The organism is Ochrobactrum sp. C6C9 (assembly GCF_022627935.1).
GTDB lineage: Bacteria > Pseudomonadota > Alphaproteobacteria > Rhizobiales > Rhizobiaceae > Brucella > Brucella teleogrylli.
Genome location: NZ_JABXGB010000030.1, coordinates 1 through 53090, shown reverse-complemented (window position 1 = coordinate 53090; position 53090 = coordinate 1). Strand labels below are relative to the sequence as shown.

The following is a 53090-nucleotide window of genomic DNA, read 5'->3' as shown; positions in this document are numbered from 1 at the left end:
AGGCCGCGCAGGCTGAAGATGTCGAGAATATTCTGGCTGGTCTCGGGATTGAGCCGCAGGACCGCAAGCGCGTCGTCGAAATCTGGAACAAGATTGACAATCTGGACGAAAGCGGGCGTGAAGCGGCGCTGCGTCTGGCCGCAGCCGGCGGTGATGAAGGCCGCCCCATCCCCCTGTCAGCCATCACAGGCGAGGGCGTTGATCGCTTGCTAAACCTGATCGAAACGCGGATAGCGGGCGTGCTTGGCACGGTGGATGTCGTTCTGTCGCCTTTCGAGTTGCACATATTGAACTGGATTTACCAGCACGGCAGTGATGTGCAGCGCGAAGATCTCGAAGACGGTTCGGTTCGGGTGCAGGCGCGTCTGACCGAAGTGGCGCGCAAGACGCTGGACGAAAAGCGCGGCATCAAGCCGGAGAAGCCGGAAAACGACTGGGATTAGCACTACAGTTGCAAATTCGTCAGGTCGTGGCGAAACGACTGATTTTCGAGCACCGGAGCGGAGCGTACTTTTGGGTACGTGAGCACCGGAGCACAGGAAATTGCTCGTTGCAGACCGACCTCACGAAGAATGCAACTATAGTGTTAGTCATGATTCCGTGAGGAACCGAGCACCACTTGCGGAACAGGGGCGCAACGCCCTATGTATGGAAGTCCGACGATTCAAATCCACTCAATACGCATCCAATATATGCAGAGGCCCATAATGAGAGATCCGATTGAAACCGTCATGAACCTCGTGCCGATGGTGGTCGAGCAGACCAACCGCGGCGAGCGGGCCTATGATATTTTCTCGCGCCTTCTGAAAGAACGCATCATCTTCGTCAACGGACCGGTTGAAGACGGCATGTCGATGCTGGTCTGCGCGCAGCTTCTCTTCCTCGAAGCCGAGAATCCGAAGAAAGAGATCAACATGTACATCAACTCGCCCGGTGGCGTGGTGACGTCCGGCATGGCGATCTATGACACGATGCAGTTCATCCGTCCGCCGGTATCCACGCTTTGCATGGGCCAGGCCGCGTCGATGGGTTCGCTGCTTCTGACGGCAGGCGCAACCGGCCAGCGTTATGCGCTGCCGAATGCCCGCATCATGGTCCACCAGCCTTCGGGCGGCTTCCAGGGACAGGCGTCCGACATCGAACGCCACGCGCAGGACATCATCAAGATGAAGCGCCGTCTCAATGAAGTCTATGTGAAGCACACGGGCCGCGACTACGAAACCATCGAACGCACTCTTGATCGCGATCATTTCATGACCGCTCAGGAAGCGCTCGAATTCGGTCTCATCGACAAGGTCGTGGAAGCCCGCGACGTGAGCGCCGACGAATCGAAGTTAGCCTGAATCTGGCTCCCTTCCAATTATTGGCCCCTTTTGCCACAAAAGGGGCTCAATTCTTGGACCAACGTGAAGGTTAACGCGCCGCGTTAAGCATCTGTTGGGCATCAAGGCGCTAAAGTTGGTCAGATCAGGCCGAATCTTTGCCGGGAACTTATTTTTTGTTTGTTCGACGGTTCAGGTTCTGCAAAAGTCACCAAATGACTCCTTCGGTCGGGGAGTCTACGGTGATTGGAATCCTAGAGACTACAGGGGCAGTGCGTATCAACTGTCAATGTGACCGGTAGAAGGTGAGTGTTTCCTTCCGTACTGGGTCCGAACCGGAAGAAACGATCGGAATGAACAGCCCAAGGTTCGTTTCGGTTTATTGAAAGGAAACTGCAATGAGCAAAGTCAGCAACAGCGGCGGCGATTCCAAGAATACGCTTTATTGCTCGTTCTGCGGCAAAAGCCAGCATGAAGTGCGCAAGCTGATTGCAGGCCCGACCGTTTTCATCTGCGACGAATGCGTCGAACTTTGCATGGATATCATCCGCGAGGAAAACAAATCCTCGATGGTGAAGTCCCGCGAGGGCGTGCCGACGCCGCAGGAAATCATGGCCGTTCTTGACGACTATGTCATCGGCCAGAAGGATGCCAAGCGCGTTCTGTCGGTCGCGGTGCACAATCACTACAAGCGTCTCGCACATCAGTCGAAGAGCAACGATATAGAACTGGCGAAGTCGAATATTCTTCTCGTCGGTCCGACCGGCTGCGGCAAGACCTATCTTGCCCAGACGCTCGCTCGCATCATCGACGTGCCATTCACCATGGCTGACGCGACGACGCTGACCGAAGCCGGTTATGTCGGTGAAGATGTTGAAAACATCATCCTGAAACTGCTTCAGGCTGCTGATTACAACGTCGAACGCGCACAGCGCGGCATCGTCTATATCGACGAAGTGGACAAGATCAGCCGCAAGTCCGACAACCCGTCCATCACGCGCGATGTATCGGGCGAGGGCGTGCAGCAGGCACTTCTGAAGATCATGGAAGGTACCGTTGCTTCGGTTCCTCCGCAGGGCGGTCGCAAGCATCCGCAGCAGGAATTCCTGCAGGTGGATACGACGAACATCCTGTTTATCTGCGGCGGTGCTTTTGCCGGTCTCGACAAGATCATCTCCGCTCGTGGCGAAAAGACGTCCATCGGCTTCGGGGCGACTGTCCGCTCGGTTGACGAGCGTCGTATCGGTGCGGTGTTCCGCGAACTGGAACCGGAGGATCTGCTGAAATTCGGTCTCATTCCGGAATTCGTCGGTCGTCTGCCGGTTATTGCAACGCTCGAGGACCTCGACGTCGATGCACTGGTCCAGATCCTGACTGAGCCAAAAAATGCGCTAGTGAAGCAGTATCAGCGCCTGTTCGATATGGAAAATGTCGAGCTGGTGTTCCATGACGACGCTCTACGCGCCATTGCCAACAAGGCAGTTGAACGCAAGACGGGTGCGCGCGGTCTGCGCTCGATCATGGAAAAGATCCTGCTCGACACGATGTTCGAACTGCCGACACTGGAAGGTGTTCGCGAAGTCGTGATCTCCGGTGATGTCGTGGATGGCAGCGCCCGTCCGCTCTACATCTATGCGGAGCGTCAGGACGAGAAGGGCAATGTTTCGGCCTAAGAGATAGATTTTCTCCTCAAAAGGCCGCGAAAGCGGCCTTTTTTGTTGCCAGTTTGGCAATTCGCTTTAGTGTTATGGGTTCGAAGCGCTTGTATCGGAGCATATCCAAAGCGGCATATTGTGCAAATTGCCCGGACGGCGCAGGATAGTTAACGATTCTATGAAAGCCGCCCGAAACTGGCTATTGAATTGCCGGGCTTGGCTCTCCAAGTATGAACCGAAGCACGCTGTGCGACCTGCCTCATGATGAAAGGGGGCGTCGGCGTGGCAGTCGGGTCGAAAGGCCTGAGAAAGGACTTGAATTATGACGGGTATTGAAGACAAGACCCTGATGGGTGGAGCAGAAGCGGGCGGTGCAGACGGGCTTTATGCCGTTCTTCCGTTGCGCGATATTGTGGTCTTCCCGCACATGATCGTTCCGCTTTTTGTCGGACGCGAAAAGTCTATTCGCGCTCTGGAAGAAGTGATGGGTGTCGACAAGCAGATATTGCTTGCGACCCAGAAAAATGCTGCCGACGACGATCCGGCGCCGGATGCAATTTATGAAATTGGCACCATTGCCAATGTGCTTCAGCTTTTGAAGCTGCCGGACGGCACTGTGAAGGTGCTGGTCGAAGGCACGGCGCGCGCCAAGATTTCCAAGTTTACGGATCGCGAAGACTATCACGAAGCTTACGCTGCGGCTCTGCCGGAGCCGGAGGAAGATGCCGTTGAAATCGAGGCGCTGGCCCGTTCGGTGGTTTCCGACTTCGAAAACTACGTCAAGCTGAACAAGAAGATTTCGCCGGAAGTGGTTGGCGCCGCCAGCCAGATCGACGACTATTCCAAGCTTGCCGATACGGTTGCTTCGCATCTCGCGATCAAGATACCTGAAAAGCAGGAAATGCTGTCCATTCTCTCGGTGCGTGAGCGTCTGGAGAAGGCTCTTGCCTTCATGGAAGCCGAAATCTCGGTTCTGCAGGTTGAGAAGCGCATCCGCTCGCGCGTCAAGCGCCAGATGGAGAAGACGCAGCGCGAATATTATCTCAACGAGCAGATGAAGGCGATCCAGAAGGAGCTTGGTGACGGCGAGGACGGTCGCGATGAAGCGGCTGAACTGGAAGAACGCATCAACAAGACCAAGCTTTCCAAGGAAGCGCGTGAAAAGGCTCAGGCTGAGCTGAAGAAGCTGCGCACCATGAGCCCGATGTCTGCGGAAGCGACGGTTGTGCGCAACTATCTTGACTGGCTGCTGTCCATTCCATGGGGCAAGAAGTCGAAGGTCAAGCAGGACCTGAACTTTGCGGAAGAAGTGCTCAACAATGATCACTTCGGTCTCGACAAGGTTAAGGAACGCATCGTCGAGTATCTGGCGGTGCAGGCTCGTTCGACCAAGATCAAGGGCCCGATCATTTGCCTCGTCGGACCTCCCGGCGTCGGCAAGACCTCGCTTGCGCGTTCGATCGCCAAGGCGACGGGCCGTGAATATGTCCGTATGTCGCTTGGCGGCGTGCGGGACGAAGCTGAAATCCGTGGTCACCGCCGCACCTATATCGGCTCGATGCCTGGCAAGGTCATCCAGTCGATGAAAAAGGCGAAGAAGTCCAACCCGCTCTTCCTGCTCGATGAAATCGACAAGATGGGCCAGGATTTCCGTGGTGATCCGTCGTCTGCAATGCTCGAGGTGCTGGACCCGGAACAGAACGCAACCTTCATGGACCATTACCTTGAGGTTGAGTATGACCTGTCCAACGTCATGTTCGTGACGACCGCCAATACGCTGAACATCCCCGGTCCGTTGCTGGATCGTATGGAGATCATCCGTATCGCCGGTTACACCGAGGATGAAAAGCTGGAAATCGCCAAGCGGCACCTGCTGCCCAAGGCCATCAAGGACCATGCTTTGCAGCCGAAGGAGTTCTCGCTCACGGACGATGCATTGCGCAATGTGATCCGTCTTTACACACGGGAAGCCGGTGTACGTAGCCTTGAGCGCGAGATGATGACACTCGCCCGTAAGGCCGTCACCGAAATCCTGAAGTCGAAGAAGAAGTCGGTGAAGATCACCGACAAGAACCTCTCCGACTATCTGGGTGTGGAGCGTTTCCGCTTCGGTCAGATCGACGGCGAAGATCAGGTCGGTGTCGTTACCGGCTTGGCCTGGACGGAAGTTGGCGGCGAGTTGCTGACCATCGAAGGCGTCATGATGCCCGGCAAGGGTCGCATGACCGTCACGGGTAACCTGCGTGACGTGATGAAGGAATCGATTTCCGCTGCTGCATCCTATGTCCGCAGCCGAGCAGTTGATTTCGGCATCGAGCCTCCATTGTTCGACAAGCGCGACATTCACGTCCACGTGCCGGAAGGTGCGACGCCGAAAGACGGTCCGTCCGCAGGTATCGCCATGGTCACGACCATCGTTTCCGTGCTGACCGGCATACCGGTTCGCAAGGACATCGCGATGACCGGCGAAGTGACGCTGCGCGGTCGGGTTCTGCCGATCGGTGGCCTGAAGGAAAAGCTCCTTGCGGCTCTGCGCGGCGGCATCAAGAAGGTTCTGATCCCGGAAGAAAACGCCAAGGATCTGGCGGATATTCCGGACAATGTGAAGAACAATCTTGAGATCGTTCCGGTGTCTCGCGTCGGTGAAGTTCTGAAGCACGCGCTCGTGCGTCAGCCCGAACCGATTGAGTGGACCGAGCCTGAAACACCTGCAAAGGTGCCTTCGGTTGACGATGAAGCAGGCGCCACAACAGCACATTGACAGTCGGTAAGACGACCAACAAACGAAATGCCGGGCCAAAAGCCCGGCATTTCTGTGTTTAACCCCAGAAAACCGGGCTTTTTTGCCATTGACAGGCTTGGTTTGGCGAGCGTTTCGAATAAACTCCGCCCAATCCGGTCACGTTATCCGTTCCGGTAGGTAAAGAAAGGAAATGCCAATGAACAAGAACGAATTGGTTGCCGCAGTCGCGGAAAAGGGCGGTTTGACGAAGGCTGATGCCGGTACGGCTGTTGACGCTGTGCTCGCTGCTGTCACCGGCGCACTGAAGGCTGGTGAAGAAGTCCGCCTGCCAGGCTTCGGCGTTTTCTCCGTTTCGCACCGTGCAGCTTCGACCGGCCGCAATCCGTCGACCGGCAAGGAAGTTGCTATTCCGGCTCGCAACGTGCCGAAGTTCTCGGCCGGCAAGGGCCTGAAGGATGCCGTCAACGGCTAATGCATGATCTCGGAAAGCCGACAGGCTTTTCGAAGCATTATGTGTGAAGGCAAGATTTCGGTCGCTGCGGTTTAAACGTGAGCGGCTGTCGAGAAGGCCCGGCTTGTCCGGGCTTTTTTCGTTTAGATACTACGCCGCCGCTGATTTTCCGCTCATCGCGAAAAAAGCCGGGCGCTAGACCCGGCTTTTGCATTTTCAACCGTCGAGCTGCGCTTACTCCGCAGCTTCCGAGTTTCGCTTAGGGCGTCGCTCCAGCAGTTCCTTGAGGAAATGGCCGGTATAGGAGCGCTTTTCCTTAACGATGTCTTCTGGACGGCCCACAGCAAGGATCTCACCGCCGCCATCACCACCTTCTGGACCGAGGTCGATCACCCAGTCGGCAGTCTTGATGACTTCGAGATTGTGCTCGATCACCACGACCGTATTGCCCTGTTCGACCAGTTCATGCAGCACTTCCAGCAGCTTTGCTACGTCGTGGAAATGCAGACCGGTGGTTGGCTCATCGAGAATATAAAGCGTGCGTCCGGTTGCGCGACGCGATAGTTCCTTGGCGAGTTTCACACGCTGCGCTTCACCGCCCGAGAGCGTTGTCGCCTGCTGCCCGACCTTGATATAGCCGAGGCCAACCTTGACCAGCGTTTCCAGCTTGTCGCGCACGGCAGGAACAGCGGAGAAGAACTCCGCGCCTTCCTCGACAGTCATATCCAGCACATCGGCGATGGACTTGCCCTTGAACAGCACTTCCAGCGTTTCGCGATTGTAACGCTTGCCGTGGCAGACGTCACAAGTCACGTACACATCCGGCAGGAAGTGCATCTCGATCTTAATGACACCGTCGCCCTGACAGGCCTCGCAGCGTCCGCCCTTCACGTTGAAGGAAAAACGACCCGGCTGATATCCGCGTGCCTTGGCTTCCGGCAACCCCGCGAACCAGTCGCGGATCGGCGTGAAGGCGCCGGTATAGGTCGCCGGGTTGGAACGCGGCGTGCGTCCAATCGGCGACTGGTCGATATCGATCACCTTGTCGAGGAACTCCAGCCCTTCGATACGGTCGTGCTCCGCCGGATGCTCGCGGGAACCCATGATGCGGCGTGAAGCGGCCTTGAACAGTGTTTCGATCAGGAAGGTGGACTTGCCGCCACCTGAAACGCCCGTTACAGCGGTGAAAGTACCGAGCGGAATATCTGCCGAGACATTTTTCAGATTGTTGCCGCGCGCACCGACGACGCGGATACGCTTGGTCTTGGAAATCTTGCGACGTTCCGCTGGAACAGCGACTTCCATAACGCCCGAGAGATATTTGCCGGTCAGCGAATTGGTATTGGACATGACGTCCTTCGGCGTGCCCTGTGCAATCACCTTGCCGCCATGGACGCCAGCCGCGGGACCAATATCGACCACATAATCGGCGGTCAGGATCGCATCTTCGTCATGCTCCACCACGATGACCGTATTGCCGAGATCGCGCAGATGACGAAGCGTGTCCAACAGGCGGGCATTGTCGCGCTGATGCAGGCCGATGGACGGCTCGTCCAGCACGTAGAGAACGCCAGTCAGGCCAGAGCCGATCTGGGAGGCGAGGCGAATACGCTGGCTTTCACCCCCGGAAAGCGTGCCGGAATTACGCGCCAGTGTCAGATAATCGAGGCCGACATCATTGAGGAATTGCAGGCGTTCACGGATTTCCTTGAGAATGCGCGCTGCAATTTCCCGCTGCTTTTCATTAAAGCTGCCATCGACGTCGCGGAACCAGGCATCTGCCTTGCGGATCGACATTTCGGTGATTTCGCCGATATGCTTCATGCCGATTTTCACGGCCAACGCTTCCGGCTTCAGGCGATAGCCATTGCAAGCCGGGCAGGGCGTCGAAGACATGAAGCGTTCGATCTCTTCACGCGACCAGGCAGAATCGGTTTCCTTCCACCGGCGCTCCAGATTCGGAATCACGCCTTCGAAGGGCTTTGTGGTCTGATAGGACCGCAGGCCGTCGTCATACTGGAAGGTGATTTCCTTGCCGCCCGTGCCATGAAGAATGGCGCGTTGCGCTTCCTTGGGCAGATCAGACCAACGGGTGCCGATCTTGAAGCCATAAGCCTTGCCCAGCGCTTCCAGCGTCTGATTGTAATAGGGTGACGATGACCGCGCCCAGGGCGCAATTGCACCATCTTTCAGCGCCGCGCTTTCATCGGGAACAATCAGGTTTGGATCGATAGCTTGCTGTGTGCCGAGACCGTCACAGGTCGGGCAGGCGCCAAAGGGATTGTTGAACGAGAACAGGCGCGGCTCGATTTCCGGGATCGTGAAACCGGAAACCGGACAGGCGAATTTTTCTGAGAACAGAATGCGCTCGTGGGTCTCGTTGGCCGACTTATTGGCTGCGCCGCCTTCCGCCGTTTCTTCGGGCGGAAGCGGCTTGTCGGCGAATTCAGCGACGGCCAGACCGTCGGCGAGCTTGAGGCAAGTTTCTAGACTGTCGGCAAGGCGCGAGGTGAGGTCAGGGCGCACGACGACGCGGTCTACCACCACATCAATATCGTGCTTGTATTTCTTATCGAGCGCCGGAACATCGGCAATCTCGTAGAAAGTGCCGTCCACCTTGACGCGCTGGAAGCCCTTCTTCTGCAGCTCTGCCAGTTCCTTCTTATATTCGCCCTTACGCCCGCGTACGATCGGCGCCAGAATGTAAAGACGCGTGCCTTCTTCCAGAGCGATCACACGATCAACCATCTGGCTGACGGTCTGGCTTTCAATGGGAAGGCCAGTTGCAGGCGAATAAGGCACGCCCACACGCGCGAAAAGAAGGCGCATATAGTCGTAGATTTCGGTGACAGTGCCGACCGTCGAGCGCGGATTACGGCTCGTCGTCTTCTGTTCGATGGAAATGGCGGGCGACAGACCATCGATCTGGTCCACATCCGGCTTCTGCATCATTTCCAGAAACTGGCGCGCATAAGCCGAGAGGCTTTCCACGTAACGACGCTGGCCTTCCGCATAAATCGTGTCGAAGGCAAGCGACGACTTGCCCGAGCCGGAAAGGCCTGTCATGACGATCAGCTTGTCGCGCGGCAAATCAAGATCGACATTTTTAAGATTGTGCTCGCGCGCGCCACGTATGGAAATGAATTTCTGATCGCTCATTCCGCGTCCTGCCTGCTTCGTGATGCCATGGATAGATTGGCCCCGGCGATGAACCGCCGCGCCAATCCCATAATATGGGGCGAAGCCCTCCAAAGAAGAAGGGGCTTGGTTATCCTAATTTGCGCTCTTGTAGCACCGGAACAAATGTCGAACAACCAAGCTTCTGACAGGCGATACGAAATGTGAACGCAAGAGCGTTGACTGTCACTCCTGACAGGAGCACACTTCTCTTACTCGCTGATGCGAAGAGGTATTGCGGAGGGATGACGCGATATCGGCAAGAGGTTCGCAGGAGGCGGGAAATCCGGTAGGGAGGTAAAGGAGCATGAGTCCACCTGACTACACTGCCTAGCTTTCACACAGATGAAAGCACAATCGATCTTTGTCGCGGATGCGTTCTTTCGCAAGGAACAATGCATCGTTGGTGAGAAGTTCGATTGCCGAAAATCTATATATGCGCGGAAAACGATTGGCCGCGTGCCTTCGAGTTCCGAAAGATTTTGTCGACGAATTAATGCCGACATATGAGCTTTGCTCAAACCCCAAGCCCCGCGCGCCAAAGAAACAGTGAGCGGCGGGGCTTTTCATTGTCTGACTGTGACGCGCTTTGTTGTATCTTCGGCTGTCGCTATGCGGCGGGTCAGGCATTCTCCTCGTTAGTCACTGGACCTCGTTAGAAATGAGGGATGTTTTGTCGATTTGATGCCACAAGCACTTGCATTTTGAACAAAACAAGAACATAAACTCTGTGGACATTGACCATTCCCCGCCCGGGAAATTGAGCGTCATGCGCGCCAGTCCTGTAAGGTGGGTAATTGAGTTTCAGGTGATGGCGCAATTCATGCGCCTGATCCTTCTTTAGGAAAGCGCTCTTGTGAGGATTTCAGATCCGGCGAGGCGCGCATGAGACCCGGAGTAGGTTTTCGATGGCTGGTAGCGTCAACAAGGTCACTCTGGTCGGCAATCTCGGTGCCGATCCGGAAATTCGTCGTCTGAATTCAGGCGATGTGGTTGCCAATCTGCGTATTGCGACCTCGGAAAGCTGGCGTGATCGCCAGTCCGGCGAGCGCAAGGACCGCACCGAATGGCATAGCGTTGTTATTTTCAACGAAAACCTTGCCAAGGTCGCAGAGCAATATCTGAAGAAGGGTGCCAAGGTTTATATCGAAGGCGCGCTCCAGACCCGCAAGTGGCAGGATCAGAACGGCAACGACCGTTATTCGACGGAAGTTGTGCTACAGAAGTTCCGTGGTGAGCTTCAGATGCTCGATAGCCGTGGTGAAGGCGGCGATCAGGGCCGTTCTTTTGATCGCGGCAGCGGTGGTGGACGTAACCAGATGTCGGATTATTCCGGCGGTGGTGGCGATTTCGGTTCGTCCGGACCGTCTTCTTCGGGTGGCGGCGGTGGCGGTGGGTTCTCCCGCGATCTCGACGACGAAATTCCATTTTGATGAATCTAACGGGCGCTTTAGGCGCCCGTTTCATTATGGTTAGACGGTTTGTTAAATCGGAACCTTATAAATTAATATTATCTAACTGAATAATAAAGAAATTTCCGAGCTTATCAGCTCAATATGTATCGATCGAAAACTCCATGCGATCCGCAGAAAACCGCGTCAGAGAATATTGAAGAGGCTGACCGTTCGTATCGACATTGATGGCGCGTGCCATCAGCACGATAGCACCGGGCGAGAGCTTCAGATGTTTCAGGTCATCTGAATCAGCGTGCTGGGCAGATATGGTTGTCGATTTGCGGAAATAATCCTCGATACCAGCTTTCCTGAGCGCCCAGGTAATAGACCCGTTTTCAGCATAGTCAGCAGCAAAATCGGGAAAGCGCGCCGCATCCACCCAATGCGTTGCGCGCGATACAGGGCGTCCATCGGCACTATGCGCCGTCTCAAGCCGCGTGACTTCGCTTCCGGCGGCGATGCCCAGGGCTTCGGCTATTTCGGCGGTCGCGACTTCGGTGCCGCTGCTGAGCAATATGCCTTTGACTTCGCTCGCCTGCGTGCCCAGTGACTGTGAAATGCGGGTGCGTGGCCCGATCTGGTAGGTCAAACGCTTTGCATTGGCGACGAATGTGCCGCGACCCTGTTCGGCACGAAGTACGCCTTCCTGCGTCAACGCGGCAATGGCGCTGCGCACCGTATGGCGGTTGACGCCGAAGCGATCCGCAAGCTCCATTTCGGCAGGCATGCGCGCGCCGGACTGAAGTTTCCCGGCCATGATGTCGCCGCGTATCTCATCGGCAATCTGCCGCCAGATCGCCACGCCGCTATTTCTTTCAATTCGTCTGGTCTTTGTCATCAACTGTCATCGTCCTGTCATTGGCAGGGAGTAATAATTTTGTTATTGTATGGTTGTCTAGATAAATAGACAAATATGCAAGGCAAGTCAACGGAATTGAACAGGGCGGAAAAGCTCATGCAAACGACAGAGCCCAAGGCAGGCAATGGCACTGCCGCCGGTGGGATGCACGCCTCGGCCAGCAACGACAAGTCCGGCAACAGCAAGGCGCTTGACGCGGTGCAGGCTGCACGACAGGCCAGCATGGCAACGCTTGCGCAGGCAAGCGGCGAAGAGCTGAAAGCTTTCTGGCAGAATTGGTCGGACAAGCCTGATTTCGAAATTCTCCGTGGTCCGGAAACAGGACTGGTAATGCTGCGCGGCCGTATCGGCGGCGGCGGTGCGCCTTTCAATGTCGGCGAGGCGACGGTGACGCGCGCGACTGTGCGTCTGACCGATGGTTCCGTCGGGCATTCCTATGCTCTCGGTCGCGATCAGGAAAAGGCACGACTGGCCGCTTTGTTTGATGCGCTCTGGACCGACGAAGCGCGCCGTGAAGCGGTGGAGCGTCAGGTCCTCGACGTCTTGCGCAACCGGCTGGAACAGGCCGACACAAAACTGCGCAGCGAAGCTGCTGCCACCAAAGTTGATTTCTTCACCATGGTTCGGGGAGACAATTGATGCTGCATTCTTCACCCCATTCGTCTCCGGCCTTCGAAGGTGGTTTGGCAAATCCGGTCACCGACGCCCAATCGGCATTTCATGCCGTCATGCATGCGATGGCCAATCCGGGCCGCGTCTACGCTCTGACCCGGGCTGCCACGCCGCCCCAGCCATTGACGCCGGAACTGGGCGTCATAGCCGCCACCTTGCTCGACCATGATGCCACCGTCTGGTGCGACCGCGCCATTGCAGCCGATGCAGACGCTACAGCCTGGCTGACATTTCAAACCGGCGCGCCGCAGGTTGAATCTTCCGCTTCTGCGCAATTCGCATTGGTTACCGATGCTTCGCTGTTGCCGCCCTTGGCTGAATTCTCGCAAGGGCAGCCGGAGTTTCCGGATCGTTCGACAACGGTGGTTCTTGCGGTCAAGTCGTTTGAGAGCGGGCAGGGCCTTGTTCTGAAGGGGCCGGGCATTAACGGTGAGCGGGAAATTCACATCGACGGTCTTCCGCAGGACTTCGTTTCGCAATGGCGAGACAACGGCGCACAATATCCGCTTGGCGTCGATTTGGTTCTGGTCTGCGATGGCGCGGTCATCGCATTTCCGCGCACCACGCGCATAATCAAACTGGAGGGCTGAACATGTATGTTGCCGTAAAGGGTGGCGAAACAGCCATTCGTAACGCCCACCGACTTCTCGATGATCGCCGCCGGGGTGATCGTGCTGTGCCCGCACTGCGTCTGGATCAGATTGTCGAGCAGCTTGCACTCGCCGTTGACCGTGTGATGGCGGAAGGTTCGCTCTATGATCGCGAGCTGGCCGCGCTTGCCGTGCGTCAGTCGCGTGGCGATCTGATCGAGGCCATTTTCCTCGTGCGTGCTTATCGCACCACATTGCCGCGCTTTGGGTATTCCCGCCCAATGGAAACCGGGCAGATGCTGATCGAGCGCCGCATTTCCGCGACCTATAAAGATCTTCCGGGCGGCCAGATGCTCGGCCCGACCTTCGACTACACCCACCGTCTTCTCGATCCGGATCTGGCGGGAGACGTTGCTGTGCCAGAGCCGGAAGCACGCGAAACCGAGAAGGAAGAGACGCCCCGCGTCACCGATATTCTCGGCGCGAACGGCATGATCGAGGACGATGGCTCCCTGCCGGAAGGTCATGAGCCCGGCGATCTGACACGCGAGCCATGGACATTCCCGATGGAACGCGATCTGCGCTTGCAGGCGCTGGCGCGCGGTGATGAAGGTTTTCTTCTCGCGCTCGGTTATTCGACCCAGCGCGGCTACGGCAACACCCACCCCTTCGTCGGCGAAATTCGCATCGGCGAAGTGGAGGTCGAGTTCGACGTGCCGGAGTTGGGCTTTGCCGTCTCGCTTGGCCGGGTGCAATTGACCGAGTGCCAAATGGTGAACCAGTTCAAGGGCTCCTCAAAGCAGCCGCCGCAATTCACGCGTGGCTATGGTCTGGTGTTCGGCCAGAGCGAACGCAAGGCCATGTCTATGTCGCTCTGCGACCGCGCCTTGCGGGTTCGTGAATTCGATACCGACGTGACCGCGCCCGCACAGGATGAGGAATTCGTCATTTCGCACTCCGACAATGTGCAGTCGACCGGCTTCGTCGAGCATCTGAAACTGCCGCATTACGTCGATTTCCAGGCTGAGCTCGAACTCATCCGCAGCATGCGTGCTGAATATGAGAAGACGCAAAATCAAGCAGAATCTCCAGTGAAGGAGGCCGCAGAATGAGCGATCTGGCCAATTACAATTTCGCCTATCTGGACGAGCAGACCAAGCGCATGATCCGCCGCGCCATATTGAAGGCCATAGCGGTGCCCGGCTATCAGGTACCTTTTGCGAGCCGCGAAATGCCGATGCCCTATGGCTGGGGCACGGGTGGCGTGCAGGTGACGGCTGCCATTCTTGGGCCGGACGATGTGCTGAAAGTTATCGATCAGGGTGCGGACGACACGACCAATGCCGTTTCGATCCGCGCGTTCTTCCAGAAGACCGCCAATGTGGCCGTGACCACCAGCACCGGCGAGGCGACGATCATCCAGACGCGCCACCGCATTCCGGAATATCCGCTGACCGAAGGGCAGGTGATCGTCTATCAGGTGCCGATCCCGGAACCGCTGCGCTTTCTGGAACCCCGCGAGACGGAAACGCGCAAGATGCATGCGCTCGCCGAATATGGCCTCATGCATGTGAAGCTCTACGAGGACATTGCGCGCCACGGCCAGATCGCCAAGACCTATGATTATCCCGTGATGATCGAAGGTCGCTACGTGATGGCACCATCGCCGACGCCGAAATTCGACAATCCGAAAATGCATATGTCGCCTGCCTTGCAGCTGTTCGGCGCGGGTCGCGAAAAGCGCATCTATGCAGTGCCGCCATACACGCAGGTCGTGAGCCTCGATTTCGAGGATCATCCGTTTGAAGTGCAGAAGTTCAAGGAACCTTGTGCGCTGTGCGGCGCAAGGGGCGTCTATCTGGACGAAGTTGTGCTCGATGATCGCGGCGGTTCAATGTTCGTTTGCTCGGATACCGATTATTGCGAAGACCGTCAGGCAAAGGGCCATTTTGGTCATCTGGCTGCCAATAAGGAGGCCGCAGAATGAACGACGAACCTCTGCTGAGAGTAAACAACCTGTCGAAGTTCTACGGCAGCCGCCGTGGCTGCGAGGATATCTCCTTCAATCTTTGGCCCGGCGAAGTTCTGGCCATCGTCGGGGAATCCGGCTCGGGCAAGACGACGCTGCTCAACAGCCTTGCAACCCGGCTGGAACCGACGTCTGGCACCGTTGAATATCGGATGCGCGATGGCGCATTCCGCGATCTCTACAAGATCGGCGAGGCCGAGCGCCGTTTTCTGATGCGCACTGACTGGGGTTTTGTGCATCAAAACCCGGCTGACGGACTGCGCATGACGGTTTCGGCTGGCGCCAATGTCGGCGAGCGCCTGATGGCGGTGGGTGAGCGCCATTATGGCAATATCCGCTCCACTGCGACTGAGTGGCTTGGCCGTGTGGAAATTGCTGCCGACCGTATCGATGATCAGCCGCGCGCTTTTTCCGGCGGTATGCGCCAGCGTTTGCAGATTGCCCGCAATCTCGTCACCGCGCCGCGACTGGTGTTCATGGACGAGCCAACCGGCGGTCTCGACGTTTCGGTGCAGGCGCGCCTGCTCGATCTGTTGCGCGGGCTCGTCAACGATCTGGGGCTTTCGGTCATCATCGTCACGCATGATCTCGCCGTAGCGCGGCTTCTGTCGCACCGGATCATGGTCATGAAAGACGGTCACATCGTCGAGCAAGGTTTGACGGATCGCGTGCTGGATGACCCGCAAGCGCCTTATACGCAGTTGCTCGTATCATCGATCTTACAGGTATAGATCAATTAAAACAGATATTTATCGCGTGTTTTTTCCAAACTGACGGAACTTCATGCGTGAGGTGAGAAATGTCTCTGTTGCAAACATCCGCTTCGCAATCCACGCCGCCCCTGGTGGTATCCGGCGTTACCAAGACCTTCACCATGCATTTGCAGGGCGGCGTTGAACTGCCGGTCGTGCAGGGCGTGAATTTTGAACTCAATGCCGGTGAATGCGCCGTGCTGGGCGGTCCATCGGGTGCCGGCAAAAGCTCGATCCTGAAGATGGTCTACGGCAATTATGCGGTGAATGGGGGCTCCATTCTGATCCGCCATGTGGATCGCGCTGTCGATCTGGCCACGGCTGATCCCCGCGAAGTGCTTGGCGTTCGCCGTGACACGATTGGCTACGTTAGTCAGTTTTTGCGCACGTTACCCCGAGTGGCGGCTATCGATGTCGTGGCCGAACCTTTGATCGCTCGTGGTGCCGACCACGACATGGCGCTGGACCGCGCGCGGGAATTGCTGGCCAAGCTCAACCTGCCGGAACGCCTCTGGGCGCTGCCGCCTGCAACCTTTTCCGGCGGCGAGCAGCAGCGCGTCAACATCGCTCGCGGTTTCATCACCGATCATCCGGTGTTGCTGCTGGACGAACCGACAGCTTCGCTTGATGCGAAGAACCGCGCGGTCGTGGTGGATCTGATCAAGACCAAAAAGGAAGAAGGCGTTGCGATGCTCGGCATTTTCCACGACGAGGATGTGCGTGAGGAAGTGGCCGACCGCATCATCGACGTGACCGCCTTTTCGCCGAGGGCGGCGGCATGACCAAGCTCTCGGTTGAACCTCTGGTTCACGAAACGGCAGATGTCACCGGCAGCAAGCTTGGCCGTTACACGGAAGTCGGCGCGCGCAGCCGTCTGTCGGAAACTGTGCTGGATGACTACTCCTATCTCGGCATCGATTGCGAAATCTGGTGCGCGGAGATCGGTAAATTCTCCAACATTGCAAGCCATGTGCGCATCAATGCCACCAATCATCCGACCTGGCGTCCAACTTTGCATCACTTCACCTATCGCGCTGGCGATTACTGGCCGGATGCGGAGAATGAAACCGAGTTTTTCGACTGGCGTCGCGGCAATGCGGTTAAGATCGGCCATGACACATGGCTCGGTCACGGATCGACCATCCTGCCGGGCGTCACCGTGGGCAATGGCGCAGTGATCGGTGCCGGTGCGGTCGTCAGCAAAGATGTTGCGCCTTACACGATTGTGGGCGGTGTCCCGGCGCGTCTCATACGCGAGCGCTTTGACGCCGCGACCGGCAATCGTCTCGACCGGCTGGGCTGGTGGGACTGGAGCCATGAACGCCTGCGCGATGCACTTGATGATTTCCGCGCGCTCGATATCGAAACTTTTCTCTCAAAATATGAAACTGCCGCCAATACCGAGGCGGTCATGAAAGAGCTTTCTCATGGCGAATGAAATCGTTCTCAAAAATGCGCGCATCGTGCTCGCCGACGAGGTCGTTTCCGGCTCCATCCTGATACGCGACGGCAAGATCGCCGCCATCGATCAGGGCAATGTAAATGGCGGCGAGGATATGGATGGTGATTACGTCATTCCCGGCCTGATTGAACTCCATACCGACCAGCTGGAATCGCATTATGCGCCGCGTCCCAAGGTGCGTTGGAACGTGGATGCCGCCGTTCAGGCCCACGACGCGCAGGTTGCCGCATCGGGCATCACCACTGTCTTCGATGCGATGCGGGTCGGTTCCGATTATGATCGCGACTTCGTCGGCAAGGATATGCGTCTGCTGGCCGATGCAATTGAAAGCGGCGTGCGCGAAAACCGTCTGCGCGCGGACCATTTCCTGCATCTGCGCTGCGAGGTTTCCGCAGCCGACTGCCTTGAAGGCTTTGCGCTTTTTGAAAACGATGATCGGGTGAGGCTGGCTTCGCTGATGGATCATGCGCCGGGGCAGCGTCAGTTCGCGGAGATCGAAACCTATCGCACCTATTACATGCGCAAGCTGAAACTCAACGACGAAGAGTTTCGTTTGCATTGCGAACAGCGCATGGCAGACTCCGACGCCTATTCGGCCAAGCATCGCCGGGCGATTGCCGATATGTCGGGCGCACGCGGTATTGTTTTGGCAAGCCATGACGACGCCACCAGCGCTCACGTGGGGGAATCGCTTGATCACGGCGTCCGTATTGCGGAGTTCCCGACCACACTGGAAGCGGCTTCTGCCTCCAAGGGCGCGGGCCTGTCGATCCTGATGGGCGCGCCGAATATCGTGCGTGGCGGCTCGCATTCGGGCAATATCGCCGCCCGCGATCTGGTGGATAATGGCAGTCTCGATATTCTGTCGTCGGACTATATTCCGTTCAGCCTCATCCAGTCGGCTTTCGGCCTTGCTTCCGGCGAGCGCCCGATTGGGCTTCCTGAAGCCATCCGCCTTGTCAGCAAGAACCCCGCCGATGCAATGCGCATGGATGATCGTGGCGAAATTGCTGTCGGCAAGCGCGCCGATCTGGTACGAGCACGCACCAGAAGTGCGATACCGGTGGTGCGCACCGTCTGGCGGGAAGGCGAGCGGGTGCTCTGATGCGTATGGAAAATATCCGGCCGAAAGGCTGTTTCGTTGCTGTCGTCGGCCCCAGCGGGGCCGGCAAGGACACGATCATGGATGGCGCGCGCATGGCCCTCGCAGGCGATGCGCGCTTTCATTTTGTACGCCGCATCGTCACGCGCCCGCAAATGCCGGGAACCGAAGACCACGACAGTCTGGATGAAGCGGCTTTTGCGAAAGCCGCGGGCGAGGGCGCCTTTGCGCTTCATTGGCGCGCCCATGGTTTGAACTACGGTCTTCCGAAGTCGCTTGATACGCTGATCGATGGCGGAACTGTGGTGATTGCCAATGTCTCGCGCCGCGTTCTGGACGACATGCGCAGGCTTTATCCGTCGCGTTCGGTGGTGGTCATTACGGCACGCGCGGAAATCCTCGCCGAGCGGCTGGCAAGCCGTGGCCGCGAAAGCAAAGACGAGATCGCCTTGCGGCTTTCGCGCGAAGTGAACTTCAATGACGGGGCTGGCGATGTTGTCATAATAGACAATTCCGGCGATGTTGGTGAATCCACAGAGGCATTTATTCGTCATCTGACAGAAATGTACGCTAAAACAAAGTCTTAACTAATAAACCTATAGTAGCGTTTAAATTTACACAAACGTCACGATGCTTTCATTGCAATGTCATGGAAGCAATTCAGAGTGAGCATGAATGGAGATGAATTCATGCTTCAACTGAAAAACGTAACGCGCCGCTATAATGACAAGGTGGCGGTTTCGGGGGTTGACCTCGAGATCGAGCCCGGCACGTTTGTGGGAATTATCGGACGTTCGGGCGCGGGTAAATCGACGCTGTTGCGTATGATCAACCGCCTCGTCGAACCGTCGGAAGGGACCATTCATTGGGAGGGGCGCGATGTTACCGGCCTGAAAGGCTCCGGGCTTCGCGACTGGCGCGCACAATGCGCGATGATTTTTCAGCATTTCAATCTGGTCGACCGTCTCGATGTTCTGACCAATGTGCTTATGGGGCGTCTTAATTATGTCTCGACGCCAAAGTCGCTTCTGCGCATCTGGAGCGATGAAGAACGCCTGATCGCATTGTCTGCCTTGCAGCAGTTCGATATCGCCCATCTGGCCGCGCACCGCGCCGATGAGCTTTCCGGCGGCCAGCAGCAGCGCGTGGCGATTGCGCGTGCACTCGTTCAGCAGCCGCGCATCATTCTTGCCGATGAACCGATTGCTTCGCTCGATCCGCGCAATACGCGCAGCGTCATGGATGCGTTGCGTCGTATCAATCGCGAATACGGCATCACCGTTCTCTGCAATCTGCATTCACTTGATATCGCGCGCAGCTATTGCGACCGCCTCGTCGGCATGTCCGCTGGCAAGGTCGTGTTCCGCGGCACGCCGTCGATGCTGACTGATATGGCATCGCGCGATCTTTACGGCATGGAAGCAGCCGACGTTGTCGATAGTGACGACACGGTTGACGCAATGCCTGTACCGGTTCCGCAGTCGGCTGAAGCCGCACTGCGCCAGATTTCCGCCTGAGCGAATAAAGCTGCGGAAAAAACTCGCTCCAAACTCAGGATTAACAGGAGAGACTTATGCTTAACCGTAGAACTTTTCTGGCGGCTGTTGCGCTCACCGCTACCATGACCTTCCATGCTCAGGCTGCTGACTGGAGCAAGGAATATCCGGAACTGGTTCTGGGCGTTATCCCGTCCGAAAACGCTTCGACCACCAGTGACCGTTATGCCGCTCTGACGGCCTATCTCGGCAAGGAACTCGGCACCAAGGTCACGCTGCGCGTTGCAAACGACTACGCCGCCGTTATCGAAGGCCAGCGCGCTGGCAATATCCAGATCGCTTTCTATGGCCCGGCTTCCTATGCACGCGCCGTCATGACCGGTGTTGAAACCACGCCGCTCGTCAACCAGCGTCACGACACCGGCGTCAACGGCTATTATTCGGTCGTTTATGTTCGCGCCAACAGCCCATACCAGAAAATGGACGACCTGAAGGGCAAGAGTATCGCGCTTGTCGATCCAAACTCCACCTCGGGCAACAATGCGCCGCGCTACTTCCTCAACCGCGAAGGCTATAGCGTCGATACCTTCTTCGGTAAGAACTTTTTTGCCGGCAGCCACGAAAACGCCGTTCTGGCTCTCGCTCAGGGCACCGCTGACGCTGCCGCCAATTCCTGGAATTCGGAAAACGACTCCAACCTGACCCGCATGATCAGCCGCGGCGTTCTCAAGGACGCAGACGGCAAGGCGCTGACGAAGGACGATTTCCGCATCATCTTCAAGTCGGACTTCCTGCCGGAAGGTCCGTTTGCCGTGCTCAGCACGTTGCCTGACCAGCTGAAGGCTGACATCAAGCAGGCTTTCCTCGACATGCCAAAGAAGGACAAGGCCGGTTTTGACGCTCTTTCCGATGGCAAGGACCAGGAATTCGTGGCGACCGAAACCAAGGATTATGAGCCGATCATCGAGATGCTGAAGTTCAACGACAAGGCACGCAAGTCCTGATCCGAAGAACAATCGAAATGCCCGAAGCCGCAAAAGCTTCGGGCATTTTTGTTAGGGAATCTCGCATGACGATATCCACTCTCGACGGCAGCGGCTCCAAGGGTCTGCTCGCCGAGTATCGCAGGGAAGTCGGGAAACGACGCCTTTATGGCATCGGTTTCCTCGTCGGCCTTGTTGTTATCGCCATAGCTGCCTCTGTTGTTGCCGACGTTCGGCCGGGCACACTGGTTGAAAATCTCTTTCGCTTTACAAGTTATCTCGGGCGCATTCTGCCAGACCTGACCATCGCCAATTTCTGGGGCGACATGGCCGCCTGGTACTGGAATATCGGTGGCTGGCTCAAGATGCTCTTCGAGACGTTGCTGATCGCCTATCTCGCCACGCTGATCGGGGCGGTTATCGCTTTTGCGGCTTCCTTCGCAGCGTCCTCCAATATGGCCCCGAACTCGACGGTGCGTTTCATCGTTCGTCGTGGACTAGAACTGCTGCGGACCGTGCCTGAAATCGTGTTCGCCTTGCTATTTGTTATCGCTTTCGGTCTGGGACCAATGGCCGGTGTGCTGGCTCTGATGCTTCACACGACCGGCGCGCTCGGCAAACTCTTTTCGGAAGTAGTCGAAAACATCGACATGCGGCCGGTGGAAGGTATCCGTGCTTCCGGCGGCTCCGGCCTTCAGGTCATCCGCTTTGCCGTACTGCCACAGGTCGCCGCCAATTTCGCCTCCTACGGGTTGCTGCGCTTTGAAATCAATGTGCGCGGCGCTTCCGTCATGGGCTTTGTCGGTGCAGGCGGTATCGGTCAGGAACTGCTCACTTCCATCCGGCAATTTTATTACAGCGATGTCAGCGCCATCCTGTTGCTGATTATCATCACGATAGTCGTGATCGATCTCATCACCCAGCGTGTGCGTCACGCGCTTCTGGGCCGCATCGGTTAAAGGGGAGCTTCTCATGACAGACATTGCGCAAAGCCTCTCCCGCGAAGCCCATGCCCACGAAAAGGAATTGCGCGCGGAATATGCGGAACTGTTCGGCAATGCGCGCACATGGCGCAATCTGACGATTGCAGGCGTGCTCATCATCGCCTCGTTGTGGTTTGCCTTCTACTGGCTGGATTTTTCGCTGCTGCGTATCCTGAACGGCTTCGGTCGTCTCGGCGATTTCGCCTTGATGATGCTGCCACCGGCATCCAATGGCCGTTTCAGCCTATATCTGTGGTCAATGCTGGAAACGCTGGCCATTGCCTATCTGGGCACGCTTTTGGCCGCCATACTGGCCTTTCCGTTCGGGTTTCTGGCGGCGAAGAACATCATCCCGAACATCTTCCTGCATTTCGGCATACGTCGCTTTCTCGATACCATCCGTGGCGTCGATACACTGATCTGGGCGCTGATCTGGGTGTCAGTGGTGGGGCTTGGACCTTTCGCCGGTATTCTGGCTATCGCCTGTTCCGACTTTGGCGCTTTCGGCAAGCTGTTTTCGGAAGCCATTGAAGGCGCGGACAAGAAGCCGGTTGAAGGCGTGCTGTCGTCGGGAGGCAACCGCCTGCACGGCTATCGCTTCGGCATACTGCCGCAGGTTCTGCCGCTGATCGGTAGTCAGGTTCTGTACTTCTTCGAGTCCAACACGCGCTCGGCAACGATCATCGGTATTGTCGGGGCAGGCGGCATCGGCGCGCATCTGGCCGAACAGATCAAGGTTTTGAACCTTCAGGACGTTTCGTTCCTGATCATCATGATCCTGATTGCTGTTGCGGTTATCGACTGGTTCTCGTCCAAGCTGCGTCATGCCATGATCGGCAAGAAGGCACAGAAATCGGTATAGAGCGGTTATTAGAAACCGCTCTATACATTCATTCATACGCATTATCTGACGCAAAACCGCTTCGCACTTTTGCTGGAAATGCTCTTAACCGGTTATGAGCGTCTTGATACCATCGGCGACGAACTGAACGGCGAGTGCCGCCAGAATGACACCCAGCAAGCGGGTGAGAATGGATCGACCGGTTTCGCCAAGGAACCGGTCGACGCGTTCTGCGAGCAGAAGCACGACATAGGTAATGAGCAGGCAAACGAAGATCACCCCCAGAAGGGCGATACGCGGCCCGAAGCCATGGAATGAGTTCGACGTCAGCACGATGGCCGAGATCGCGCCGGGACCGGCGATAAGCGGTATTGCGAGCGGGAAGGCGGCAATATTGCGGATATGATCCTTGGTGATCGCGACTTCGGCACTCTTTTCTTTGCGCTCGGTTCGCTTCTCGAAAATCATTTCAAACGCGATCCAGAACAGCAGCAGACCACCGGCGACGCGGAAAGCCCCGATGGAAATACCGAACATGCCGAGGATCTGCACGCCTGCCACGGCAAAGAGCGCCATGACGATGAATCCGATGATGGAAGCGCGAAGCGCGACCTGACCGCGATGGTGACGATCCATGCCCGGCGTCAACGCTAGAAACAGCGGCGCCAGGCCCGGTGGATCGATCGTGACAAGAAGGGTGACGAAGGCGCTGAATACGGTATCGTAGAACCCCATGCTACTGTCGCCCTCTCATTGGTCTGTCACGATTGAATTCTAGACGATCAAGCCGCATTGGTCGATGCAAAGTGCCGGATCGAGCAACAAGCTTGCGCCATGTTTATGTGAATATCTTATAAGTCATTGATTTACAAAAACGATTTAGCCGCCGGAAATGGTCTCGAAATTGGCGTTTTGCGCTACTTTCCTTTATAAAGAGACTTTATCGATTCTGTTGAGAAAGATATCTGAATAGTGTCAGATCAAACCCCTCCACCCGGTTCCGACGATATGAATGGCGGCCCGAGCGGTATTGAGCCGATTTCCATTATCGAGGAAATGCAGCGCTCATATCTCGACTACGCCATGAGCGTTATCGTGAGCCGTGCTCTGCCCGACGTGCGCGACGGCCTGAAGCCAGTGCATCGTCGTATCCTTCACGCCATGAACGAGATGAATCTCGCCTATAACCGCCCCTACCGTAAATCGGCGGGTGTGGTCGGTGAGGTCATGGGTAAGTATCACCCGCATGGCGATGCCTCGATCTACGATGCCCTCGTGCGTATGGCGCAGGATTTCTCCATGCGCGATCCGCTTGTCGACGGGCAGGGCAATTTCGGCTCCATCGACGGTGATCCCCCGGCGGCAATGCGTTATACCGAATGCCGTCTGGAAAAACTCACCGAAGCCCTTCTGTCGGACATCGACAAGGACACGGTCAATTTCCAGGACAATTACGACGGTCGCGAACGGGAACCGGTGGTTATGCCAGCGCGTTTCCCGAACCTGCTCGTCAATGGTTCGGGCGGTATTGCGGTCGGTATGGCGACCAATATTCCGCCGCACAACCTTGCCGAAGTCATCGATGGCTGCATCGCGTTGATTGAAAATCCAGCCATCCCGCTGGAAGAAATCATGGAGATCATTCCGGGTCCCGATTTCCCGACCGGAGGCATCATTCTTGGACGTGCGGGCATCAATTCCGCCTATACGACCGGGCGCGGTTCGGTGATCATGCGTGGACGCGCGGCAATCGAGCCAATGCGCGGCGACCGCGAAGCCATTATCATAACCGAGATTCCGTATCAGGTGAATAAGGCCTCGATGATCGAGAAAATGGCCGAACTGGTGCGCGACAAGCGCATCGAAGGCATTTCCGATCTGCGCGACGAATCCGACCGTGAAGGCTATCGCGTCGTGGTCGAATTGAAACGTGACGCCGTTGCCGATGTCGTGCTGAATCAGCTCTATCGCTACACGCCGCTGCAGACCTCGTTCGGCTGCAACATGGTGGCGCTGAATGGCGGCAAGCCGGAACAGCTGACGCTGCTCGACATGCTGCGCGCCTTCGTGGCCTTCCGCGAGGAAGTCGTCACCCGCCGCACCAAGTTCCTGCTGAACAAGGCGCGCGACCGTGCGCATGTGTTGGTGGGTCTGGCGATTGCGGTTGCCAATATCGATGAAGTGATCGCACTGATCCGTCGCGCGCCCGATCCAACGACCGCGCGTGAACAGTTGATGGAGCGCCGCTGGCCCGCCGCTGACGTTGCACCGTTAATCCGCCTGATCGACGATCCACGTCACCGCATCAATGAAGACAACACCTATAACCTCTCCGAAGAACAGGCCCGCGCCATTCTCGAATTGCGTCTGCAGCGCCTGACGGCGCTCGGACGTGACGAAGTGGCGGACGAACTGAACAAGATCGGCGAGGAAATCCGCGATTATCTGGATATCCTGTCGTCGCGTTTGCGCGTCATGACCATCGTCAAGGACGAGATGATTGCCGTTCGTGACGAGTTCGGCACGCCACGCCGCACCGAAATCGGTTTCGGCGGCGCGGAAATGGACGATGAAGACCTGATCGCTCGCGAAGACATGGTCGTCACCGTCAGCCATGCGGGCTATATCAAGCGCGTTCCGCTGACGACCTATCGCGCACAGCGCCGCGGTGGCAAAGGCCGTTCCGGCATGGCGACGAAGGATGAAGATTTCGTCACCCGCCTGTTTGTCGCCAATACGCATACGCCGGTTCTGTTCTTCTCCTCGCGTGGCATTGTCTACAAGGAAAAGGTCTGGCGCCTGCCGGTCGGCACACCGCAATCGCGCGGCAAGGCTCTCATCAACATGCTGCCGTTGCAGCAGGGCGAGCGCATCACGACCATCATGCCGTTGCCGGAGGATGAAGATTCCTGGGCAAATCTGGACGTCATGTTCTCGACCACGCGCGGTACGGTTCGCCGTAACAAGCTGTCGGACTTCGTTCAGGTCAACCGCAACGGCAAGATCGCGATGAAGCTCGAGGATGACGGGGATGAAATCCTCTCCGTCGATACCTGTACGGAATTCGACGACGTGCTTCTAACCTGCGCCGGCGGCCAGTGTATCCGCTTCCCGGTTACCGATGTGCGCGTCTTCGCAGGCCGCAACTCGATCGGCGTGCGCGGCATTAATCTGGCGGATGGCGACAAGGTCATCTCCATGGCGATCCTGCACCATGTCGAAGCCGATGCCTCGCAGCGTTCCGCCTATCTCAAGCGTTCGATTGCCGAACGCCGGGCGCAAGGCGCGGACGATGCCGACGATATCGTCGTTGTTGGTGAGGAAGTCGGTACCGACGCCGAACTTTCCGAAGAGCGGTATCAGGAACTGAAGGCGCGCGAACAAACCGTGCTGACGGTCAGCGAATATGGCTACGGCAAACGTTCATCGTCTTACGAGTTCCGTGTTTCGGGCCGTGGCGGCAAGGGCATCCGTGCCACCGACACGTCGAAGACCGACGAAATCGGCAAGCTCGTTTCGCTATTCCCGGTCGAAGCAAGTGACCAGATCCTGCTCGTCTCCGATGGTGGCCAGCTGATCCGCGTGCCTGTCGATGGTATCCGTCTCGCGGGCCGTTCGACCAAGGGTGTTACGATCTTCAACACGGCTGATGGTGAAAAGGTTGTTTCCGTCGAGCGTATTTCCGAAACGGATAGCGACGAGGAAAACGGCAATGGTGACGTTGAGGGTGGCGAATCCGCGCCCGGAGGCGAAGCACCCGCAGCCAGCGAAGAATAAGCAAACTAGCCGGGCTTGATGCCCCGGTTGGAGTAAGCGCAATGAAAAAGGCCGATGGCAAAACCATCGGCCTTTTTCAGATGCCAAGACTGGAGGAATTGGCGATCTTCTAATCAGGTTGCGTCATTACGACAGATAGTTGATTTGTTTCGGGAATACCGCCGGTGATGTGTTCTTCTTCTGGATGCTCAATCTCAAGCCGAAAGGCGAGTGTTCAAGCCAGGAAGATACGAATTACCGTGAGCGCATGTTGCGCATGCTGTTGAGGTCGAAGGCCACCTGACGCACGCGTTGGCGTTTGGCTTCGTTCTCCTCGAGGAGCAATATGATTGCCGATGCGGCCATTGCGACCATCATGGATAATGCCAGAAGAAAGATCATCATCGTCATATCCTTTCGACATACATACGCTTCAGAAACGAAAAGGTTGCACCAAACTTGCGCCTATTCTGGTAAATCGGTTGTGAACTTGCCGTGAAATCATCGTTCACATCGCGTTCAATTGGTTTCTTGGTTTCTATTTTCTTATCGTTCTGGTTCTTGTTGAAAATCCTGTCAGAAAAGGCTAGCTGGAAGAAATGACAATCGCGATCTATGCGGGCTCCTTCGACCCGGTGACAAACGGCCATATGGATGTCCTGAAAGGTGCTTTGCGCCTTGCCGATGAGGTTATTGTCGCCATTGGCGTGCATCCCGGTAAGAAGCCGCTGTTCAGTTTTGAGGAACGCGTGGAACTGATCGGCCAGAGCGCGAAAGCTGTTCTTGGCGGTGATGGAGCGCGCGTTTCCGTTATCTCCTTTGATGGATTGGTGATCGACTCGGCGCGCAAGCATAAGGCGCAGCTGATGGTGCGCGGCCTGCGCGACGGCACCGATCTCGATTACGAAATGCAGATGGCGGGCATGAACGGCACTATGGCGCCGGAATTGCAGACCGTTTTCCTGCCGGCCGATCCTGCCGTGCGCACCATTACCGCCACATTGGTTCGCCAGATTGCGTCCATGGGCGGCGATATCAGGCCTTTCGTACCGGCTGTTGTGGCCGCTGCCCTTGAAGCAAAATTCAAATCCTGAGGTTTGGGAGTTTTTCGATCATGAAATTTATCCGTTCGGCGCTTGCCGCTGCCGCGATTTTTACACTGTCTCAAGGCGTGATGGCCTCCATCGCCAATGCGGCGGACACGCTCGTTCTGAAGCTCAAGGACGGTGATGTCGCAATCCAGCTGCGTCCCGACCTCGCGCCGAAGCATGTGGCCCAGATCGAGAAGCTGGCAAGCGAAGGCGCCTATGACGGCGTTGCCTTCCATCGTGTCATTCCGGGCTTCATGGCCCAGACCGGCGATGTCGAATTCGGCAATATGAACAAGGGCTTTGACGCGTCGCGCGTGGGCACCGGCGGCTCCAAACTGCCTGATATCAAGGCTGAATTCTCGAAAGAACCTTTCGTGCGCGGCACGGTGGGCATGGCCCGCAGCCAGAGCCCGAATTCCGCCAATTCGCAGTTCTTCATCATGTTCGACGACGGTGCTTTCCTGAATGGCCAATATACGGTTGTCGGCAAAGTTGTCAGCGGCATGGAAGCCGTGGACAAGATAAAGAAGGGCAGCGAATCCGATAATGGGTCCGTCGAAAACCCGGACAAGATCGTCAAGGCGACCATTCAGAAATAAATATCCAATACAACGCGTCTTATCGAACGCATTGAAACAGGAGAGGCCCAATGGCTTACAAAGACCCCGAAAACACGCTCGTTCTGGAAACCACCAAGGGCAATGTCGTGCTCGAACTCTATCCCGACCTGGCTCCGGGCCATGTCGAGCGCATCAAGGAACTGGCGCGTGAAGGCGCTTATGATGGCGTCGTGTTCCACCGTGTCATTGACGGCTTCATGGCGCAGACCGGCGATGTGAAGTTCGGCAAGTCGGGCGGCGAACATTTCAACGGCTCGCGCGCTGGCATGGGCGGTTCGGACAAGCCGGACCTGAAGGCTGAGTTCTCCAACACCCAGCACAAGCGCGGCACGGCTTCGATGGCACGTAGCCAGAACCCGAATTCTGCCAACTCGCAGTTCTTCATCTGCTTTACCGATGCTCCCTGGCTGGACCGCCAGTACACCGTATGGGGTCAGGTCATTGAAGGCATGGACAATGTCGACAAGATCAAGCGCGGCGAGCCGGTCACCGACCCGGACAAGATCGTGTCTGCCCGCATCGCAGCCGACGCCTGATCGACTATTTCCAATGAAAATTGCGGCTCCGGTTCATACCGGGGCCGCAGCTATGTACGAGGCCTATCATGCGTGTTGATCTTTTCGATTTCGATCTGCCGGAAGAGCGTATTGCCCTGCGCCCAGCGGAGCCGCGCGATCATGCGAGGCTTTTGCGTGTTGTTCCGGGCCAGCCTTTCGAGGATCGTCACGTCTATGATCTGCCCGATCTTCTGCAGCCGGGCGATGCGCTTGTTTTTAATGATACCAAGGTGATACCGGCACAACTTGAAGGTATGCGCGAACGCGACGGCAATATCAGCCAAGTCAGCGCAACCTTGCATATGCGGATGGGACCAGATCGCTGGGCGGCGTTTCTGCGCCCGGCCAAGCGCGTCAAGGAAGGCGACCGCATCCGCTTCGGTCATTCCGGTTCAAGCTGCTTTCTTGGCACCCTCGACGCAACCGTTGCCGAGAAAGGCGAGGCGGGCGAGGCGCTTCTCGTGTTCGATCTGTCCAGCGCGATGCTGGATGAAGCAATCGCTGCTGTCGGACATATCCCGCTTCCACCTTATATCGCTTCGAAGCGCGCGGAAGACGACCGCGACCGCAGCGATTATCAAACCGTTTATGCCCGTGAGGAAGGCGCTGTCGCAGCCCCCACCGCCGGGCTTCATTTCACGCCCGACCTTCTGGAAAAGATCAAGGCCAAGGGCATTGAAGAGCATTTCGTGACGCTGCATGTCGGGGCGGGGACTTTCCTGCCCGTCAAGGCCGACGACACCACCGACCACAAAATGCATTCCGAGATCGGCTATGTCTCGCAGAAGACTGCGGATGCGCTGAACGCCGTGCATGAGCGCGGTGGCCGCGTGGTTTGTGTCGGCACGACGTCGCTCCGGCTCATTGAAAGTGCTGCGGGCGAGGATGGTCTCATTCGTCCTTGGTCCGGCCCGACCGACATCTTCATCACGCCCGGCTATAAATTCCGCGCAGTCGACATGCTGATGACCAATTTCCACTTACCGCGTTCGACGCTGTTCATGCTGGTTTCCGCCTTCAGCGGCCTCGACACCATGCGCGCTGCCTATGAACGCGCCATTGAAACCGGCTATCGCTTTTATTCCTACGGCGACGGCAGCTTGCTTGAACGCGCTTGACATAATAGACAACGGCCATGACCAGCGAAAATTTTGAATTCACAGTCCTCGCCCGCGACGGCGCGGCCCGTCAGGGTGAAATTTCCATGCCGCGCGGCGTGGTGCGCACGCCTGCCTTCATGCCGGTCGGCACAGCCGGAACAGTCAAGGCCATGTATATGGACCAGGTGAAGGACCTTGGCGCGGATATCATCCTCGGCAATACCTATCATCTCATGCTGCGCCCCGGCGCAGAGCGTGTTGCCCGCCTTGGCGGATTGCACGAATTCGGCGGCTGGAAAGGCCCGATCCTGACCGATTCCGGTGGTTTTCAGGTCATGTCGCTGGCACAATTGCGCAAGCTTGATGAGAAGGGCGTGACCTTCCGCTCGCATATCGACGGCAAAGCCTATGAAATGACGCCGGAGCGTTCCATCGAAATTCAGGGCCTGCTGGATAGTGATATCCAGATGCAGCTCGATGAATGCGTGGCGTTGCCATCGCCGGAAAAGAACACCGAGCGCGCGATGGAACTGTCGCTTCGCTGGGCCGAGCGTTGCAAGGTGGCCTTTGGCGACCAGCCGGGCAAGGCCATGTTCGGCATTGTGCAGGGCGGCGACAATGCCCGTCTGCGCGAGCGTTCAGCCGAAGCGCTGAAAGCCATGGACCTCAAGGGCTATTCGGTGGGTGGCCTTGCTGTCGGCGAGCCGCAGAACGTCATGCTGGACATGCTGGAAGTCGTCTGTCCGATCCTGCCCGCTGAAAAGCCGCGCTATCTGATGGGCGTCGGCACGCCGGACGATATTTTAAAATCTGTCGCGCGCGGCATCGACATGTTCGACTGCGTCATGCCAACCCGCGCAGGGCGTCACGGTCTGGCCTTCACGCGTTTTGGCAAGGTCAATCTGCGCAATGCGCGCCATGCTGACGATCACCGTCCGCTCGATCCGGAATCCGATTGCCCGGCGTCGCGCGACTACAGTCGCGCCTATCTGCACCATCTGGTGAAGTCCGGTGAAGCACTCGGCGCCATGCTGCTGACCTGGAACAATCTGGCCTATTACCAGTATCTGATGAAGGGCATCCGCGCAGCGATTGCCGAAGGGCGATTCAACGATTTTGCCGCTGAAACCACCGCGGGGTGGGAGCGGGGAGACATTCCGGCTCTGTGATTCGCAGACTGTTAAATAAAAGGGCGCTCGGCGCCCTTTTTTCTTAAATACTGTCAGTTTTCTGTCAGCATGTTTTCCAAACGGCAGAGAACGGCACGCTGCTCTTCATCAGTGACAATCTCGCATTCCATCAATTTGGAACACTCAAGCCCGGCCACGGCCAGATAGACGATCAGCGCCGTATCGGGATCGGTCGTATCCTTGATCATGCGGTCGAGAAATGTCCGATGGTACTGGCGAACGGGCACCATGAAACCCGGATCTTCGGCAAGTGCCGCAAGAACGCCACAAGCGGGTGGTTCATCGTCGGCCTGAACGCGGTAAACATCCAGAAAAGCCCGCGCAACGCGGTTTTTATCGCCGGACTGGAGCGTTTCCTGAACCTCCATCGCGCGCTCATGTTCTTTCATATATTCTTCGACAACGCCCTCAAGCAGCTTTGCCTTGGTCGGAAAAGAATAAAGCAATCCGCCTTTCGACAGCCCGGCTCGGGCGGCAACGGCGTCAAGTGAAATATGAGCCGGCCCCACTTCCCGGGCTAGCTCAACTGCCGCGCGTAAAATACGATCACGCGAAGAGACCTTCTTTTTAGCTAACAACTTCGCCGGGTCTCCTGACAGTTCATGAGTTGACAATACCGTCCAGACGGTACAGTTATTCGCTCCGCTAATTCAAGTAAAATACGCGCGACCTTTGTGTGATGGCCAAGGGATGCGCTCAACGTCCCCCCTCGACGCTTTTTAACAGCGTTCAGGGCGCCACCCCGGAGTACAACCGCAATGATAAAGCGCCTAATTCTGGCAATCGTGTTCCTGGTGATCGTCGTCGGGGGGCTTGTCGGCTTCAATCTGTTCAGATCGAAGGCCATCAAGGACTTTTTCGCCACTATGCAGCAGCCAGCCCAGACGGTTTCGACCATCACGGTTGAGCCGGGTACATGGCAGCCGGGTGTTGAAGCCATCGGTACGGCTCATGCGCTGAACGGCGTTGACCTGACGGTTCAGCTCGACGGTATCGTGCAGAAGATTAACTTCACCTCCAATCAGGACGTGAAGCAGGGCGATGTGCTGCTGCAGCTGGAAGACAGCATCCAGAAGGCTGATCTTGTCGCCGCCGAGGCGCAGGCCGTTCTTGCCCAGCAGAATCTGAAGCGCGCCGATACGCTGCGGACACGCGGCGTCGGTGCCGTTTCTAACGTCGATACGACGGCATCGGTCGCCAATGCCGCTGAAGCAGCGGTCGAAAAGATGCGCGCAACGCTGGCGCAGAAGACGGTGAAGGCACCGTTTTCCGGCGTTATCGGTATCGCCAAGGTCGATATCGGTCAGTATCTGACGCCCGGCACGGTGATTGCCACCTTGCAGGACACCAACATGATGCGCATCGATTTCACTGTGCCGGAACAGTCGCTGGCCTCCATCAAGCTCGGCCAGACCGTCAAGGTCGGCTCCACGGCTGAAAACCTCGACTTCACCGGCACGATTGTCGGTATCGATCCGAAGATCGACCCGACCACACGCCTTGTTTCTGTGCGCGCCGAAGTCAAGAACCCGGATCACAAGCTGACGCCTGGTCAGTTCGTGCAGGTGCGCGTTGAACTGCCTGAAGAAAGCAATGTGTTCGCCATTGCGCAGACTTCGATCGTGTCGAGCCTTTATGGCGATTATGTCTATGCCGTTCGCCCGGAAAAGAAGGCCGAAGAGGGTAAGGCCAATGCGGAAGCAGCAGAGCCAGCCGAAGAGGCCAAGACACCTGCTGCCGATGCAAAGCCCGCAGAAGGCGAAAAGCTGGTCGCGCAGCAGGTCTTCGTCAAGCTTGGCCGTCGCTACAATGGCGTGGTGGAAATCACCAGCGGCCTCAAGGCAGGCGACATCGTCATCACCGCTGGCCAGAACAGGCTTTCGCCCGGCGTTCCGGTGAACATCGACAACGCGGTTAACCCGGCCAATCCGGCTGACAAGAAATAGGCGAACCGATGAGTTTTTCAGATATTTTCATTCGGCGACCCGTTCTTGCAACGGTGGTCGCCCTCATGATCATTCTCCTCGGCCTTCAGGGTATCGCGCAGCTTTCGGTGCGCGAATATCCGAAGGTTGACGAAACGGTCATCACCATCACCACCAACTATGCCGGTGCCAGCGCTGAACTCATTCAGGGTTTCATAACCGCGCCTATCGCTGAATCGGTCGCGACGACAGAAAACATTGACTATGTGACCTCGTCCAGCCGCCCATCGTCGAGCACGGTGACGGTGCAGATGAAGCTTGGCGCCAATCCGGATGCCGCGCTGACGGAAGTTATCGCCAAGGTCAATCAGGTTCGCGGCGATCTGCCGGATGAATCCGATGATCCGATCATCGTCAAGGGGACGGGCCAGAGCTTCGCAACCATGTATCTGGCTGCGCAGAACCCGAACATGACCAGCGAGCAGATCACCGAATATCTGGAACGCGTCATCCAGCCGCGCATGTCCACCATTCAGGGCGTCGCCAAGGCTGAAATCCTCGGTGGTCAGGTCTATTCGATGCGCGTCTGGCTTGATCCGATCCAGCTGGCGGCGCGTCAGATCACAGCACCGGAAGTGCTGGCCGCAATCAATGCGTCGAACTTCCTGTCGGCCCCCGGCACGACCAAAAACGAATATGTCGCGTCGGCGATCACGCTCAAATCCACGCTGCAAACACCGGAAGCCTTCGGCGCAATGCCGATCAAGACTTCGGGTGATGAAGTCGTGCGCCTGCGCGATGTGGCGAAGGTGGAACTGGCGGCCCAAAGCACGGACACCATCGTGTCGTTCAACGGCTCGGCTGGTACGTTCCTTGGCGTTTATCCGACACCAGCGGCAAACCCGATCGACATGGCGGCTGCCGTCAACAAGGAACTGCCATCAATCCAGAACTCGCTCCCGGAAGGCATGTCTCTGGTTCTGGTCTATGACGCGACCGAACAGATCAGTTCGTCGATCAAGGAAGTGTTCACGACCATCGGCGAAGCTGTGGCCATTGTTATTCTGGTCATCATCGTCTTCCTTGGTTCGTTCCGTTCGGTTCTGATTCCGATTGTGACCATTCCGATCTCGCTGATCGGTGTGTGCTTCTTCCTGTTCGCGCTTGGTTTCTCGATCAATCTTCTCTCGCTGCTGGCCATGGTTCTGGCTATCGGCCTCGTGGTCGATGATGCCATCGTCGTTCTGGAGAATATTCACCGCCACATCGAAGAGGGCCTGCGTCCTATGGATGCCGCCTTCAAAGGTATGAAGGAAATCACCGGCTCGATCATCGCCATGACGATCACGCTGGCGGCCGTGTTTGCTCCGCTCGGTTTCACCGGCGGTCTGACCGGCGCGCTGTTCCGCGAATTCGCCTTCACGCTGGCGGGTGCCGTTATCATCTCCGGTGTGGCGGCCTTGACCATCTCTCCGATGATGTGCTCGCGCATGCTCAAGCATGGCAGCGAAACGCGGTTTCAGAAGTTCATCGACCGCACCTTCTCGCGTGTCGAGAAATGGTATCATCGCCGGGTCTCCAACTCGCTGAACTATCGCGGCATTACGCTAATGATCGTTGTGGCGCTAATGGGCCTGACAGGCTTTCTGTTCATGAACACATCGAGCGAACTGGCTCCTGAAGAAGATTCGGGCGCACTGTTCTCAATGTTCCAGGCGCCGCAATATGCGACTTCGGCCTATACGAACCTTTACGCCGAACAGATCGATGCGCTGACGAAGGATTTGCCTGAGCAGAAGACCCGTTTCCAGATCGTCGGCATGGATGGCGGCACCACCTCTGGAATCGCACTCTGGGTGCTAAGCGACTGGAACGACCGTACTCGTTCGCAGAAGCAGATTCAGGAAGACCTCACCAACCGTCTGACCAAAGTTGCCGGCGTGCAGGCTTTCGTCTTCGCTCCACCATCGCTTCCGGGCACAGGTGGCGGTTTGCCGATCTCGATTGCCTTGCAGTCTACGGGCCCGGCGGACACGGTTTTCGAACTGGCCGAAGAGATCAAGAACGAAGCGCAAGCTTCGGGACAGTTCATCATCGTGCAGAACTCGCTGTCCTTCAACGCGCCGGAAACGACGATCACCATCGACCGTGACCGCGCGGCAACGCTTGGCGTGCAGGTCAGTGATATCGGTGCAACGCTCGGCCTACTGACTGGTGGTGCGTCGATTGCCAAGTTCGACCGCGATTCGAACAGCTATGACATCATCACGCAGGTGCCTGATGTCTATCGTTCGAATCCCGAAAAGCTTGGTGAATTCTATGTCCGCAGCGTTTCGGGTTCGATGATCCCGCTATCATCAGTCATCACGATCACGCAGAACGCATCGCCTGCCGCAATCGAGCAGTTCAACCAGCTCAATTCGGCGACGATTTCGGCGCTGCCTCTGCCGGGCGTCACCACCGGCCAGGGCCTGCAAACGCTTGTGGATCTGACCAAGGCGAAGATGCCGGAAGGCTTCTTCCTGGATTATTCCGGTCAGTCGCGTCTGGAAGTGGAGCAGGGCAACACCATCCTGATCGCCTTCGGCCTCGCCGTTATCGTGATCTATCTGGTTCTGGCTGCGCAGTTCGAAAGCTTCCGCGATCCGTTCATCATCATGATGTCGGTGCCGCTTTCGATCTTCGGCGCTATCGTGCCGCTCAATATCGGTCTCGGCACGCTGAACATCTACACGCAGGTTGGTCTCATCACCCTTGTCGGGCTGATAACCAAACACGGCATTCTGATGGTGGAATTCGCCAATCAGCAGCGCCGCCTGCACGGGCTTTCGCGTCGCGATGCAATCGTCGCCGCCGCTGAAACCCGTCTGCGTCCGATCCTGATGACCACCGCAGCCATGGCGCTTGGCGTCGTTCCGCTGATCATTGCAACCGGCGCCGGTGCCGCCGCCCGTTATTCGATGGGTCTGGTGATTTTCACCGGTATCGTGATTGGTACGATGTTTACGCTGTTCGTGGTGCCAATGTTCTACACCTTCATCGCGAAGAAGGATGTGGAAGGCGAGTATGTGGCTTCGCCGGAAGAGGGGCATGATTCAGCCCCGGCACAACCACATTAGGATTGTTCGATCACTCTTAGTTGCTTTGAATTAAGTATAGGGCGCCCTATTTCTAGGGTGCCCTATTTCTTTGCGGCAGTTGTAACTGCAGTATTCAAGCCCATATGAGCCAGCATGATACCTTTATCCGTACTCGATCTTTCGCCCGTTCCCGATAACAGCGATGCCGGACAGTCTCTGCGCAACACGCTTGAGCTTGCACAGCGCGCGGAGAAACTTGGCTTTCATCGCTATTGGCTGGCCGAACATCACAATATGCCCGGCATTGCCAGTGCCGCCACATCGGTCGTGATCGGCTATGTCGCGAATGGCACTTCGACGATTCGCGTCGGCGCGGGTGGCATCATGCTGCCGAACCATTCGCCGCTGGTGATTGCCGAGCAGTTCGGCACGCTGGCGTCGCTTTTTCCTGGCCGTATCGATCTCGGCCTTGGCCGCGCGCCCGGAACCGACCAGATCACGGCGCACGCCTTGCGGCGCAATCTCGACGGCGATGCCAGCGCATTCCCGCAGGACGTGGTTGAACTGCTCAATTATTTCAAACCGGCGGAACCCGCCCAGCGCGTCCGCGCCGTTCCAGGCGAGGGGCTTGAGGTTCCGGTCTGGATTCTAGGTTCAAGCCTGTTCGGCGCGCAGCTTGCGGCCATGCTGGGCCTGCCATACGCTTTTGCATCGCATTTTGCACCAGCGGAGATGGAACGCGCCATCGCGCTTTATCGCGAGCGTTTCGAGCCATCGGAATATATGCAGAAGCCTTACGTCATGCTCGGCCTCAACGTGATCGCAGCAGATACCGACGAAGAGGCGCATTATCTCTTCACCTCGCAATTGCAGGCATTCGTAAACCTGCGCAGCGGTCGTCCCGGAAAATTACCCGCACCTGTAGCCGGCTACATGGAGCAGCTTGATCCGGCAGCCCAGGCGCTTGTCCGCCAGATGCTGTCGTGCCGCGTGGTCGGCGGGCCTGAAACGGTGGCAAAGGGCATTCAGGCCTTTGCCGAAAGCACCGGCGCTGATGAGTTGATGATCACCGGCATGATCCACGATCACAAGAAGCGCCTGCGCTCCTACGAGATTGTCAGCAACTCGATAGCGTGAGGATCGAATTCGCGATTGACTTCACCCAGAAGCCAATCGCGAAACGCATTGACTGCAGGCGTGTTTGCGCGCGCCTTCGGTGTGACGAAATAATAGCTGCTGGGGCTTTTGACCGTGTGCGGGTAGGCCACCACAAGCTGCCCGCTGTCGATTTCCGAGCGGATCAGAAAAAGCGGCATGAGGGCAACGCCCAGCCCCGCGATGCAAGCCTGCGAAACATTGGAAAACTGTTCAAACCGCATGCCACCCGGCGCTGGCACGGTGATATCAAGGCTGCGGAACCAGTGATCCCACGCTCCCGGTCGCGAAGCCATGTTGAACAAGGGCAGCCGAAGAAGATCGGTGGGCGCTGACACCGGGTTCTCCTTCAAAAAAGCCGGGCTGCAAACCGGCGCAACCGTTTCATCCATCAAAAACACGCAATCGCCATTCGGCCAATCCGGCTGGCCGATGTGAATGGCCGCGTCCAGACCTTCACGGTCAAAGTCGAACTGGCCGATACGGGTCGCGAAATTCAGAATAATATCCGGAAATTGTGCCACAAAGCGCGGAATACGCGGAATGAGCCAGCGCGTGCCGAATGTGGGCAGAAAAGCGAGGTTCAATGTTTTGCCACGCATCTGCGACATGACCTGAAGCGAAGCGGCCCGAATAACCGAAAGGGCAGGCGCAACGGCATTAAAATAAGCGCGTCCCGCATCCGACAGCACGACGTGGCGGCTGGTGCGGTCGAAAAGTGCTGTGCCAAGCTGTTCTTCGAGCGTCGCGATCTGACGGCTGACCGCGCCTTGTGTCAGCGCGAGTTCTTCTGCAGCCGCAGAAAAGCTTGCAAGCCGCGCAACAGCGTCAAACGCCGCAAGCGCACTGGTGGAGGGAAGGAGCCGTCGCGAGAGTGTCGTCATGATCTATTACTAAATGGAATAGATCGATGAGTAAACATCGTTTGCAGCCTGACGCCCTGCGGTTCATAGTCCGGTCAATTCTGAAATGAGGAGAATTTCTAATGTCGCGTACGGCCTTTAACTGGGAAGATCCCTTTCTGCTCGACGAACAGCTGACCGAAGACGAGCGCATGATCCGCGACTCCGCGAAGGCATTCGCGAGCGACGTTCTGCTGCCGCGTGTGGAAAAGGCCTATCTCGACGAAACCACCGACCCGGAACTGTTCCGCCTCATGGGCCAGTCTGGCCTTCTCGGCGTGACGCTGCCGGAAGAATATGGCGCGGCCAATGCCGGTTATGTTGCCTATGGCCTCGTAGCGCGCGAAGTCGAGCGCGTTGATTCCGGTTATCGTTCGATGATGAGCGTACAGTCCTCGCTCGTCATGTATCCGATCTACGCCTATGGCTCTGACGAACAGCGCAAGAAATATCTGCCGGGTCTCGTCTCCGGCGAGTTGATCGGCTGCTTCGGTCTGACCGAACCGGATGCCGGTTCCGACCCTGCAGGCATGAAGACCCGCGCCGAAAAGATCGACGGCGGCTATCGCCTGACCGGCTCAAAGATGTGGATTTCGAATTCGCCAATCGCTGACGTGTTCGTGGTGTGGGCCAAGTCCGCAGCCCATGACAATGCCATTCGCGGCTTCGTGCTTGAAAAGGGCATGAAGGGGCTTTCCGCCCCGAAGATCGGTGGCAAGCTGTCGCTCCGCGCTTCGATCACCGGCGAAATCGTCATGGACGGCGTGGAAGTCTCGGAAGACGCGCTGCTGCCAAACGTATCGGGCCTCAAGGGTCCGTTCGGCTGCCTCAACCGTGCGCGCTACGGCATTTCGTGGGGCGTTCTGGGCGCCGCCGAAGATTGCTGGTTCCGCGCGCGTCAATACGGCCTCGACCGCAAGCAGTTCGACAAGCCGCTGGCTGGCACGCAGCTTTACCAGAAGAAGCTCGCCGACATGCAGACCGAAATCACGCTCGGCCTTCAGGCATCGCTGCGCATCGGTCGTCTGTTCGACGAAGGCAAGATGGCCCCGGAAATGATCTCCATCGTCAAGCGCAACAATTGCGGCAAGGCGCTCGACATCGCCCGTCAGGCCTGCGACATGCATGGCTGTAACGGTACCCAGATCGTATACCACGTCATGCGCCACGCGCAGAACCTCGAAACCGTGAATACCTATGAAGGCACGCATGACGTTCACGCGTTGATCCTTGGACGCGCGCAGACCGGCATTCAGGCTTTCTTCTGATCGTAACCGCCCGCACTATCCTCCCAAGGCCCGCTCGCTTCTCGCGGGCGGGCTTTTCTACTTTCTCGAGGTATCCGAAATGCAGAACACACCGCTTGACGGTTTGAAGGTGGTTGAACTGGCCCGTATTCTGGCAGGCCCGTGGGTCGGTCAGACGCTTTCCGATCTGGGAGCGGACGTTATCAAGGTCGAAAGCCCGGAAGGCGACGATACGCGCAAATGGGGGCCTCCCTTCATTGAAGTCGAAGGCGAGAAGTCGGCTGCCTATTTCCATGCCTGCAATCGCGGCAAACGCTCGATTACAGCGGATTTCCGCTCGGAAGAAGGGCAGGAGCTGGTGCGCCGCCTCGCGGCCGATGCAGATATTGTCATTGAGAATTTCAAACTCGGCGGCCTCGATAAATATGGACTTGATTATGAGAGCCTCAAGGCCGTCAATCCGCGCCTTATCTACTGCTCCATCACCGGTTTCGGCCATGATGGCCCTTATGCCGAAAGGGCAGGTTATGACTTCATGATCCAGGGCATGGGCGGGATCATGGATCTGACTGGCGAGCCGGACCGTGAACCGCAGAAGATCGGCGTGGCTTTTGCAGACATTTTCACCGGCCTTTATAGCGTGATTGCCATCCAGTCGGCGCTGATCATGCGCCAGCGCACGGGCAAGGGGCAGCACATCGATATGGCGCTGTTCGACTGCATGTCAGCAGTTCTCGCCAATCAGGCCATGAACTATCTGGCTTCCGGCGTATCCCCGAAGCGCATGGGCAACGCACATCCCAATATCGCGCCATATCAGACGCTGCCGGTTTCCGACGGCTATTTCATCATCGCTTGCGGCAATGACGGCCAGTTTGGCCGGCTGGTCGGCCTGTTGGAGCTTGCTGAGCTTGCGAGCGACGAACGTTTTGCCACCAATGCTGCCCGTGTCGCGAACCGGACGGCACTGACAGAACGGCTGGAAGAGCGCACGCGGCGATGGAAGCGCGACGACCTTCTGGCGCGTCTGGAAAAGATCGGCGTTCCGGCCGGGCCAATCAACTCGGTTGCCGATGTCTTTGCCGATCCGCAATTCATCGCACGTGGGATGAAGATCGATCCGCAGGGCGTACCGGGGTTGCGTACGCCGATCCGCTTCTCGGATGCCGAACTGAAAACCGACCATCGCTCACCCAATCTGGGCGAACATAGCGAAATGATCCGATCTGAACTGGATCGCAAATGAAGTGATCAACCCCGCTCCGGCGGGGTTTTCTTTGCGCTGGAGAAGCACTTTCTTAAGCCGGAAAACAAAAACGCCCGAAAGGGCGTTTGCTTAAAATCTAACGATTTCAATTCTCTATAAAGAGAATGGTGCGGTCGAGAAGACTCGAACTTCCACGGGTTACCCCACAGCGACCTCAACGCTGCGCGTCTACCAATTCCGCCACGACCGCCCGTGGTAGAAGCCGAATTGCTCCGGCGAGTGGGCATTTAGCAAATCACCTTGGGGTGCACAAGCCCCATCTGCATCATCAGCCAATCTTTTTCGAAAAGAATGTGAAAAACCGCGTCGCGTTCACCATCACCAATACTGGGAACCCTTATTTTGCTGGCTTTTTCAAAGGCTTCCCTCGGATGATATTTTTTCAGAAAATCTTCACAGAGCCCGTCTTGGGAGCGCAAAAACAGCTGACACGATCAGCAAGTCCGAAGAATCGCGAATCCTCGCTCCAGAAGATTCGTGAAAAACTGAAAAATCAGCCCGCTATGCCCTGAAGACGCCGGATATCCTCCAGACGTTTGATCGTTTCGACATATCCGGCATCGATTGCCTCGGAAGCGCGGTGAAAATCTGCAAGGCCAATCTGGCCAACCACAGGCATCAGCGAAAGGTCTGGTGGATCGCCCGCCATACGTGCACGGGAAATGCGGTCCTGGATGATGTTGAAGGCGTCCATCATCACGCCGGTGATTCCCAGACGCGCTTCCTTTTCGCCATGGACAGCGCCGGGCAGACTTTCCTGACGCATCTGCGCGTGTTTGATGACCGCTGCGCGGCCATACTGATCGTAATGAAGGTTGACCGCCAGAACGAGCCGCTGCTCATAGGCGCGGCAAACGGAAACCGGCACAGGATTGACAAGCGCACCGTCGACAAGCACGCGCTCGTCCCAGCGCACGGGTTCAAACACGCCGGGCAGGGCATAGGAAGCCCGCATGGCATCCACAAGCGGCCCCGACGACAGCCATATCTCATGGCCGGTACGCAACTCCGTGCAGACCGCCACAAAGGGCCGTGTAAGCTCTTCTATCCGCAGGCCATCGAGATGTTCACGAAGGCGTCCATCGAGCTTCATGCCGCCGAAAAGACCGCTGCCGCGAAAGGTAATGTCGAGGAGATTGAACATGCGGCGTCGGGTCAGGCTGCGGGCGAATTCTTCCAGCTCGTCCAGCTTGCCCGCCAGATAACAGCCCCCGACAAGCGCGCCGATGGATGTGCCGGCAATCATTTCGATTTTGATATTGGCCTCGTCCAGCGCGCGCAGCACACCGATATGCGACCAGCCGCGTGCAGCACCGCCGCCAAGCGCCAGCGCAATCTTGCGCGGCTCACGCTTGATTTCAGGCTTCTCAATGACTTCCTGAGCAGGTGCTTCGACGTCTACACTGACAGTCCTGCGCCTTACCCCCCAGTTAAGCATCACCACGGACACCTCATCGTTTCGTTCAGACTAGCGAAACTTGGTATCCAAAGAATAAATGCTGCAAATTGATGACGCGAGACCTATTCGCGTCATCACATCGAATTGAAAACGATCAATGATCGTGATCGCAAGCGCCGTTTGCTTCCATTTCCAGCGTCGTTTCACCGTTCTCGGTAACCACCTGCCGGTAGAAGCAGGACCGGCGTCCGGTGTGGCAAGTGGGACCGTCGCCAGCGACGCGAACCTTCAGCCACAAGGCGTCCTGATCGCAATCGGTGCGCAATTCGATGACGCTTTGCAGATTGCCGGACGTTTCACCCTTCTTCCAAAGTGTGTTGCGCGAGCGTGACCAGTAATGCGCGATGCCCGTTTCCAGCGTCAGGCTCAGCGCCTCCGCATTCATATGAGCCACCATCAAAAGCACGCCGTCCCGTTCATCGGTGACGACAGCCGTGATGAGGCCGGAAGCGTCGAAGCGCGGCATGAATACCGCACCTTCTTCTATCGTCTTTTTATCGGAAGGCTGGGCAGGGAAGGTCGTCATTGTCTCGCCTGAAACGGATAAGAGGCACGGGCTTTATACCACGTGCCTCGAAATATTTGAAAAACGTCGGTCATGCATGCCCGAAAAGCCGAAACCTTTCGGGACAGTGCATTATTTGCTGCGCGAGAGGGTCATGAAGCGCACCTGTTCATCCACCTTGGTCTTCATCTCACCGGTGAAGGTGGTGGTGATGGTGGTCGAACCCTGCTTGCGGATACCGCGCATGGCCATGCACATATGCTCGGCCTCGATCATCACGGCAACGCCGCGTGGCTTCAGAATGGTCTGAATGCTGTCGGCGATCTGGGCGGTGATGCTTTCCTGCGTCTGCAGGCGATGCGCGAAAATATCGACCACGCGGGCGATCTTCGACAGGCCGACAACCTTGTGGTCGGGCAGATAGGCGACATGCGCCTTGCCGATGATCGGAACCATATGGTGTTCGCAATGCGAGAAGAAGGAAATGTCCTTCACCAGCACCATATCGTTATAACCGGCGACTTCTTCGAACACGGTGCCAAGCACTTCTTCGGGGCTTTCCGCATAACCGGAAAAAAGCTCCTTATAGGCTTTGGCAACACGCTTTGGCGTTTCCAGAAGGCCTTCGCGGTCCGGATTATCGCCAGCCCACAGCAAAAGCGTGCGGACTGCCGCTTCCGCGTCGGCCTGCGTTGGCGTGCCGTGCAACGGGGTTACATTTGCCTGCTTCTTCGAAGGCAGGCCGGATTCGTCATCTTCTTTGAGGATGCGCGCGTCCATCAGTATTCTCCAGTAGTCTCCTTCGGGGAGGAGACGAGTTAAACGGACAATACAACGATACGCTTTGCGAGCGGGCGATGTATTGATCCGGCGGTTTAGGCCCACCGGACAGGTTTTCATGCCGCCACCACGGCGTTGTGCTAAAACATGATACCTGAAAGCACAAAGGCTTTTTTATACGTTATCATGCTCTAAAACACACTATCAGAACGTTCAACAATAGTTTTAAGTCCAACGTCCTGACACCATCCAAAGTGCAGGCATTACTTGCCTAATATATAGGGAGTAAATTGCAACTTCAAACTGCCGTCGAAAAACATTTTTTTGTTTTTTCTCAGGCTGGTGTCACCATTGTGAAATTCGTATCATTTCGGCGCAATGAAAAGCGGCAGGGGCAGGATTCGAAATCAGCTGAATCTGGCGCTATCTACGGATTTGAAGTTCCTGACTGCTGGCACCATGTAAGAACATGAGGCTGCATAGCCAGCATACCGGGCGGAAGGCTCACGCATATGATCGACGACATTTACAACAAGCGCATTCTGGAATTTGCGGGCAATATGGAGCGTATCGGTCGTTTGGCCGAGCCGGATGCCGTCGCAACGATGCATTCCAAACTGTGCGGTTCGACGGTCACCGTCTATCTCAAGATGGCCAATGGTGTCGTCACCGATTTTGCGCATGAGGTGAAGGCGTGTGCACTGGGGCAGGCGTCCTCGTCGGTCATGGCGCGCAATATCATTGGCGCGACCGCCGACGAACTGAAAGCCGTCCGCGGTGCAATGTATGCCATGCTCAAGGAAAACGCCCCGGCTCCGGAAGGGCGATTCGAAGACCTCAAATATTTCGAGCCGGTGCGCGAATACAGGGCCCGCCATGCATCGACGCTTCTGACCTTCGATGCTGTTGTCGATTGCATTCGCCAGATCGAAGACAAAGCCAAGGCCGCCTGACGCCATGTGTTCCTGTGGTAAAGACCACACGACTGATACGCCGCCTCAAGCAAAGCGATACAGCCGCAACTTCACCGATGGCTGGCGCAAAACGCCGGGGAGGGTGTTTGGCACGGCATTCGTTCGACTCTATCAGCTGACGCTGTCGTCGCTGATCGGCAACTCCTGCCGCCATATGCCGACCTGTTCCGAATATGCCTATGAGGCAATCGCCCGCCACGGCCTGTGGAGCGGCGGCTGGATGGGGCTTTTTCGCGTCATGCGCTGTGGCCCGTTCGGCACCCATGGTTTCGATCCGGTGCCGCGCGAACTGGCGGGCGACCTCAAATGGTATTTGCCCTGGCGCTACTGGCGCTGTTCGGCTCCTCACGACTAAATACCCATGTTTTTACGCGATGCTTAGAATTCATTAACGATATCAATGTTTCTTAGGGAATAAGAATTGAGGCATCGTTATGGTCTTTTTCAGGCCGCAATTTGCCTGCACATCCAGCTAGCAATTCCATATCCGCGAGCCATCATGCTAACATCGCCGTCCCGTTTCGCACGTTTCGTTGCTTCCGTAGCGTTTGGAGCCACCGTTCTGTGTGCCTCTACAGCATTGGCAAAGCCGTCGTGGGTCGTGTTCGACGCTGATAGCAATCGGATACTTGGTCAGGACGACGCGAATCTCCAGCGCGCACCGGCCTCGCTCGCCAAGATGATGACGCTCTACATCACATTCGAAGCGCTGAAGACGGGTCGTCTCCATTGGGATGACGAGATGCCCGTCTCCAAAAATGCCGCTGCGAAAGTCCGCATGAAGCTATGGCTCAAGCCGGAGCAAACCATTTCAGTGCGCGACACCGTCAATGCAATGATCATCATCTCGGCCAATGATGCTGCCACTGTGATGGGCGAATATATCGGCGGGTCCGAAGCGGCCTTCGGGCGTCTGATGACACAGCGCGCACGCCAGATCGGCATGAAGAGCACTTTCTTCGTCAATCCGTCAGGACTGACCGCCAATATGACGCAGCTCACCACAGCACGCGACATGGCGGTGCTTGGCATGGCGCTGCGCCGTGATTTCCCGGACCAATATGCGCTGTTTTCCCAGCGCTCCTTCACCTATCGCGGCCGGGTTTATAACGGCCACAACAACCTGATGTACCGTTATGGCGGCGTCGATGGAATCAAGACCGGCTATACGAATGTATCCGGCTACAATCTTGTTTCGTCCGCGATCATTGATGGCAAGCATCTTGTCGGCGTTGTTCTGGGCGCCGGGTCGGCAGGCGAGCGGGACGGCCAGATGGCCAAGCTTCTGACCCGCTATGGCAATGCCAGCGGCGAGGGCACGGCTGTGGCTATGGCAAAGCCGGTCGCTTTAGCGCCAGCGCAAAAAGCAGCTCCGAAAAGAGATTCGGTTGCGGACTTGATCGACGATTCCCAGATTGAACAGGGCGACGGCGGCTATCTCGTCGCATCGGCAGGCGCGGCGTGGCGCATTCAGCTTGCAGCAACACCCACGCGTGCCGGAGCCAACGAACTTCAGGAAAAGTTCCGTCCCGCGGTGGATCAGGTCGCTCATGGGCTGAAGGGCGAGATTTCGCCGGACGGCAAGCGCCGCAAGGTCTATCGCGTCTGGTTTGGCGGCTTCAAGGATTCCGCTTCCGCCGAAAAGGCCTGCGCCAAGTTGAAAAAGCAGAATATCGACTGCTTGCCTATCAAGGGCTGAAATCCCATTTACAAATTGGCTTATAAATCCCGACAAATAGCCTTGTCGGGATGCCGTGCTTTACTGGCCGGACAAAAAATATTAGAAGCCTCACGATACAAGCACGCATGATCATGAACCACCCGCAATCGTTGGCGGGACTGGATAAGGACGAATAGAATGTCGAATACCGTTTCCATGCAATTCCCCGATGGTTCCGTACGGGACTATGATGCGTCGACCACCGGCACTGCACTCGCGGAATCAATCTCCAAATCTCTCGCAAAAAAGGCGGTGGCCTATGCCGTCGACGGCACCGTGCGCGATCTTTCTGATCCGCTTGGCGCTTCCGGCAAGATCGAGATTCTGACCCGCGAAGATCCGCGCGCGCTCGAACTGATCCGCCACGACACGGCGCACGTCCTGGCTGAAGCCGTTCAGGAGCTTTTTCCGGGCACCCAGGTTACCATCGGCCCCGTCATCGAAAACGGCTTCTATTACGACTTTGCGCGTAATGAACCGTTTACCCCGGACGACCTTCCGGTGATCGAAAAGAAGATGCGCGAGATCATTCAGCGCAACAAGCCGTTCACCAAGGAAATCTGGTCGCGTGACAAGGCCAGGCAGGTTTTTGCCGACAAGGGCGAAGCCTATAAGGTCGAACTCGTCGATGCGATTCCGGAAGGTCAGGACCTCAAGATCTATTACCAGGGTGACTGGTTCGATCTTTGCCGTGGTCCGCATATGGCTTCCACCGGCCAGATCGGCAATTCCTTCAAGCTGATGAAGGTTGCCGGTGCTTACTGGCGCGGTGATTCCAACAATCCGATGCTGACCCGCATCTATGGCACCGCCTTCGCCAACGACAACGACCTTCAGGCCTATCTGCATATGCTTGAAGAGGCTGAGAAGCGCGATCACCGTCGTCTTGGCCGCGAAATGGACCTGTTCCATTTTCAGGAAGAAGGTCCGGGCGTCGTGTTCTGGCATGCCAAGGGCTGGAAAATGTTCCAGAATCTGGTGAGCTATATGCGCCGTCGCCTCGACAGCCACGGCTATCAGGAAGTCAACGCGCCGCAGGTCCTCGACAAGTCGCTCTGGGAAACCTCCGGTCACTGGGGCTGGTATCGCGACAACATGTTCAAGGTGACGGTTGCCGGTGACGATACCGACGACGACCGCGTCTTTGCATTGAAGCCGATGAACTGCCCAGGTCACGTGCAGATTTTCAAGCACGGCCTGAAATCCTATCGCGATCTGCCGATCAAGCTTGCCGAGTTCGGCAACGTCCATCGTTACGAGCCGTCCGGCGCTCTGCACGGCCTGATGCGCGTACGCGGCTTCACGCAGGACGACGCGCACATCTTCTGCACCGAAGAGCAGATGGCAGCGGAATGCCTGCGCATCAACGATCTCATTTTGTCGGTTTATAAGGATTTCGGCTTCGAAGGGATCACCATCAAGCTCTCGACCCGCCCTGAAAAGCGCGTCGGTTCCGACGAGCTGTGGGATCGCGCTGAGAGCGTGATGATGAAGGTTCTGGAAGAAATCGAACAGCAGTCAGACGACATCAAGACCGGCATTCTGCCGGGCGAGGGTGCGTTCTACGGACCGAAGTTCGAGTATACGCTGAAAGACGCCATTGGCCGTGAATGGCAGTGCGGCACCACGCAGGTCGATTTCAACCTGCCGGAACGTTTTGGAGCGTTCTACATCGACAAGGAATCCGACAAGCGCCAGCCGGTCATGATCCATCGCGCCATCTGCGGTTCGATGGAGCGTTTCCTGGGCATTCTGATCGAGAACTTCTCCGGTCACATGCCGCTCTGGTTCGCGCCGGTTCAGGTTGTGGTGACGACGATCACTTCGGACGCCGATGATTATGCGGTCGAAACAGCCGCCAAGCTGAAGGCTGCCGGTTTGCAGGTCGTCACCGATCTGCGCAACGAGAAGATCAACTACAAGGTTCGCGAACATTCGCTCCAGAAGGTTCCAGTCATTCTCGTTTGCGGTAAGCGCGAAGCGGAAGAACAGACGGTCAATATGCGCCGCCTCGGCTCTCGCGATCAGGAATCGATGACGCTTGATGAGGCTATTGCCCGTCTGACCGAAGAGGCCACCCCGCCGGATTTGATCCGTCTCAAGAATGGCGGCAAATAACAAACGCCTCGCTCCAAACAAAAAGACCGCGCCTTAGCGCGGTCTTTTTTATCTCAGCGGAATTTAGAATCTCAGTCGAGGCTGTCGTCAGATGCCTCAGATTCCTTGTTGGCAATGACTTCGACTTCTTCGTTTTTTCCAGACGTAACCTTGAAATCCCGCTGATAGATGCGGTCTTTGTTCTTTGCGACGGCGACATAATCGCCCTCGATCAGCACCAGCGAGGAATAGGCGCCCACACTTTCGCGCACCACATCGCCTGACGCGTTGAGAACCGACCACGACGTGTCGGCCAACGCTTCACCGCCACGTTCGCGCACAAGCTTGAGTGTCATTTCTGCAGCACGATGCTCGACCGTGGCTTCGGTGAGTTTGCCTGCTTCGACACGAATATCGGCACGGATGATCGCATTGGCCGAACCATAATTGGAAACGACGTGGTAGGTGCCGCTATTGAGCCTGATGATCGCATTGGGCTTCACATCGGGAACGATCAAGGAACGATCACTATTGTCTTCGTCCGCATAGATCGAGAACCGCAGCAGATCATTGTTAATCTTGCTTTTGTCGGGCAGAACCGCACTCAGCTTCATCCCGCCCGCATCGAGCATCATGAGTTCCTGTCGGGCGTTGCCACCAAGCGTAATGCGCTTGGTTGCGCCAGCGCGCCCATAGGCCACATGAACGAGGTAACTTCCCTCCGGCAGATTGAAGACAGCGCTTCCGCCCTGTGCACTGGCGATCAGCGGCAATTGTCCGTCTGGCCCGACATTGGGAGAGAAAACGCGCCAGACCAAACCCGTTGGTATGTCGCTGCCATCATCCACGAGGCGTGCCTTGAGATCCAGTTCACTGGTTTTCATCAAGGGATTGTTTTCCGGGCTCGTCGGTGACGCATAGGGGCTGAGCGTTGGCAGATCGAGCGGCGGTTCAGGCAGGTTCAATGCACTGCTTGCCTCGGCAGCAGGATCGAGACCCTGCGCCCATGCGGGTACACCCGGAATCGCGGATAGCAGTGCGACAGCAACCCATTTGCCGCGAAAGTATCGGGATATTTGAACGCAAGGCAGAAGTTTGAAAACCGACATAGCTTTTTTGATCCCATGCCGGTGTCGAATTCAAGGCCAAATCGTTTCTGCCACCGGCATTTTTTTAACCATGGCTGTGCTGCGGTTTGCCAGAGTTTTGACTTTACACCGCCCCTGTGACGGGCGAGAAGAGGCGGCCCTCTCTAAACCGGAGTGGCAGTTCAGGTTTTAGCAAGTTCCAGTCGTGAGGTTTCCCGTGGCGCATCCGGTGTTCGATTTTCTAGCTCAGCGTAGTTCCACGCCGATTTCCGCAATCGGCGCTCCGGCACCGGAAGGTGAAGAACTGGCCGAACTGCTCAAGGTCGCGGCCCGCGTTCCCGATCATGGCCGCCTCACGCCCTGGCGCTTCATTTTGTACCGCGGCGATGCTCGCAAGCGGGTAGGGGAGTTGCTGGTCAAGCGCGCCGAAGAGCGCGAAGGCCCACTGCCGGAAGGCCGCAAGGAGCAGGAATTGACCCGATTCTCGCGCGCGCCGCTGGTGATCGGCATTATATCGTCCCCAGTGGGACATGAGCGTATTCCGGAATGGGAGCAGTTCCTGTCGGCTGGCGCCGTTGCGATGAACCTCTGCATTGCTGCCAATGCGCTCGGCTATGCCACCAACTGGATCACCAACTGGTATTCAAATGACGCGCCGTCCCGCGCGTTTCTCGGTCTCGCGCCGAATGAACGCGTGGCTGGTTTCGTTCATATTGGTACAGCCGAAAACAAGATGCCAGAGCGCCCCCGCGCTGATATGGACAAGATCGTTTCCGACTATTCCGGCCCGTGGGCGGGATAAGTTATCACCTTAAAATCATTTCCTAACACAAGGAAATATCGATGTTTTATGAGCCGAAAGAGGGGCATCCGCTGCCCCATAATCCCTTCAAGGCAATTGTCGCGCCGCGTCCAATAGGCTGGATCGGCACATGTTCGAAAGACGGCGCGGTCAATCTCGCTCCATACTCGTTCTTTAACGCGATCTGCGACACGCCGCCGATGGTGATGTTTTCGTCCAGTGGCATCAAGGACAGCGTGACGTTTATCGAGGAAACGGGCGAGTTCACGGCCAATCTGGTGAGCGACCATCTCAAGACGCATATGAATGCGTCATCCGTCGACGCGCCGCGTGGTGTCAGCGAGTTCGACTATGCCGGATTGACCCGCGCATCGTCGAAAATCATTGCCGCTCCGCGTGTCAAGGAAGCCTACGCGTCACTGGAATGTGTCGCCGTGGACATCCGGCGATTGCAGGACAAGGAAGGCCAGACGACCAATAACTATATGGTCATCGGGGAAGTCGTCGGCGTCCATATCGATGAAAACATTCTGACTGACGGCCTTGTCGATATCGCCAAGGTAAAACCGGTAACCCGGCTTGGTTATATGGATTACGCCACGACGGAGAGCGTCTATCAGATGTTCCGGCCGAAATGGAAAGATCAGTAAGAGGGGCTTGTTAAAGCCCCTTATTCTTGGCTTCGGTCCAGATATCTTCCATTTCCTCAAGGCTTGCTGAATCGAGGCTGTTTCCTGCCTCATCCAGCGTCTTTTCGATGAAATGGAAGCGCCGCTTGAACTTCTCATTGGCAGAAATCAGCGCCGTTTCTGCGTCAATCTCAAGGTGACGGCCCAGATTGACCATGGCGAAGAGCAGGTCGCCATATTCTTCCGCGATATTGGCTTTGTCCTGGGCGGCCATCGCTTCCTTCAGCTCGGCGGTTTCTTCCGAAATCTTGTCGAGAATCGGTGCCGCCTCAGACCAGTCAAAGCCAACTTTTGCTGCTTTCTGCTGCAATTTCAAAGCGCGGACGAGGGCAGGGAAGGCGTTCGGTATATCGTCAAGAAAACCGTTGCTCTCGCTCGTATCAAGCCCGAGATTGGCGCGGCGTTCCGCACGCTCCGCCTTCTCTTCCGCCTTGATCCGGTTCCACGAACCCTTGGCCATACCGGCGCTTCGGGCTTCCGCATCGCCAAAGACATGCGGGTGGCGGCGGATCATCTTATGGGTGATCGCCTCCACCACATTGCCGAAATCGAAGCTGCCTTGCTCTTCAGCCATCCGCGCATGGAAAACCACTTGCAGCAGAAGATCGCCCAGTTCCTCGCGCAGATCGTCCATATCGTCGCGCTCGATGGCGTCGAGAACCTCGTAGGCTTCTTCCAGCGTATATGGCATGATCGAGCGGAAGTTCTGCTCCACATCCCAGGGGCAGCCGGTTTCCGGATTTCGAAGGGCGGCCATAATTTCGAGCAGGCGGTCGATATTGCGGGAAGGGGTCATCTGCGCTCCATCGAACTTCGTTAATACCGTTGCCAGTTGCTCCCAAAGAATCATCTGGAACGGGTTGAAGTCCGTTGCCGATTTTGCATAGTCAGCTCGGGATCGCACATCGGGGCGGCATGTTCAACAAGTGGATACTTGATCAATGACAATTCTTGTGACTGGCGGCGCCGGCTATATCGGCTCTCATACCTGCGTTCAGCTGATCGAGGCAGGCCATGAAGTGGTCGTGGTCGACAATTTCGACAACAGTAACCCGGAAGCCCTTCACCGGATCGAAAAAATTACCGGTCGCGCGCCCATTCGCGAGCCGGGCGACATTCGTGATCGCGCGCTTCTGGAGCAGATCATCACCCGTCACAAATGCACGGCGGTGATCCATTTTGCGGGCCTGAAGGCTGTCGGAGAATCAAGTGAGAAGCCGCTGCATTATTATGACTGCAATGTGCTGGGCACGCTGCGGCTGTTGCAGGCGATGGAGGCCACCGGCGTCAAAACGCTGGTTTTCTCATCCTCCGCCACCGTCTATGGCGATCCGCAAAAGCTGCCGATCACCGAGGACCAGCAGCTTTCCGCGACCAATCCCTATGGTCGTACCAAGCTGATCATCGAAGAAATGCTGCGCGATCTCTATAACAGCGACAACAGCTGGAGGATCGCCATTCTGCGTTACTTCAATCCCGTCGGCGCGCATGAAAGCGGCCTGATTGGCGAAGACCCGAAAGGCATTCCGAACAATCTGATGCCGATCATCGCCCAGGTTGCAACTGGACGCCGGGAAAAGCTCAACATCTGGGGCAATGACTATGCGACACCGGATGGCACGGGCGTCCGCGATTACATCCACGTGGTCGATCTGGCCGCTGGACACCTCAAGGCTCTGAAAAAGCTGGACGAGCCGAAATGCTTCGCCGTCAATCTCGGCACAGGGCAGGGCTACAGCGTCCTCGATGTCGTCAAGGCGTTCGAGCACGTCTCCAACCGCCAGATTCATTACGAAATCGCACCGCGTCGTCCGGGCGACGTTGCCGAATGCTACGCCGATCCAACTTTTGCCAATGATTTCCTCGACTGGTCGGCTGAAAAGAACTTGCGCGAGATGTGTCAGGACATGTGGAACTGGCAGGCAAAAAATCCCAATGGTTACGAATAGATCGGCATCACGCGCTAATCGCAAGTAAATCCCGGAAAAGTGAAGCAGACGGGTCTGTTTTCGATCCACCAATGGTTGAAAACAGGCCCGATGCGTTTAATAAACAGGCCCCGCAAAATGGGCTTATGTCCCTGAATATCCCTGTTTCATGGATACGAAACGGCGCCCAATTTCCTAAAAGGCGCGCCGAACAAGATTGGACGAAAGAATGCGCTTCCTGCCGGATAAATTCACCACAATGTTGATCGCCACAATTCTGCTGGCATCGGTGCTCCCGGTACAGGGCGAGTTTGCCGAATGGTTCGGCATGGCGACAAAAGTGGCCGTCGGTCTTCTTTTCTTCCTGCACGGAGCGCGGTTGTCGCGCGAAGCCGTTATTTCAGGCATCACCCACTGGAAGCTGCATCTCGTGGTCTTCCTGTCCACTTTCGTGCTGTTTCCGATTCTGGGCCTCACAGCGGGATGGGTTATTCCGGGCCTCGCACAATCGGCCTTCTATACCGGCATTCTCTACATCTGCGTTCTGCCTTCGACGGTCCAGTCATCCATCGCATTCACATCGATGG

At 56.9% G+C, this 53090-nt stretch carries 48 protein-coding genes, 1 tRNA gene and 2 pseudogenes; 38 read left to right on the top strand and 13 right to left on the bottom strand.

The annotated features are described in order from the left end of the window. The 5 genes and pseudogenes from HWD97_RS20315 to HWD97_RS20295 all read left to right on the top strand — a co-directional run. A pseudogene (locus HWD97_RS20315) lies at positions 1-443 on the top strand (GTPase HflX); the annotation flags it as partial. A 264-nt stretch (positions 444-707) separates the two neighbouring features. Beyond that, positions 708-1343 (top strand): ATP-dependent Clp endopeptidase proteolytic subunit ClpP, encoded by a 636-nt coding sequence (gene clpP / locus HWD97_RS20310; protein WP_109368958.1) that lies wholly within the window; start codon positions 708-710, stop codon positions 1341-1343. 377 nt (positions 1344-1720) lie between these two features. Next, on the top strand, positions 1721-2995 hold the full coding sequence (clpX, locus tag HWD97_RS20305; protein ID WP_078338598.1) for an ATP-dependent Clp protease ATP-binding subunit ClpX: 1275 nt from the start codon (positions 1721-1723) through the stop codon (positions 2993-2995). A 304-nt stretch (positions 2996-3299) separates the two neighbouring features. Then, positions 3300-5738: an endopeptidase La gene (lon, locus tag HWD97_RS20300; protein ID WP_109368959.1), complete on the top strand. Its 2439-nt coding sequence runs from the start codon at positions 3300-3302 to the stop codon at positions 5736-5738. Positions 5739-5916: 178 nt separating this feature from the next. Continuing rightward, positions 5917-6192, top strand: a complete 276-nt coding sequence (locus tag HWD97_RS20295; protein ID WP_006470422.1) for an HU family DNA-binding protein — start codon at positions 5917-5919, stop codon at positions 6190-6192. Positions 6193-6405: 213 nt separating this feature from the next. Here the strand turns inward: HWD97_RS20295 and uvrA are convergent, their stop codons facing one another. Both uvrA and HWD97_RS20285 read right to left on the bottom strand, forming a co-directional pair. Next, positions 6406-9330, bottom strand: coding sequence for an excinuclease ABC subunit UvrA (uvrA, locus tag HWD97_RS20290; protein WP_109368960.1), 2925 nt, complete (start codon positions 9328-9330; stop codon positions 6406-6408). 109 nt (positions 9331-9439) lie between these two features. Continuing rightward, positions 9440-9665 (bottom strand): annotated as a pseudogene (locus HWD97_RS20285) (hypothetical protein). A 591-nt stretch (positions 9666-10256) separates the two neighbouring features. On the opposite strand from HWD97_RS20285, the gene ssb reads away from it, so the two are divergent. Then, positions 10257-10781, top strand: coding sequence for a single-stranded DNA-binding protein (ssb, locus tag HWD97_RS20280; protein WP_371835481.1), 525 nt, complete (start codon positions 10257-10259; stop codon positions 10779-10781). A 118-nt stretch (positions 10782-10899) separates the two neighbouring features. Here the strand turns inward: ssb and phnF are convergent, their stop codons facing one another. Then, a complete protein-coding gene (phnF, locus tag HWD97_RS20275; RefSeq protein ID WP_181376087.1) occupies positions 10900-11643 on the bottom strand; it encodes a phosphonate metabolism transcriptional regulator PhnF in 744 nt (247 codons plus the stop codon). 162 nt (positions 11644-11805) lie between these two features. Here phnF and phnG point away from each other — a divergent pair, with 162 nt between their 5' ends. The 13 genes from phnG to phnE (HWD97_RS20210) all read left to right on the top strand — a co-directional run bounded on the left by phnG (position 11806) and on the right by phnE (HWD97_RS20210) (position 22592). After that, positions 11806-12300, top strand: coding sequence for a phosphonate C-P lyase system protein PhnG (gene phnG, locus HWD97_RS20270; protein WP_109370225.1), 495 nt, complete (start codon positions 11806-11808; stop codon positions 12298-12300). Beyond that, positions 12300-12923: a phosphonate C-P lyase system protein PhnH gene (phnH, locus tag HWD97_RS20265; RefSeq protein ID WP_109368963.1), complete on the top strand. Its 624-nt coding sequence runs from the start codon at positions 12300-12302 to the stop codon at positions 12921-12923. The genes phnG and phnH overlap by 1 nt, the downstream gene beginning before the upstream one ends. Before the next feature lie 2 nt (positions 12924-12925). Beyond that, the gene (locus tag HWD97_RS20260; protein ID WP_109368964.1) at positions 12926-14035 is read left to right on the top strand and encodes a carbon-phosphorus lyase complex subunit PhnI; all 1110 of its coding nucleotides are present in this window, start codon (positions 12926-12928) and stop codon (positions 14033-14035) included. Beyond that, the gene (locus tag HWD97_RS20255; RefSeq protein WP_109368965.1) at positions 14032-14910 is read left to right on the top strand and encodes an alpha-D-ribose 1-methylphosphonate 5-phosphate C-P-lyase PhnJ; all 879 of its coding nucleotides are present in this window, start codon (positions 14032-14034) and stop codon (positions 14908-14910) included. The genes HWD97_RS20260 and HWD97_RS20255 overlap by 4 nt, the downstream gene beginning before the upstream one ends. Next, entirely contained in the window at positions 14907-15683 is a 777-nt protein-coding gene (gene phnK, locus HWD97_RS20250) for a phosphonate C-P lyase system protein PhnK (RefSeq protein WP_109368966.1), read from the top strand. The genes HWD97_RS20255 and phnK overlap by 4 nt, the downstream gene beginning before the upstream one ends. 68 nt (positions 15684-15751) lie before the next feature. Beyond that, positions 15752-16486 (top strand): phosphonate C-P lyase system protein PhnL, encoded by a 735-nt coding sequence (gene phnL / locus HWD97_RS20245; RefSeq protein ID WP_109368967.1) that lies wholly within the window; start codon positions 15752-15754, stop codon positions 16484-16486. Next, entirely contained in the window at positions 16483-17142 is a 660-nt protein-coding gene (locus HWD97_RS20240) for a DapH/DapD/GlmU-related protein (RefSeq protein ID WP_109368968.1), read from the top strand. Before phnL ends, HWD97_RS20240 begins: the two co-directional genes overlap by 4 nt. Next, positions 17132-18271: an alpha-D-ribose 1-methylphosphonate 5-triphosphate diphosphatase gene (locus HWD97_RS20235; RefSeq protein WP_109368969.1), complete on the top strand. Its 1140-nt coding sequence runs from the start codon at positions 17132-17134 to the stop codon at positions 18269-18271. Before HWD97_RS20240 ends, HWD97_RS20235 begins: the two co-directional genes overlap by 11 nt. A gap of 5 nt (positions 18272-18276) precedes the next feature. After that, positions 18277-18855 (top strand): phosphonate metabolism protein/1,5-bisphosphokinase (PRPP-forming) PhnN, encoded by a 579-nt coding sequence (phnN, locus tag HWD97_RS20230; RefSeq protein WP_371835482.1) that lies wholly within the window; start codon positions 18277-18279, stop codon positions 18853-18855. 102 nt (positions 18856-18957) lie between these two features. Next, a complete protein-coding gene (gene phnC, locus HWD97_RS20225) occupies positions 18958-19785 on the top strand; it encodes a phosphonate ABC transporter ATP-binding protein (protein ID WP_109370227.1) in 828 nt (275 codons plus the stop codon). A 56-nt stretch (positions 19786-19841) separates the two neighbouring features. Then, the gene (gene phnD, locus HWD97_RS20220; RefSeq protein ID WP_109368970.1) at positions 19842-20768 is read left to right on the top strand and encodes a phosphonate ABC transporter substrate-binding protein; all 927 of its coding nucleotides are present in this window, start codon (positions 19842-19844) and stop codon (positions 20766-20768) included. Positions 20769-20833: 65 nt separating this feature from the next. Continuing rightward, positions 20834-21706, top strand: a complete 873-nt coding sequence (phnE, locus tag HWD97_RS20215; RefSeq protein WP_109370228.1) for a phosphonate ABC transporter, permease protein PhnE — start codon at positions 20834-20836, stop codon at positions 21704-21706. Between the two features lie 13 nt (positions 21707-21719). After that, the gene (gene phnE / locus HWD97_RS20210; protein ID WP_109368971.1) at positions 21720-22592 is read left to right on the top strand and encodes a phosphonate ABC transporter, permease protein PhnE; all 873 of its coding nucleotides are present in this window, start codon (positions 21720-21722) and stop codon (positions 22590-22592) included. An 84-nt stretch (positions 22593-22676) separates the two neighbouring features. On the opposite strand, the gene HWD97_RS20205 is transcribed toward phnE (HWD97_RS20210), so the two are convergent. Next, positions 22677-23306, bottom strand: coding sequence for a MarC family protein (locus HWD97_RS20205; RefSeq protein WP_109368972.1), 630 nt, complete (start codon positions 23304-23306; stop codon positions 22677-22679). A 273-nt stretch (positions 23307-23579) separates the two neighbouring features. Between HWD97_RS20205 and gyrA the strand changes: the two genes are divergently transcribed. Beyond that, a complete protein-coding gene (gene gyrA / locus HWD97_RS20200) occupies positions 23580-26348 on the top strand; it encodes a DNA gyrase subunit A (RefSeq protein ID WP_124915993.1) in 2769 nt (922 codons plus the stop codon). Between the two features lie 234 nt (positions 26349-26582). Here gyrA and HWD97_RS20195 read toward each other — a convergent pair whose 3' ends face one another. Further along, a complete protein-coding gene (locus tag HWD97_RS20195) occupies positions 26583-26732 on the bottom strand; it encodes a hypothetical protein (protein ID WP_167836029.1) in 150 nt (49 codons plus the stop codon). A 194-nt stretch (positions 26733-26926) separates the two neighbouring features. Here HWD97_RS20195 and coaD point away from each other — a divergent pair, with 194 nt between their 5' ends. The 5 genes from coaD to tgt all read left to right on the top strand — a co-directional run bounded on the left by coaD (position 26927) and on the right by tgt (position 30864). Next, a complete protein-coding gene (gene coaD / locus HWD97_RS20190) occupies positions 26927-27421 on the top strand; it encodes a pantetheine-phosphate adenylyltransferase (protein WP_109368974.1) in 495 nt (164 codons plus the stop codon). 20 nt (positions 27422-27441) lie between these two features. Beyond that, positions 27442-28017: a peptidylprolyl isomerase gene (locus HWD97_RS20185; protein ID WP_109368975.1), complete on the top strand. Its 576-nt coding sequence runs from the start codon at positions 27442-27444 to the stop codon at positions 28015-28017. Positions 28018-28067: 50 nt separating this feature from the next. Beyond that, positions 28068-28574 carry a peptidylprolyl isomerase gene (locus HWD97_RS20180; RefSeq protein ID WP_109368976.1) on the top strand — a complete coding sequence of 169 codons (507 nt, stop codon included), beginning with the start codon at positions 28068-28070 and terminating at the stop codon, positions 28572-28574. A 68-nt stretch (positions 28575-28642) separates the two neighbouring features. Then, on the top strand, positions 28643-29713 hold the full coding sequence (gene queA / locus HWD97_RS20175; RefSeq protein WP_109368977.1) for a tRNA preQ1(34) S-adenosylmethionine ribosyltransferase-isomerase QueA: 1071 nt from the start codon (positions 28643-28645) through the stop codon (positions 29711-29713). Between the two features lie 17 nt (positions 29714-29730). Further along, positions 29731-30864, top strand: a complete 1134-nt coding sequence (tgt, locus tag HWD97_RS20170; RefSeq protein WP_109368978.1) for a tRNA guanosine(34) transglycosylase Tgt — start codon at positions 29731-29733, stop codon at positions 30862-30864. A 53-nt stretch (positions 30865-30917) separates the two neighbouring features. Here tgt and HWD97_RS20165 read toward each other — a convergent pair whose 3' ends face one another. Next, the gene (locus HWD97_RS20165) at positions 30918-31463 is read right to left on the bottom strand and encodes a TetR/AcrR family transcriptional regulator (protein ID WP_109368979.1); all 546 of its coding nucleotides are present in this window, start codon (positions 31461-31463) and stop codon (positions 30918-30920) included. A gap of 180 nt (positions 31464-31643) precedes the next feature. Between HWD97_RS20165 and HWD97_RS20160 the strand changes: the two genes are divergently transcribed. The 3 genes from HWD97_RS20160 to HWD97_RS20150 all read left to right on the top strand — a co-directional run bounded on the left by HWD97_RS20160 (position 31644) and on the right by HWD97_RS20150 (position 37027). Beyond that, entirely contained in the window at positions 31644-32831 is a 1188-nt protein-coding gene (locus HWD97_RS20160) for an efflux RND transporter periplasmic adaptor subunit (RefSeq protein ID WP_371835480.1), read from the top strand. An 8-nt stretch (positions 32832-32839) separates the two neighbouring features. After that, positions 32840-35929: an efflux RND transporter permease subunit gene (locus HWD97_RS20155; protein WP_109368981.1), complete on the top strand. Its 3090-nt coding sequence runs from the start codon at positions 32840-32842 to the stop codon at positions 35927-35929. 114 nt (positions 35930-36043) lie between these two features. After that, complete coding sequence (locus HWD97_RS20150) at positions 36044-37027, top strand: LLM class flavin-dependent oxidoreductase (protein ID WP_109368982.1); 984 nt, start codon at positions 36044-36046, stop codon at positions 37025-37027. On the opposite strand, the gene HWD97_RS20145 is transcribed toward HWD97_RS20150, so the two are convergent. Continuing rightward, positions 36997-37929 (bottom strand): LysR family transcriptional regulator, encoded by a 933-nt coding sequence (locus HWD97_RS20145; RefSeq protein ID WP_109368983.1) that lies wholly within the window; start codon positions 37927-37929, stop codon positions 36997-36999. The two genes, HWD97_RS20150 and HWD97_RS20145, sit on opposite strands and share 31 nt — an antisense overlap. A 101-nt stretch (positions 37930-38030) precedes the next feature. Between HWD97_RS20145 and HWD97_RS20140 the strand changes: the two genes are divergently transcribed. Next, on the top strand, positions 38031-39215 hold the full coding sequence (locus HWD97_RS20140) for an acyl-CoA dehydrogenase (RefSeq protein ID WP_371835479.1): 1185 nt from the start codon (positions 38031-38033) through the stop codon (positions 39213-39215). Between the two features lie 79 nt (positions 39216-39294). Then, positions 39295-40440 (top strand): CaiB/BaiF CoA-transferase family protein, encoded by a 1146-nt coding sequence (locus tag HWD97_RS20135; RefSeq protein ID WP_109370229.1) that lies wholly within the window; start codon positions 39295-39297, stop codon positions 40438-40440. Positions 40441-40566: 126 nt separating this feature from the next. Here the strand turns inward: HWD97_RS20135 and HWD97_RS20130 are convergent. The 4 genes from HWD97_RS20130 to folE form a co-directional block, all read right to left on the bottom strand. Then, positions 40567-40651, bottom strand: a tRNA-Leu gene (locus HWD97_RS20130). Positions 40652-40954: 303 nt separating this feature from the next. After that, the gene (locus HWD97_RS20125) at positions 40955-41902 is read right to left on the bottom strand and encodes a patatin family protein (protein ID WP_371831119.1); all 948 of its coding nucleotides are present in this window, start codon (positions 41900-41902) and stop codon (positions 40955-40957) included. 112 nt (positions 41903-42014) lie between these two features. Then, on the bottom strand, positions 42015-42446 hold the full coding sequence (gene hisI, locus HWD97_RS20120) for a phosphoribosyl-AMP cyclohydrolase (protein ID WP_109369079.1): 432 nt from the start codon (positions 42444-42446) through the stop codon (positions 42015-42017). 111 nt (positions 42447-42557) lie between these two features. Further along, the gene (gene folE / locus HWD97_RS20115) at positions 42558-43205 is read right to left on the bottom strand and encodes a GTP cyclohydrolase I FolE (RefSeq protein ID WP_109369080.1); all 648 of its coding nucleotides are present in this window, start codon (positions 43203-43205) and stop codon (positions 42558-42560) included. Between the two features lie 512 nt (positions 43206-43717). On the opposite strand from folE, the gene HWD97_RS20110 reads away from it, so the two are divergent. From HWD97_RS20110 to thrS, 4 genes are all read left to right on the top strand, one after another. After that, positions 43718-44158, top strand: a complete 441-nt coding sequence (locus tag HWD97_RS20110) for an iron-sulfur cluster assembly scaffold protein (RefSeq protein ID WP_140024976.1) — start codon at positions 43718-43720, stop codon at positions 44156-44158. 4 nt (positions 44159-44162) lie between these two features. Beyond that, positions 44163-44534, top strand: coding sequence for a membrane protein insertion efficiency factor YidD (yidD, locus tag HWD97_RS20105; RefSeq protein WP_109369082.1), 372 nt, complete (start codon positions 44163-44165; stop codon positions 44532-44534). Between the two features lie 144 nt (positions 44535-44678). Beyond that, entirely contained in the window at positions 44679-45878 is a 1200-nt protein-coding gene (locus HWD97_RS20100) for a D-alanyl-D-alanine carboxypeptidase (RefSeq protein WP_109370233.1), read from the top strand. Between the two features lie 159 nt (positions 45879-46037). Beyond that, positions 46038-48017 (top strand): threonine--tRNA ligase, encoded by a 1980-nt coding sequence (gene thrS, locus HWD97_RS20095; RefSeq protein WP_109369083.1) that lies wholly within the window; start codon positions 46038-46040, stop codon positions 48015-48017. Between the two features lie 71 nt (positions 48018-48088). On the opposite strand, the gene HWD97_RS20090 is transcribed toward thrS, so the two are convergent. Continuing rightward, positions 48089-49105 (bottom strand): hypothetical protein, encoded by a 1017-nt coding sequence (locus HWD97_RS20090; protein ID WP_371835478.1) that lies wholly within the window; start codon positions 49103-49105, stop codon positions 48089-48091. A gap of 196 nt (positions 49106-49301) precedes the next feature. On the opposite strand from HWD97_RS20090, the gene HWD97_RS20085 reads away from it, so the two are divergent. Next, positions 49302-49886, top strand: coding sequence for a nitroreductase (locus HWD97_RS20085; RefSeq protein ID WP_140025079.1), 585 nt, complete (start codon positions 49302-49304; stop codon positions 49884-49886). Positions 49887-49927: 41 nt separating this feature from the next. Further along, on the top strand, positions 49928-50536 hold the full coding sequence (locus HWD97_RS20080) for a flavin reductase family protein (RefSeq protein ID WP_140024980.1): 609 nt from the start codon (positions 49928-49930) through the stop codon (positions 50534-50536). A 10-nt stretch (positions 50537-50546) separates the two neighbouring features. Here HWD97_RS20080 and mazG read toward each other — a convergent pair whose 3' ends face one another. Then, on the bottom strand, positions 50547-51371 hold the full coding sequence (gene mazG, locus HWD97_RS20075) for a nucleoside triphosphate pyrophosphohydrolase (protein ID WP_371835477.1): 825 nt from the start codon (positions 51369-51371) through the stop codon (positions 50547-50549). 145 nt (positions 51372-51516) lie between these two features. On the opposite strand from mazG, the gene galE reads away from it, so the two are divergent. Together galE and HWD97_RS20065 are read left to right on the top strand one after the other, a co-directional pair. Next, positions 51517-52524, top strand: a complete 1008-nt coding sequence (galE, locus tag HWD97_RS20070; protein WP_109369086.1) for a UDP-glucose 4-epimerase GalE — start codon at positions 51517-51519, stop codon at positions 52522-52524. 208 nt (positions 52525-52732) lie between these two features. After that, the coding region (locus tag HWD97_RS20065) for a bile acid:sodium symporter (RefSeq protein ID WP_371835476.1) at positions 52733-53090 on the top strand (358 nt) is incomplete at its 3' end.

Coding starts and splice junctions, on each gene's coding strand:
- HWD97_RS20180 (WP_109368976.1), top strand. CDS start 28,068: ATGGCTTACAAAGACCCCGAAAACACGCTCGTTCTGGAAACCACCAAG.
- phnK (WP_109368966.1), top strand. CDS start 14,907: ATGAACGACGAACCTCTGCTGAGAGTAAACAACCTGTCGAAGTTCTAC.
- HWD97_RS20195 (WP_167836029.1), bottom strand. CDS start 26,732: ATGATGATCTTTCTTCTGGCATTATCCATGATGGTCGCAATGGCCGCA.
- tgt (WP_109368978.1), top strand. CDS start 29,731: ATGACCAGCGAAAATTTTGAATTCACAGTCCTCGCCCGCGACGGCGCG.
- phnE (WP_109368971.1), top strand. CDS start 21,720: ATGACAGACATTGCGCAAAGCCTCTCCCGCGAAGCCCATGCCCACGAA.
- HWD97_RS20160 (WP_371835480.1), top strand. CDS start 31,644: ATGATAAAGCGCCTAATTCTGGCAATCGTGTTCCTGGTGATCGTCGTC.
- mazG (WP_371835477.1), bottom strand. CDS start 51,371: ATGACCCCTTCCCGCAATATCGACCGCCTGCTCGAAATTATGGCCGCC.
- uvrA (WP_109368960.1), bottom strand. CDS start 9,330: ATGAGCGATCAGAAATTCATTTCCATACGTGGCGCGCGCGAGCACAAT.
- yidD (WP_109369082.1), top strand. CDS start 44,163: ATGTGTTCCTGTGGTAAAGACCACACGACTGATACGCCGCCTCAAGCA.
- phnD (WP_109368970.1), top strand. CDS start 19,842: ATGCTTAACCGTAGAACTTTTCTGGCGGCTGTTGCGCTCACCGCTACC.
- phnL (WP_109368967.1), top strand. CDS start 15,752: ATGTCTCTGTTGCAAACATCCGCTTCGCAATCCACGCCGCCCCTGGTG.
- HWD97_RS20155 (WP_109368981.1), top strand. CDS start 32,840: ATGAGTTTTTCAGATATTTTCATTCGGCGACCCGTTCTTGCAACGGTG.
- HWD97_RS20150 (WP_109368982.1), top strand. CDS start 36,044: ATGATACCTTTATCCGTACTCGATCTTTCGCCCGTTCCCGATAACAGC.
- HWD97_RS20140 (WP_371835479.1), top strand. CDS start 38,031: ATGTCGCGTACGGCCTTTAACTGGGAAGATCCCTTTCTGCTCGACGAA.
- phnG (WP_109370225.1), top strand. CDS start 11,806: ATGCACGCCTCGGCCAGCAACGACAAGTCCGGCAACAGCAAGGCGCTT.
- coaD (WP_109368974.1), top strand. CDS start 26,927: ATGACAATCGCGATCTATGCGGGCTCCTTCGACCCGGTGACAAACGGC.
- HWD97_RS20090 (WP_371835478.1), bottom strand. CDS start 49,105: ATGTCGGTTTTCAAACTTCTGCCTTGCGTTCAAATATCCCGATACTTT.
- phnN (WP_371835482.1), top strand. CDS start 18,277: ATGGAAAATATCCGGCCGAAAGGCTGTTTCGTTGCTGTCGTCGGCCCC.
- HWD97_RS20110 (WP_140024976.1), top strand. CDS start 43,718: ATGATCGACGACATTTACAACAAGCGCATTCTGGAATTTGCGGGCAAT.
- HWD97_RS20205 (WP_109368972.1), bottom strand. CDS start 23,306: ATGGGGTTCTACGATACCGTATTCAGCGCCTTCGTCACCCTTCTTGTC.
- phnC (WP_109370227.1), top strand. CDS start 18,958: ATGCTTCAACTGAAAAACGTAACGCGCCGCTATAATGACAAGGTGGCG.
- lon (WP_109368959.1), top strand. CDS start 3,300: ATGACGGGTATTGAAGACAAGACCCTGATGGGTGGAGCAGAAGCGGGC.
- HWD97_RS20235 (WP_109368969.1), top strand. CDS start 17,132: ATGGCGAATGAAATCGTTCTCAAAAATGCGCGCATCGTGCTCGCCGAC.
- HWD97_RS20100 (WP_109370233.1), top strand. CDS start 44,679: ATGCTAACATCGCCGTCCCGTTTCGCACGTTTCGTTGCTTCCGTAGCG.
- phnE (WP_109370228.1), top strand. CDS start 20,834: ATGACGATATCCACTCTCGACGGCAGCGGCTCCAAGGGTCTGCTCGCC.
- HWD97_RS20260 (WP_109368964.1), top strand. CDS start 12,926: ATGTATGTTGCCGTAAAGGGTGGCGAAACAGCCATTCGTAACGCCCAC.
- HWD97_RS20145 (WP_109368983.1), bottom strand. CDS start 37,929: ATGACGACACTCTCGCGACGGCTCCTTCCCTCCACCAGTGCGCTTGCG.
- HWD97_RS20080 (WP_140024980.1), top strand. CDS start 49,928: ATGTTTTATGAGCCGAAAGAGGGGCATCCGCTGCCCCATAATCCCTTC.
- folE (WP_109369080.1), bottom strand. CDS start 43,205: ATGGACGCGCGCATCCTCAAAGAAGATGACGAATCCGGCCTGCCTTCG.
- hisI (WP_109369079.1), bottom strand. CDS start 42,446: ATGACGACCTTCCCTGCCCAGCCTTCCGATAAAAAGACGATAGAAGAA.
- HWD97_RS20255 (WP_109368965.1), top strand. CDS start 14,032: ATGAGCGATCTGGCCAATTACAATTTCGCCTATCTGGACGAGCAGACC.
- HWD97_RS20185 (WP_109368975.1), top strand. CDS start 27,442: ATGAAATTTATCCGTTCGGCGCTTGCCGCTGCCGCGATTTTTACACTG.
- ssb (WP_371835481.1), top strand. CDS start 10,257: ATGGCTGGTAGCGTCAACAAGGTCACTCTGGTCGGCAATCTCGGTGCC.
- HWD97_RS20135 (WP_109370229.1), top strand. CDS start 39,295: ATGCAGAACACACCGCTTGACGGTTTGAAGGTGGTTGAACTGGCCCGT.
- clpX (WP_078338598.1), top strand. CDS start 1,721: ATGAGCAAAGTCAGCAACAGCGGCGGCGATTCCAAGAATACGCTTTAT.
- clpP (WP_109368958.1), top strand. CDS start 708: ATGAGAGATCCGATTGAAACCGTCATGAACCTCGTGCCGATGGTGGTC.
- phnH (WP_109368963.1), top strand. CDS start 12,300: ATGCTGCATTCTTCACCCCATTCGTCTCCGGCCTTCGAAGGTGGTTTG.
- gyrA (WP_124915993.1), top strand. CDS start 23,580: ATGAATGGCGGCCCGAGCGGTATTGAGCCGATTTCCATTATCGAGGAA.
- queA (WP_109368977.1), top strand. CDS start 28,643: ATGCGTGTTGATCTTTTCGATTTCGATCTGCCGGAAGAGCGTATTGCC.
- HWD97_RS20295 (WP_006470422.1), top strand. CDS start 5,917: ATGAACAAGAACGAATTGGTTGCCGCAGTCGCGGAAAAGGGCGGTTTG.
- galE (WP_109369086.1), top strand. CDS start 51,517: ATGACAATTCTTGTGACTGGCGGCGCCGGCTATATCGGCTCTCATACC.
- thrS (WP_109369083.1), top strand. CDS start 46,038: ATGTCGAATACCGTTTCCATGCAATTCCCCGATGGTTCCGTACGGGAC.
- HWD97_RS20240 (WP_109368968.1), top strand. CDS start 16,483: ATGACCAAGCTCTCGGTTGAACCTCTGGTTCACGAAACGGCAGATGTC.